The sequence below is a fragment of the Streptomyces sp. CAU 1734 genome, from assembly GCF_039888735.1.
In the GTDB taxonomy this organism is placed as follows: domain Bacteria; phylum Actinomycetota; class Actinomycetes; order Streptomycetales; family Streptomycetaceae; genus Streptomyces.
In genome coordinates, this window is record NZ_JBDQQP010000009.1 from 113,802 (window position 1) to 155,091 (window position 41,290).

Sequence of the window (41,290 nt, forward strand, 5' to 3'; positions counted from 1 at the left end):
CTGCGCCTTCTCCCCGGGCATCTTCAGGCTCAGGTAGTAGGGCGGAACCGCGCTGGAGTCCTTGTTCGTCGGGTCGTCCGGCACCTGCCAGGCGTCCGAGCCGCTGTAGAACTGCTCGGGCTCGGTGACGTGGTACCGGGTGAGCAGCTCGCGCTGGACCTTGAACATGTCCTGCGGGTAGCGCAGGTGCGACCGCAGCTCGGCGGAGATGTCGCTCTTCGCCTTGACCGTGCCCGGGAACGCCTTCATCCAGGTCTTGAGGACCGGGTCCTTGGTGTCCCACTGGTACAGCTTGACCGAGCCGTCGTACGCGTCGACGGTGGCCTTCACCGAGTTGCGGATGTAGTTGACCTGGTTCTGCTGGGCCACCACGGCGCGCTGGTTGGTGGTCAGCGAGTCGGTGGTGGTGTCACCCAGGGTCGTCCGCGAGGCGTACGGGTAGCCATTGGTCGTCGTGTACGCGTCCACGATCCACTGGATCCGGCCGTCGACCACGGCCGGGTAGGCGTCGCCGTCGATGGTCAGCCAGGGCGCGACGGCCTCGACGCGCTCCTTGGGCGTGCGGTTGTAGAGAATCCGCGAGCCCTCGCCGACCGCTCCCGAGTAGAGGATCTGCGGCTCGCTGAAGGCCACCGCGTACGCGGCGCGGTTCAGCGCGTTGGAGAGGCTGACGCCGCTCTTGCCCTTGTAGCTGGTGTATTTGGTCGGGCCGGTGCTCGCCTCGTAGTCGAGCTCCTTCTGCGGGCCGCCGACGATCGAGTACTGCTCGGTCTTCTCGCCGTAGTAGATCCGCTGCTCATAGGGCGTCTTGCTGAGCTGGCCGGTGGTCGGGATCCCGGACTCGGTGAAGTCCGGCGAGCCGACGGTGCCCTTGTTGGGGTCGCTGACCACGCTGGTGCCCTTGGCCGCGATCGCGCCGAAGCCGTGGGTGTAGGTGAAGTGGTCGTTGATCCAGTTCCGCTTGGGGATACCGGTGATGTCCAGCTCGCGGAGACCGATCACGGTGTCCTGCGGCTTGCCGTCGGCACCGGTGTACCGGTCGACATCGAGCGTCGCCGGGAACTGGTAGTACTTCCGCTCCTGCTGGAGCTGCTGGAAGGCCGGGGAGACCACATTGGAGTCGACGACGCGGTAGCTGGCCGCGGAATTCGCCTCGGTCCGCTGCTCGGCCTTGCGGGTCGGGTCGCCCTTGCCGGCGTAGTCCTCCGGCTCGGCCTTGTCGATGCCGTACGCCTTGCGGGTGGCATCGATGTTCTTCTGGATGTACGGGCTCTCCTTGGCCTGCTCATTCGGCTGGACCTGGAACTTCTGCACGATGGCCGGGTAGAGGCCGCCGATCAGGATCGCCGAGAGAACCATCAGGCCGAAGCCGATCACCGGCAGCTGCCAGGTGCGCCGCCAGAGGGTGGCGAAGAAGAGCACCGCGCAGATGACGGCGATGCAGAAGAGGATCGTCTTCGCCGGGAGATAGGCATTGGCGTCGACATAGCGCAGGCCGGTCCAGTTGCCCGTGGCCTTGAAGTCGCTGGACTTCACCGCGAGCCCGTACCGGTCGAGCCAGTACGCCACGGCCTTCAGCGAGACGAAGAGGCCGAGCAGCACCGAGAGGTGTCCGGTGGCGGCGGCGGTCGCCCGCGCGCCGGGGCTGGTGATGCGCAGCCCGCCGTACAGATAGTGGGTGAGCGCCGCGGCGATCAGCGACAGCACGGCCGCGGCGAAGCCGAAGCCGAGCAGGAACCGGTACCAGGGGAGATCGAACGCGTAGAACGACACGTCCATCTGGAACTGGGGGTCCTTCTGGCCGAAGGGCACGCCGTTGACCCACATCAGCCAGGACCGCCACTGGCCGGTGGCGGAGGCTCCGGCGATCAGCCCGACGAGAGCGGTGAGCCCGAGCAGGACCCACTTCTTGTACGGGGCGATACCCATCCGGTAACGATCCAGGCTCTGCTGCTCCAGCGACATCGCGCTCAGTGGCGGACGGAGCCGGTGGGCGAGCCAGATGTTCACCCCGACGGCGGTGGCCATCAGCAGACCGAAGACGGCGAAGAGGCCGATCTTGGTCCACAGGGTGGTGGTGAACACCGATGAGTAATTGACGGAGCGGTACCAGAGCCAGTCGGTCCAGAACCCGGCGAACATGACGAACGCCATGGCCAGGACCGCCAGCACGCCCAGTGTCATGAGCAGGGTGCGGACACGCCGGGATGGCCGGCCCACTCTGATCCGTGGCCCGGTCGGGGGGCCTCCGCCGCGGTCCGGCATCTGGAAAGCCAACGTGCGCACCTCGAAGTTCGCGGTTGTGTAGATATTCGCGGTCAGTTTGCGGGCCCCGCGATCCTAGAGCCCCATCCATGCAACTTACCGAGGCTTTACCTAGTTCCCGACTCGGGGCCGGAAGGAGGCAGGATATTGCGCATGTCCAATGTTTCCCCTTCCGCCCCCTCCTCCGGCGACTCCGATCCGACAGCCCCGGGCTCGGGTCCGATCGCCGCGACCCCCCTCACCCGTGCCGTGCTGGAGATCGACGAATACGCCTCCGGCCTGGGCTGGGACCAGCCGGCCAGGCTCTTCGCCCTGGTCGACACGGCCAGGCTCCGCACCCAGGAACCGGGGCTCGCGTCTCAGCTCGGTCTCGACGGCGAGGACACCCCCGCGCCGCTGACCCCGATCGAGCAGGACGAGATTCCGGCCGGCACGCCGCTCGACAAATTCCTCGGCACGATCGCCTGGCCGGACGCAGTCTCCGGCTGCGCGCTGACGGTCGAGCGACTGATGCTGCCGCCCTCGGCCGAGTCCTCGGTGCCGCAGGGCCTCAATGACAAGGCGCTCGCGAAGTGGGTCGCCGCCCATCCGGACCGCCAGGAGGTCCGGATGACGGTGGCGGTGCTCCGCGACGGCAAGCGCGAGTCGGCGATCAGGCTGCGCGGGAAGGACTCACCGAAGGAGGTACTGACCGGCGCCGATCTGGTGCCGCGGCTGGCGGAGGCACTCGCCGCGACCTTCGAGGTCTGACCGGACCGCGGGACCGCCCGGCGGCTCAGCGGGTCACGGGACCGCCCGGCGGCTCAGCGGGTCACGGGACCGCCCGGCGGCACCCCGAACGCGGAGTGCCGCCGGGCGGTCCGGGCGCTCGCGGTCAGCCGGTGGCGGAGGAGCAGCCCGGCAGCGACTCCGTCGCCCCCGACTTGATCTTCGCCATGGACTTGGTGGCGTCGGCCATCGTCTCCACCTTCACCAGGGTCAGCCCCTTGGGCGTGTCGGCCGCCGCCGTCGGGCAGTTGGCGGCCGGCGTCAGGAAGAACTCGGCCCCGGCCTTCCTGGCCCCCACGAGCTTCATCTGGATACCGCCGATGGGGCCCACCTCGCCCTTGTCGTCGATGGTGCCGGTGCCCGCGACGAACTTGCCGCCGGTCATGTCACCCGGGGTGATTTTGTCCACAATGCCCAGGGCGAACATCAGGCCGGCGCTGGGGCCGCCCACATCGGCGAGATTGATGTCGATGGTGAACGGGAAGGTGTGGTCGGTCCCGGCCTCGATGCCGACGATCGCCCGGTTGCCCGTCTCCGACTTCGCGGTGGTGATCGTCACCTTCTCGGTCGCCGTCGGCTCCTTGCCCGCCTTCTCCGCCGCGGCGGCGTCGGCCGCGGGGACGATGGTGAAGACGACCTTGTCGCCGGGCTTGTTCTTGGTGACCAGCTTCGCCACATCACCCGGCACGCGGACCGGCGTGCCGTCCACGGCGCGGATCACATCGCCCGCGTGCAGGCGGTTGTGCGCCGGGGTGTCCTTGAAGACCGCCGCGACCACGACGCGTGACTTCACCGGGATGTCCAGTTCCCGCAGGGCGGCGACCTTGGCGCTCTCCTGCGACTGGGTGAACTCCTCGGCGTTCTCCTGCGTCGACTCCTCCTCCGTCTTGCCGTCCGGATAGAGGGTGTCGCGCGGCACCACCACATTGTCGTGGGCCAGCCAGCCGTGGACCGACTCGACGAGATTCATCTTGTAATCCGCACCGGTGACCCGGACCGTCGTCATATTGAGATGACCGGTCGTCGGGTAGGTCTTGTGCCCGGAAATCCGCAGAACCGGTTCGCCCCGGGCGCTGCCCAGCGTGTTGACCGTGGGGCCCGGTGACATCTCCGCGTAGGGGACCGGGATGAGCACTCCGGCGCAGAGCAGCGCGATGAAAATCAGAGTGGACGCGAGCATCGTCGTGGTGCGGCGTGGCATGGAACGACAGTACGGGAAACACCTGTGGGCGCACCGTCCGGGCCGGTCCGTCCGAGGCCGCAGGCCGCGGCCGGACGGATGTCCGGCCGGGGTTCTCCTCGGGTACTTCCGGTACTTCCGGGGTCGCTACTCGGCGGAGCCCTTCCCGGACCCGGCCTTCTCCATCGCGTCGCGGAATCGCGCGTATCCGGCCAGCTCGGCCACATCTCCGGTCGTCCGGTTGCGGGAGGCCCAGCCTCCCCATATCGCCGCACCGACAACAGCGAAAAGCGGAATCAACAACCAGGCGAGTGCTGCCATCGCGACCTCCCTACCCCATGAACGGAAAGCGACTGAGTGATCAGCAGATTAGTCATCTGCCACTTCAACGCTCATGGCAGGGTGACGGTTACGCAAATCGGGCCGCTTGACCACCGTACGGGTTTCAGCCAGGGTCACTCCCCCGAACGATGGCCTCGCCGCCGCTCCCCGGCGCGAGCCCCGGCACGGTCCGCGAGAGGGTTGTACGGGATGTCCGGATCAATCCGTCATGAACCGACCCATTCCTCCGTGCCGTCCGAGAAGGTCTGGTGTTTCCAGATCGGAACCTCGGATTTGAGGTCGTCGATCAGCTTGCGGCACGCCTCGAACGCCTCACCCCGATGGGCGCACGCCACCGCCACGACGACCGCGAGATCACCGACGCGCAGCTCACCCACCCGGTGGACAGCGGCGAGCGCCCGGACCGGGAACTTCGCCACCACGCCTTCGGCTATTCGGCGCAGCTCCGCCTCGGCCGTCGGATGGCTGGAGTACCCGAGGCCGTCGACATCCGCGCCGCCGTCGTGATCACGGACGGTGCCGACGAAGAGCGCGGTGCCGCCCGCGGCCGCGTCGCCCACGGCCGCGAACACCTCGTCGACGGAGAGCGGGGTGTCCCGGATCGCGAGAAGGCGGATCGGATCCTCCGCCGCCTGCTCACCGGAGTGGTCGTAGCTGATGCCCATGCACTCATCGTGCCGTACACCACTGACAACCCGGAAAACCGCCCGCCCCGCGAGAGCCGGCCTAGAGCCGCCGCCGCGCCTTGCGGGCCCGGCGGACCAGTGCGGCGGTGCCGAGCAGGGCGACCGTCGCGCCCGCGGCGCCGGCCGCGGTCGCGTCCTTGCGGCCCAGCCTGCGGCCCGCGAGGGTGTGGCGGCCCTCGACCTCCTCCAGGAGCGCGGCCAGCACCTCCTCATTGGTCCACTTCGGGCGCCAGCCCGCGTCGTGCAGCCGGCTGACGCTCACCACCCAGGGATGCATGGTGTACGCGAGATCCCCCGCCGGGGATGGGGTCAGTCCGATGCGGTGGAGCCGGGCGGCGGCCCCCAGGGCCACGGCCGAGGGCAGCTCCATCCGCCGGATTCCGCTGATCTCCTCGACCTCGTCCTGCTCCAGCCAGCCGTCGCAGCCGACCACCAGCTCGCCCTCGACCTTCTCCAGGGCGGCGTACTCCAGGGCACTCACCAGATCCTCGACATGGCAGAACTGCCAGGTGGGACGGGATCCGGCGACCACGAGCAGACGGGGCGACTCGAAGTAGCGGGTGAGGGCCGTATCCGTGCCCCCGACCAGCACGGCCGGGCGGACCACGGTGACATTGAGCCCGGGGTGGGCGCGCGGGGCCCGGCGGCCGAGGCGTTCGATCTCCAGCAGGTCGCCGACACCGGTGGCCTCGGCGGTGGCGCGCAGTTCGGCGTCCTCGGAGAGCGGGATGTCATTGTCGGGCAGCGCCCCGTAGACCATGGCGGAGGTGCACAGCACCACCCGGCGCACGCCTGCGGCGGCCGCGGCGGTGAGCACGGTCTGTGTACCGCGTACGTTATACGCGGTACGGGCGGCGGAGTCGGTCTCCAGATCGAGATCGAGCGCGAGATGGACCACCACATCGGCGCCGCGCAGTTTCTCGGCGATGGCCGGATCGCGGACATCGAGGATGTGCCACTGCGCCTCGGAGATCTCTCCCCGGCGCTCATCGATCGCGACGACCTGTTTGACCTGGTCGGATGCGGCCAGTCGGCGAGTGAGCAGCTCGCCGATGCCGGTGGCGGCGCCGGTGATCGCGACGACGGGCCCCCTGCTTGCGGGCCCGCCGCCTCGGGACGGGGTTGAGCGGTTTCGCGCTCCGCGAACCTGCGGATCTGGGGAACTCACCAGGCGTCTCCAGCGGTTGTCTTCAGTACGTAAGCAAATAACGCGTACGTACCAGGTGGCGTCCATCCTGCCCCAGGCCACGAGTCGACGGAGCACCGAGCCCATATGCGAGCCCGGATGTCTACGCTGGGTGTGTTGTCAGGCATTCGCCGCCGGCCGGAGCCGGTGGCCCTACGAGCCGAGGAAACCCGTGAGTGACACCCCATTCGGATTCGGCCTTCCGCCGGAGGAGCCGGAGAACGGCGACGAGGGCAAGAAGAAGGATCCCGCCGGAGGTGGCCACGGCGCCGGCGGCTCCAATCCGGCGAATCCGTTCGGCTTCGGCACCGGGGACGGCGGCGCGGACAATCCCTTCGCCGCCATGTTCGGTTCGCTGAACCCCAATGACCTGGGCGCCGCCTTCCAGCAGCTCGGCCAGATGCTGAGCTATGAGGGCGGGCCGGTCAACTGGGACATGGCCAAGCAGATCGCCCGGCAGACGGTCTCCCAGGGCACCTCCGACGGCACCAAGGACGCGAGCGTGGGTCCCGCCGACCGCACCGCGGCCGAGGAGGCGCTGCGGCTGGCCGATCTCTGGCTGGACGGCGCGACCTCGCTGCCGTCCGGGGTGACCACCGCCGTGGCCTGGAGCCGGGCCGAGTGGGTCGAGGCGACCCTGCCCGCGTGGCAGCAGCTGGTCGACCCGGTCGCTGAGCGGGTCGGCATGGCCATGGGCAATGTGCTGCCCGAGGAGATGCAGGCCATGGCGGGCCCGCTGATCGGCATGATGCGCTCGATGGGCGGCGCCATGTTCGGCCAGCAGATCGGCCAGGCCGTGGGTGTGCTGGCGGGCGAGGTGGTCGGTTCGACCGATATCGGGCTGCCGCTCGGTCCGGCCGGGCAGGCCGCGCTGCTGCCGCTGAACATCGAGGCGCTGGGCAAGGACCTGGGTGTGGCCAAGGAGGAGGTGCGGCTCTATCTGGCGCTGCGCGAGGCCGCCCACCAGCGGCTCTTCGCCCATGTGCCATGGCTGCGCTCGCATCTGTTCGGCGCGGTCGAGGGGTACGCCCGGGGCATCACCGTCGACACGAGCAAGCTGGAGGATGTGGTCGGGCAGTTCGATCCGTCCCATCCCGAGCAGCTTCAGGAAGCACTCCAGCAGGGCATGTTCCAGCCGGAGGACACTCCGCAGCAGAAGGCGGCGCTGGCCCGGCTGGAGACGGCGCTCGCGCTGGTCGAGGGCTGGGTGGACGCGGTGGTGCACGAGGCCGCCTCGACCCGGCTGGTCTCGGCCGCGGCGCTGCGCGAGACCCTGCGCAGGCGGCGGGCGTCCGGAGGCCCGGCCGAGCAGACCTTCGCCACGCTGATCGGTCTCCAGCTGCGTCCGCGCCGGCTGCGGGACGCGGCCCGGCTGTGGGCCTCGCTGACCGACGCGCGCGGCATGGACGGCCGGGACGCCCTCTGGGAGCACCCGGACATGCTGCCCACCGCGACCGACCTGGACGACCCCGACGGCTTCGTCCACCGTGAGCACCTCGACTTCTCCGAGCTGGACAAGATGCTCGGCGAGGCCGCTTCCGGGGCCGGGCGCGGCGGCGCTCCGGATTCCTCCGGCGGTCCGGCGGAGGGCGGCGCGGACGGCAGGGCCGCCGGCGGCGACACCGGGGACGACAGTGGTGACGACGGCGCCGACGGCAAGGGCGGGCCCGCTCGGTGACCCTGCACGACGACGCCGTACGCGTACTGAAGGACTACGCCGACCAGGAGGAGCTGCGGCAGCTCTATCTGGACCATCTGACGGCCCGCCCCGACGGCATGTGGAAGTCCTGCGAGGTGGGACATCTCACGGCGAGTGCGCTGGTCATCGATCCGGAGCGGGAGCGAGTGCTGCTGACGCTGCACCGGAAGCTCGGGATGTGGCTCCAGATGGGCGGCCACTGCGAGCCGGGCGATGCCTCGGTCGCGCTGGCGGCGCTGCGCGAGGCCGGTGAGGAGTCGGGGATCCGGGGGCTGACCCTGCTGCGGGCCGGCGAGCCGGTGCGGCTCGACCGGCATCCGATTCCGGGGCCCTGCCGGTGGCACCTGGACGTGCAGTACGCGGCGCTGGCTCCGGCCGGGGCGGTCGCGGAGATCAGCGAGGAGTCGCTGGAGCTGCGCTGGTTCGGGTACGACGAGGTGGCGGACGTGGCCGACGAGTCGGTGGTCCGGCTGATGGAGCGTGCCCGCGCGGCTCTGTAGCGGGATGTCATGGGATGTCATGGGTAAGGGGCGGCCTCCGGGAGGCCGCCCCTTACCCATGGACCGGTGGTCCGGTGGACCCGTCCGGTCAGGTCCAGCGGTTGTTCTGATTCCGTCCGCTGTTGCCGAACTGTCCGCGCAGTCCCTCACCGAGCTCGGCGTTCTGCGGCGGCATGACCTCGCTGGGCTGGACCAGGGCGAAGCCCTGTCCGAGGAAGCTCAGCTCCCAGCCCTCGCCGGTGCTGCCGCGCCGCCGGGTGATGCTGGACGAGTAGGTCTGGGACTGCATCTGGACCCGCAGCGGGGTGGACCAGGCGACGATCGCGTCCGCGTCGACATTGACGAAGGTCTCCGGTGTGACGCGCATCATCAGGGGCGGACCGGAGGTCATCAGCGCGACCTTGCCCCGGCCGCTGATGTTGAGCTGGTACTTGCCGGTGCCGGAGATCCCGTACTGGCTGTCCACCTCGATGATCTCGGTGTGCAGCGAGGAGTCGAGCGCCAGGACGTAGGAGCTGTCGACCGTCATGCCGTCGTGGTCGATGTCCACGAGGTGCACGTACTGCGCCATGTTGGCGAGGTAGACCGTGCCCTGGCCGGAACAGCGCATCAGTTCCAGGGTCTCGCCGGTGGCCTCGCTGCTCCGGTTGCGTCCGGACCAGTCGTACTCGCCGTCGAAGTCGATCAGTCCCTGGAAGGCGACCATCGCGCCCTTGAGGGCCAGTACGTCGTCACTGCCGGTGAGTGCGACCCGCAGCATCTGCGGATTCTGGAGAAAGTAGCGGTCCTGGGACTGCTGTTCCGCATGGGTGAAAAGTGGGCTCTGCATGGTGTGTTCTCGCTCCCCCTCAGCCCCGGACCCGGAGGCGGTCGGTGCTGTCCTCGCTCGGCTGTACGACGACGATCCCCTGTCCCGAGAAGGCCATCTGGAAGGCTTCGCCGCTGCCGCGTCCCATGAGGGAGGACGCCTTGAAGCTGCGCTTGCCCTTCACCTTGAGATTGGGCGACCAGGCGACCAGGGCGTCGGGGTCCACATAGGTCTCGTCGTCGCCGCGGCCGCAGTCGACGACGATCGGGGTGCCGCGGGAGGTCAGGGCGACCCAGCCGGTGCCCGCGACCTCGACGTTCCACAGACCCTGGCCGGCCAGCTTGGCCAGGCCCTTGACCTTCTCCACGCCCCACTGGAGGTGGGCGTCGAAGGCGAGGACATTGCTGCCGTTGATCGAAAGCGACTCGTTGTTCAGATTGATGACGACCACGTCCGCGCCGTAGTCGGCGAGGTAGAGCAGTCCGTCGCCGGTGCACTTCATGACGGGCGCGCCCTCACCGGTGACCCACTGTTCGGCGGCCTGGCGGGCGGCGGGCGGGTTGGGCTCGTACTGGATGAAGCCCTCGTACGACACGATCGAGCCGGTACGGGCGAACAGGTCCTGGCCCGTGGCCATGGCGACCTTGAGCATGGAGCGTCCGTGGTTCTCCATGCGGGCCACGAGCGGGGTCGCGGCGAAGCCCGCGAGTTGCTGATTCATTCTTCGGGCTCCCTCAGACCTCGTACGGCTGAACGACGATGAAATTGCCGGGTGCTCCCCGGAACTGGAGATTGACCGTCTCCCCGCTGTGTCCCGGGTACGCCCTGCGGCGCAGCCGGACCTGGCTGGAGAGGATCACCTGGGAGGCGGACGACCAGGCGACGACGGCGTTGGCGTCGGCGAAGGTGGTCGGGGTCACCGGAAGGACCACCGGGGTGCCCTGGGTCTTCACGACCACGGTGCCGGTGCCGGTGAACTGCATGGTGAACAGCGCCCCGCCGGGGATGCCGTGACCCTCGATACGGCGGATCTCGTACTGGAGGTCCTCGTCGAAGGCGAGCACATTCTCCGCGGAGACGCAGATGCCGTCGCCCTGGAGCTCGATCGGGTAGAGGTGGGCGGCGTCCTCGGCGAGGAAGACCTGGCCGCGGCCGGTACAGCGCATGAGCTGCATCTCCTGGCCGGTGGCGGCACCGACCTTGCGGCCGATGAAACCCGCGCCCTTGTGACTGAAGTCCACCTTGCCCTGGTACATCACCATGCTGCCGTGACGGGCGAGGACCGCCGAACCGCCCAGGGCGAGCTCGACCCGGACGAGTTGCTGGTTCTGCGAGGTCCAGCGCATGCCCGTGGGGGCTTCGCGATAGGGCTGGAGTGCCGCCTGGAGACCGGCGCCGGACGCGGGCGCTCCCTGGGGGACACCCTGCGGCTGCCCGTAGGGGGCGGCGGGGGCCTGCCCGTACGGGGGCGGGGTCTGCTGCCCGTAGGGGGGCGGCGGGGCCTGCTGGCCGTACGGGGCGGGCGCGCCGGGCTGGGCCGGGATCTGCCCCGGCACCTGACCCGGCACCTGCCCGTACGGCTGCTGGGGCGGCTGTCCGTAACCCGCGGGGGCGGGCGGCGGGACGGTCACCCCGGGAGGCGCGACGGGCGCCGCGTAACTCTGCGGGGCGGGTGCCGGCGCCGGGGATCCGAAGACGGGCGCGGGCTGTGGCGGCTGCGGCACCTGAGGCGCGGGTGCCGCGGGTGCGGCCGGCGCCCCGAAGGCGGGCGGCGCGAACGCGGGCGCCTCCGGCTGCGGCGGCTGCGCGGCGGGCTGCTCCTCGGCGACCTCGCCGCCGAAGTTCTTCAGCAGCGCCTCCAGGCCGCCGTCGAAGCCCTGCCCCACGGCCGCGAAACGCCAGACGTCCTTGAGGTAGAAGTCGCCGAGCATCACCGCGCGCTCGGTGGTGAACTCGGAGCCGTCGAAGGGGTAGCGGACAACCTCCTCGCCACCCGCGACGATCCGGATCCAGCCCGGGCCGACCTGCGACATCCGGCCGTCGCCGTCAATGGTGGCGGTGAAGGAGAGCTTCTCGATGCCGGCGGGTATCCGGTCGAGCGTGACCCGGAAGGACTCGGTGTCGCCGGACTGCGCGCCAAGGAGCTGAATGGACTCCTCCGGCGACTTCGGCTGATTGAAGAAGATGAAGTACCGGTCGTCCGAGAGCTGCTCATTGGCGTCGAGCCCGAAACAGCTGATGTCGAAGCTCAGCCCCGGTGCCGCGATCTGGACCCCGACATAGAGATCCGTACCCGGTGTGAGATCACTGATCTTGGCCTTGTGACCGCGTTGGAATTCCCTGGCCATACGTAACGACCGTCCCCCATCCTGAATGCCGATGTTGCGCGTCAGGCTAACGGTTGACCACTACATTGAGCCAAGCGCGGGCAGGCGATGGGACACATTCGGTACAAGGCGATCAGGCGCGGTCACCCTCCGCCGCCCGGGCCGGGCGCCCCCGGTCCGTGTTTCCCGCGAGGTCAGTCGTCGTCCACGGCGGGCAGCTGGGGCAGCCGGTCGGCGGCGACGACCCCCTCAAGGTATCCGCGGGCCCGTTCCGTGCGGGGATAGGCTTCGAGCAGCCGCCAGAAGCGCGGCCCGTGGCCGGGTACGAGCAGATGCGCCAGCTCGTGGACGAGCACGTAGTCGACCACGTACTCGGGCATCCCCTGGAGCCGGTGCGACAGGCGGATACTGCCCTCGGCGGGGGTGCAGGAGCCCCAGCGGGTGTTCTGATTGGTCACCCAGCGCACGGACTCGGGTCTGGCGCGCCCGTCGAAGTACTGTGCGGACAGGCGCTCCGCGCGCTCGGCGAGTTCACTGTCGCCGAGGATGCGCTTGCTCTCCTGGGCCGCGAGTTTGTCCAGCATGACGCTGACCCAGCGCCGCTCCTCCGCCTCTGACATACGGGCAGGAATAAGGACAATCGTCCGGTCGCCCTCGCGGTAGGCGGAGACCGTTCTGCTGCGGCGGGCGCTCCTGCGGACCTCGACCGCACTCGTCCCCGGTCCGCGGGACGGGCAGGGCGGAGACTCCCCGGAGACGCGAGGAGAGGGGTCGACGGACACGTCCCGACGTTACCCGCTGACACCGGGATAAGTCCTGTCTCCTCAACGGTTCGCGCATGATCCACTTCATCACTGCACCATTTGAACGACTAATGCACATCCCCTGTGGACAACTTTTCACCCGCATCCGCGCGGCCCTGCATTCTGAGAACACGGATCGGCGGCGAGTGCGGGCCGGCGGTGCACAGCCGCCTCTGCCACTCGGCCACTCCGCTGCTCCGCCACTCGGACCGGGACCGCATGGGCGCCGGGATCGGGATCGAGTCGGGATCGGCATCCGCATCGGCACTTCGCGTGAATGCCCGTACGAACAACCCGTACGGGCATTCGCACAGAGAAACGGGGAGGGAAATGCATCCGATGGTGAAGCCCGCGCTGCGGCGGGCCTGGCGGGAGCGGCAGACGGTTCAGTTCGGGGTGACACCCGCGCATGCCGTGACGGTCGGCCCGGTGGACACGGCGACCGGGGCCCTGCTGGAGATGTTCGACGGGACCCGGGGGCTGCCGCTGCTCCGGGCGGAGGCGCTGGCGATGGGGCTGCCCGACGGGCATGTGGACAGCCTGGTGCGCCGGCTCTCGGCGGCGGGCCTGATCGACGATTCCACCGGCGGCGGCCCGGCGGCCGACGCGCTGCGGCAGGGCACCCGCACGGCCGGCCGGCTCCGCCCCGATCTGGCTTCCCTCTCGGTGGTCCACCCCGGTCCGGGCGACGGCATCCGGCGGCTGGCGGCCCGGCGGGCGATGTCCGTCCGGGTCCGGGGCGCGGGCAGGGTCGGTGCGCAGGTCGCGGCGCTGCTCTCGGCGGCGGGGGTGGGGCGGGTGGAGGTGCTGGACGGCGGGTTCGCCGAGCCCTGGGACGTGGCGCCGGGCGGGCTGCCGGTCCGGGCCGTCGGGGAGCGCCGGGATGCCGCGGCCCGGCGGATGGTCCGTGACATGGCATCGGTGCCGCCGGCCCGCGCTCGGCCCGGGCCGGCAGGTTCAGCGATTCCGGCCGCCGCGGGGCGCGGTTCCGGGTCCGCGGGGCACGGGGCGGCTGGAGACGGACCGTCCGGGGCCGGGACGGGCGGGCCCGCGGCGGGGGCATCGGGGCGCGGGGCCGAGGCCGTGGATTCGGGTCCGGCCGGGCTCTCGCTGGTCATGGTCTGCCCCCGGGACGGGCTCGCGGCGCATGCCCCCGACCCGGTGGCGGCCGAGGAGTGGATCGCGACCGGTACCCCTCATCTCTATGCGGGAGTGATCGAGGCGACCGGGGTGGTGGGCCCGCTGGTGCTCCCCGGCGGGACGGGCTGCGCCGGCTGTCTTGAGCTGGCCCGGACCGAGAGCGATCCCGGGTGGCCGAGGCTGCTGGCGCAGTGGCGCTCGGGCGGACGCCGTGCCCCGGTCCCGGCCTGTGACATCACCCTGGCCGCGCTGGTGGCGGGGATGGCAGCCGCCCACGCGCTGTCATTTCTCGACGGGGAGCTGCCGGCGTCCACCGGAACTCGCTGGGAGGCGGCTCTGCCGATTCTCGAATGGCGCTCGGAGCGGATTCGACCGCACGCCGACTGCGCCTGCGGCGCCGCGCGGAAAAGTGAGAGGGAGGGCGCCTCCGGCTTCGGGCCGCCGGAAGGGACAATGGCCGGGTAACCGCTGTCAGCGGAGTAAGGGCCGTACGGCACCTGCGGCACGGCTGTGTGGGAAATGGAGGGGCGCATGTCTGATCTTCCCCGGAAAGCGGTCACCCGTACCGCCAAGTTGGCCGCACTGCCACTGGGGTTCGCCGGCCGGGCCACCTGGGGTCTGGGCAAGCGGATCGGCGGGAAGTCCGCCGAAATCGTCACCCGTGAGCTGCAACAGCGCACAGCCGACCAGTTGTTCAAGGTGCTCGGAGAATTGAAGGGTGGCGCGATGAAGTTCGGGCAGGCCCTGTCCGTCTTCGAGTCGGCGCTGCCCGAGGAGATCGCCGGCCCCTACCGCGCCGCGCTCACCAAGCTCCAGGACGCCGCGCCGCCGATGCCGACCCGTACGGTCCACGCGGTGCTGACGGAGCGGCTGGGCGAGGAGTGGCGGGAGCTTTTCCTCAATTTCGAGGACAAGCCGGCCGCCGCCGCCTCCATCGGCCAGGTGCACCGCGCGGTCTGGCACGACGGCCGCGAGGTCGCGGTGAAGGTGCAGTACCCGGGGGCCGGGGAGGCTCTGCTCTCCGATCTGACCCAGCTCAGCCGGTTCGCCAAGCTGCTCGGGCCGCTGATCCCGGGCATGGACATCAAGCCGCTGATCACCGAGCTCCGCGACCGGGTGTCGGAGGAGCTGGACTACGGGCTGGAGGCGGAGGCCCAGCGCGCGCATGCGGCGGAGTTCGCCGGCGACCCGGATGTGCTGGTGCCGGAGGTGGTGCACCAGTCGGATCAGGTGCTGGTCACCGAATGGATCGACGGTGTCCCGCTGGCCGAGGTCATCACCGGCGGCACCGAGGAGCAGCGGGACCGGGCCGGACAGCTGCTGGCCCGGTTCCTCTTCTCCGGGCCCGCCCGGACGGGCCTGCTCCATGCCGACCCCCACCCGGGGAACTTCCGGCTCATCCCCGGGGACGAGGGCGACGGGGAGAGCGAGGGGTGGCGGCTGGGGGTGCTGGACTTCGGCACCGTCGACCGGCTTCCCGGCGGGCTCCCCCGGACGGTCGGGGACTGTCTGCGGATGACGCTGGAGGGCGATGCCGAGACGGTGTACGCCCTGCTCCGGGAGGAGAACTTCGTCAAGGACGAGATGGAGCTCGACCCGGACGCGGTGCTGGAGTATCTGCTGCCGATCATCGAACCGGCGGAGGTGGAGGAGTTCACCTTCACCAGAAGCTGGATGCGGGCCCAGGCCGCCCGGATCGCCGACATCCGCTCGCCCGCCCATCAGCTCGGCAAGCAGCTGAATCTTCCGCCCTCCTACTTGCTGATACACCGGGTGACCCTGAGCACCATCGGTGTGCTGTGTCAGCTGAACGCCACGGTCCGGCTGCGGGACGAGCTGGATTCCTGGCTGCCGGGATTCCTCCCCGATGAGGAGGAGTGGGAGGACGAGGCCGACACGGTGGAGGGGCTGGAAGCGGAGGGCGAGGTGGACGCGGTGGGCGCGGTGGAAGCGGTGGGCGGCGCGGGCTGGGCGGGCTCCGGGAACTCCGCGGGCTCGGCGGGTACGGCGGATTCCGGGGGTGCGGTCGCCTCCGGGGGTGCGGCGGGCCCGGGTGGCGAGGGGACGCCCGATGACGTGCCGCTGGTGAAGTAGCGCGCCCCGGCCCGGAGGGCGGGGCGGGAGACTACCACCAGGCGGAGTCGAGCCGGCTTTCAATCGCGCGGAGATTCGCGCGGGAGCAGTCGTCGCAGAAGTAGTGCCGGACATGGTTCTCCACGGAACAGGTCCAGGTGGGCGGTGTCCCCTGTGCGGCCTTGCCGCAGCGGGAACACATCACGCTCTCGTCATCCGTTCCGGCCGGGTGCGGAGTCTGCTGCTGGTCCACCCGGCGACGATAACCCCCCGCGGGTGTACATCAGGTCAGTGCATGACGGCCATGGCCAGCGCACGGCGGGCGCGCATCGATACGCGCTCGGCACGCCGCTGCATGCGCCGGGCGGTGACCAGGCGCACGGCCCGGCTCTCCGCGTCGGCTTCGCGCATGCGGTCTTGCATATGCGCGCGCGCCAGGGCTTCTGGAATGAGTTGCATCTCGCGGGTCCTGTTCTGGCGCAAGCGGTTGGCGCCGATGGTGTTCACAGCTGGGGTGGCGGAGCCGATGGGCTCGCTCGCGGAAGTGGGCATAGGGGCCTGCTTCTTGGGATCGTGCGTGAGAGGGCGGTCGATGGTCCCGATGACGTTCATGCCGAAACCGGGTTCTTGCGCGGACGGCCACGGGGCCGCTTGCGGGCAACCACGACGCCCTGGACGAAGAGCTCGCCGCCCCAGACGCCCCACGGCTCACGCCGCTCCTTGGCGCCCGCGAGGCATGCCTCCATCAGCGGGCAGGTGCGGCAGAGGGACTTCGCGTACTCGACGTCCGCCGGGGACTCGGCGAAGAAGACCTCGGGGTCGTACGAACGGCACGGCACGGGTACGCCGAGGTTCTCGATGGCGTCGTCCAGCGCGGTGAGCGCGGTGAGCGGGGTCAAGGTGGAGTCCTCCGTGTGGGCGAGCGGGAGCGTGGTCTCGGAAGGCGGTACGGACGGGGCGTGCGCTTCGAGTTGCACGGTGGTGTCGTTCCTCGTCTTGTCGGTCCGGCCGGTCGGCCGGTTATTGGTCCCCCGGCGAGGCCGGGGAGCTGGTACCGGGTGCTGCTGTCCCGAGGCCCCTTCGCACTGCTCCCCGGTTCTGGGGAAAACAGAAGGGCCGCGGATCCCTAGTGGGGTTCCGCGGCCCTGAAGGCGCCGGCCTGATCGAGTCAGGCTGGATCGCTCCAGGGTTCGAGCCCACGGAAGGCCCACTTGGCGTGGTGCTGCTTGGTCTGCTTCAGGGATTCGGCACTGGCCGCTGCAAAGGCATACGTCTTCGCCTCTGCCGCTACTCCTGCTTCCAGTGCCTTGGTCGGTCGCTCATTGCGCTCATTCCGCGCCGGGACGGGGAGACCGCCCAGGCCGAATGCGGGCATCTCGGCCAGGAAGCCGGACACACCGGTGGCGGGAAGCGACGCGGAGAGGCCGAGCGAGCAGGCGGAGACGACGGCCGAGCGACCGGCCATATCGGTGAAGTCGATGAAGCTGCTGCGGTTGATGTTGATCTTGGTCACTGGACTCGCCTCCTCTCGGCGTCTCGGGACCGGCCGGGGCCGGTCGCTGCTATTCGGATAAGTACAACACGAGGACAGGGCTTCAGAGAAGCCGCTGTTCTCGTGGTTAAGAACCTATGGGGACAGTCGGGGCGGGCGCAAACTATTTTTCCGACGAGTTTTTCTCACTCCTCCCCGGCGGCCTCCCCGGGCCCCTCCTCCAGCTCCTCACCTGCGCAGATGGCGAGGACATCGGCCCCGAACCGCTCCAGCTTGCGACCTCCCACACCGGGGATGCGGGTCAGCTCGCTCTCGTCCCCGGGGACGGTCTCCGCGATGGCCATCAGAGTCTTGTCGGTGAACACGCAATAGGCGGGCTGACCGAGATCCTTCGCCCGGCCGGAGCGCCACTCCCGCAGGCGCTCGTAGAGCCCCTCGTCCATGTCCGATGGACAGCCCTCGCACCGCATCAGCTTCATCTCGCCCGCGTCGGTCAGCGTCTGCCCGCAGACCCGGCAGAGCACCGGACCGCGCCGCTTGCGGCGGCCGGAGCCGCGCTCGACGCCCCCGGCGCCGCCGGCCCCTCCCGCTCCCGGTGCCGTCGTGCCCGGCCGCAGCCCGCTCAGGAACCGGGTCGGGCGACGGGAGGCCCTGCCGCCCGGCGAGCGGGAGAGCGCCCAGGAGAGGGAGAGATGGAGCCGGGCTCGGGTGACGCCGACATAGAGCAGCCGGCGCTCCTCCTCGATCTGCTCATCCGTCTTGGCATAGGTGATCGGCATCATGCCCTCGGTGAGGCCGACCAGGAAGACGGCGTCCCACTCCAGGCCCTTGGCGGAGTGGAGGGAGGCGAGGGTGACGCCCTGGACGGTGGGGGCATGCTGGGCCGCGGCCCGCTCGTCCAGCTCGGTGACGAGCTCGGCGAGCCCCGACCCCGGCTTGGCCCGGGCGAAGTCCTCGGCGAGCCGGACCAGGGCGGCCAGCGACTCCCAGCGGTCGCGCACCGCGCCGGATCCGGCGGGCGGCTCGGCCGTCCACCCCTTGGTGGAGAGGACCGCGCGGACCTGGGACGGGAGATCGTCCACATCGTCGAGGATGGAGTCATTGCCCCCGGCCCGCGCCGCCCCGCGCAGGGCGATACCGGCCTCCCGGACCTCCTGGCGCTCGAAGAAGCGCTCCGCGCCCCGGAGCTGATAGGGCACTCCGGCGTCCGCGAGGGCCTGCTCATAGACCTCGGACTGGGCGTTGATCCGGTAGAGCACGGCGATCTCTCCGGCGGGCACCCCGGCGGCGATCAGATCCCGGATCCGGCGGGCGGTGCCCTCCGCCTCCGCGGGCTCGTCGGCGTACTCCGTGTAGGCGGGCTCCGGGCCGGGGTCGCGCTGGGAGATCAGTTCGAGCCGGTGCTCGGCGGCCCGGCCGCGGGCCTGGCTCAGCAGGCCGTTCGCCAGATGGACGACCTGGGGGGTCGAGCGGTAGTCGCGGACCAGTTTGACGACGGTCGCCGAGGGGTGGCGGGTGCGGAAATTCAGCAGGTGGTCGGGGGTGGCCCCGGTGAAGGAGTAGATCGTCTGGCTGGCGTCGCCGACCACACAGAGGTTCTCCCGGTCGCCGAGCCACAGTTCGAGCAGCCGCTGCTGAAGCGGGCTGACGTCCTGGTACTCGTCGACCACGAAGTGCTGGTACTGACCGCGGATCCGCTCGGCGATGTCCGCCCGGTCCTGGAGGATGCCGACCGTGAGCAGCAGGACATCCTCGAAATCAATCACCGCGCGATCACGCTTGAGCTGCTCGTACATCGCATAGATCTGGCTGATTTCCGCTGTGTCGCGCGGGGCGTCGCGGAGGGATTTGGCGACGACGGCGGGATAGTCGGCGGGCACGGTCTGGGTGACCTTGGCCCACTCGATCTCGCCCGTCACATCGCGGAGTTCATTGCGGTCGAGCCGGATACGGCAGCGCGCGGCGGACTCGGCGACGAGCTGGATCTTGCGCTCCAGCAGCCGGGGCACATCCCCACCGACGACTTTCGGCCAGAAGAACTGGAGCTGGCGGAGTGCGGCGGAGTGGAAGGTGCGGGCCTGGACGCCGCCCGCGCCGAGCTGGCGCAGCCGTCCCCGCATCTCCCCGGCCGCGCGGTTGGTGAAGGTGACGGCCAGCACGCTGCCCGGCTGGAGTATCCCCGCCCGGACCCCGTAGGCGATGCGATGGGTGATGGCCCGGGTCTTGCCCGTGCCCGCGCCCGCCAGGACGCACACCGGACCGTGAAGGGCGGTCGCGACCTCGCGCTGCTCGGGGTCGAGCCCGTCGAGCACCGCGTCCGCCGACTCGGGGACCTGTGGGAAAAGGGAGGAGTGCGTTGCTGCTGTCACACAGCCATGCTGCCAGGTTCACGGAGGCGGATGCGGCGGTTGTCCACAGCACGGTGGCCGCGGTCATACGAATACGGGAATGGTGGCCGGGCCACATACGTTTGATCCGGTGCGGGTGACACCGTGCGCGCGGGGGCGGTCAGCCGTCCGGCGCGGCGCCGGGCCCGCCCGGCGCACCGGGAAGAACCCAGTACGGCCGGGAAGACCGGACAACCAAAACAGAGGAGCCCAGAGGACGATGTCGGGGACTGTGACGATGTACAGCACCACGTGGTGCGGCTACTGCCGTCGGCTGAAGAGCCAGCTGGAGCGGGAGGGCATCGCGTACACCGAGATCAACATCGAGCAGGACCCGGAGTCGGCCGCCTTCGTGGAGAAGGCCAACGGCGGAAACCAGACGGTTCCCACCGTGCTCTTCCCGGACGGCTCGACGCTGACCAACCCCTCGCTCGCGCAGGTCAAGGCCAAGATCGGCGCCTGAGCACCGGCGCTGTGCGCCCGCGGCCGGTCCCCGGGGACCGGCCGCGCCGCCGCGCCGCCCCGGCGCGGAAGACCCCGGGACCCCGGCGGGACGCCGGGGCTGTCCGGCCGGGGACGGACAAGCGGCACCCGGCCGCCGGGTCAGAAGACGCTGCCCGGCTTGGGGAGCGGGCTGCCGTACCACTGCTCGATCAGCCGGGCCGCGATGGAGATTCCGTACGGCGGCAACACCTCCCCCGACGCGAAGGCGTTCCGCAGATCGTCCCGGGAGAACCAGCGGGCCTCGTGGAGTTCCTCGCCGTCCACGGTGATCTCCGACGAGGTGGCCCGCGCGGTGAATCCCAGCATCAGACTGGACGGGAAGGGCCACGGCTGGCTCGCGACATACGCCACCTCGCCGATCGTCACCCCCGCCTCCTCCGCCACCTCGCGGCGCACGGTCTCCTCGATGGACTCCCCCGGCTCCACGAATCCCGCCAGCGTCGAGAAGCGTCCCTCGGGCCAGTGGACCTGGCGTCCCAGCAGCGCCCGGTCGTCCTCGTCGGTCACCAGCATGATCACGGCGGGGTCGGTGCGCGGATAGTGCTCGGCGCCGCATGCCTGGCAGCGCCGGATGTGGCCGGCCGCGGCGATCACGGTGCGCTCGCCGCAGCGGGAACAGAAGCGGTGCAGCCGCTGCCAGTTCTCCAGGGCGACCGCGTGGACCAGCAGACCGGCGTCGCGCGGGTCCAGCAGCAGCCCCGCCTCCCGCAGCCCGGCGGGGCGGGCGGACTGGTCCATCCGCCCCGGCAGGGTGTCCTTCTGGAGCGCGAAGTAGCGCACCCCGTTCTCGTCCATGCCGAGGAAGTAGCGGTGGGTCTCGGTGACGGGTGCCTCGAAGGCCGGCGTCATCACCAGCTCGGTGCGGCCGTCGGGGGTGTCGTCGATCAGTGCCCGGCCGCCCGAGACCACGAAGACCCGGGTCGTCGGATGGCTCCACGCGGCCGCCAGCCATGCCTCGTCCAGCCGGTGGTGCGCCGCGCGGTCGATCCCGCTCGGAGCGGTCAGACTGATCGGCGCGGCCGGGCTGATCGGTGCGGCGGGACCGGCCGGCGCCGGGCCGGCGGCGGGCGGTGTGCTCTGGTCGGTGGCGCGATCTGCGGTGGCGTGGCCCTTGATGCTCACGTACTTCCAACTCCCCCGGTGCGTCGGGTCTCGGTTCAGCGGGTCGGCAGGTCGGCGGATCGGCTGAGGGTGGTGGCGAGGTCCTCCCAGAGATGCGCGGCGGTCTCCACGCCCTTGAGCAGGAGGTCCACCTCGACCTTCTCGTCGGGGGCGTGCCAGCCGTCGGACGGGACGGAGATGCCCAGGAAGAGCACGGGCGCCCCGAGCACGTCCTGGAGGTCGGCGGCCGGTCCCGAGCCGCCCTCGCGGGTGAAGCGGATCTTCGCTCCGTCGAAGGCCCGGCTCATGGCGCGGACGACGGATCGCAGGGCGGGGTGGTCCAGCGGGGTGAGGCAGGGGCGGGTGGAGGCGCCGAAGGTGAGGTTGTAGCGGATGCCGGCCGGGACGCGTTCGGCGATCCAGCGGCTGACGGCCACCTCGATCGCGTCCGGGTCCTGCCCGGCCACCAGCCGGAAGGAGAGCTTCACCATGGCCGAGGCGGGGATGATCGTCTTGCCTCCGGGGCCCTGGTAGCCGCCCCCGATGCCATTGACCTCGGCGGTCGGCCGGGCCCAGATCCGCTCCAGGGTGGAGTAGCCGCTCTCGCCGAGAGTGCCGTGCGATTTGGCGGTGCGCAGCCACTCCGCCTCGTCGAAGGGCAGCTCGGCGAAGAGTTCGCGCTCGGCGTCGGTGAGCGGGGTGACGCCGTCGTAGAAGCCGGGGATGGTGACGCGTTCGGCGTCGTCGTGCAGGCCCGCGACGAGCCGGGCCGCGACGGTGGCCGGGTTGGGCACCGCACCGCCGAAGGAGCCGGAGTGGATGTCCTGGTCGGGGCCGTGGAGCTCGATCTCGCAGTCGGCGAGGCCGCGCATGCCGGTGCACACGGTCGGGGTGGTCTCGGACCACATGCCGGTGTCGGAGACCACCACCACATCAGTGGCGAGCCGGTCGGCGCGGGCTTCGGCGAGGGCCCGGAAGTGCGGGGAGCCGGACTCCTCCTCGCCCTCGATCAGCAGCTTCAGATGGACGGCGGGAGCGGTGCGCCCGGTGGCGGCGAGATGGGCCCGTACGCCCAGGGTGTGGAAGAAGACCTGGCCCTTGTCGTCGGCCGCGCCCCGGGCGTGGAGCCTGCCGTCGATGATCCGCGGCTCGAAGGGGTCGGTGTGCCAGCCGTCCTCGCGGGCGGCGGGCTGCACGTCGTGGTGGCCGTAGACGAGGACGGTCGGCGCGGCCGGATCGGCCGCGGGCCACTCGGCGAAGACGGCCGGGGCACCGGGTGTCTCCCACACCTCGCTGACCGGGAAGCCGGTCTCCTTGAGCTTCGCCGCGAGCCACTCCGCGCTGTGCCGTACATCCGCCGCGTGCTCGGGCTGGGCCGAGACGGAAGGGATGCGCAGCCACTCCGCGAGGTCGGCGAGGAAGGCGGCGCGGTGGTGCTCGGTGTACGTACGGACGGCGCTGTCCGGGGTGTCGCTCATGTGTCTGAGCCTAACGGGCCCGGATGGCCTCGGCGTCCGCCGTCTCGCCCAGCAGGATGGCCTCCAGGGCGGCGCGGCCGGGCAGTGCCTGGGGCCGGACGACCTCCCCGGTGCGGACGAAGACGAAGGCGGCGTCGACCTCCTCGGGGTCCAGTCCGTGCTGTTCCGCCCAGGCCAGCCGGTAGACGGCGAGCTGGAGTGGATCCGCGCTGATGGTCCGGCTGGTTTTCCAGTCGATGATCTCCCAGGTATGGGCGGGGCCCGGTTCACCGGCCGGGGCGGAGGTTCGGTAGACGGCGTCGACACGGCCCCGGATCACCCGGCCGGCGAGGGTGATCTGGAAGGGGGCCTCCACTCGGTACGGGGTCCTGCGGGCGTACGGGGTGCGCTCGAAGGCTTCCTTCAGTACGGCGAGGTCGCGCTCGTCGGCGATCTCCTCGGCGTCGAAGCCGTCGGGGAGGCCGGGGTCGGCGCCGGGGAGCTCATCGGGGCCGAGCATGGGGAGGGGGAGTTCCTCGAAGCGGGACTCCACCCAGGCGTGGAAGCGGGTGCCCCGGCGGGCCGCGGGCTGCGGCGGCCTGGGCATGGGGCGGGCCAGGTCGCGGGTGAAGCCGTCGGGGTCGGCGGCGAGGCGCATGAGCTGGGACGCGGTGAGCGACGGCGGCAGCAGGACCTCATGGGTGGTGGCCCGGGCGCGGTGGAGCTCCCGGGTGAGGGCGTGCAGATCCCGGTCCCAGGACGCGATGATCCGGGCGTCCTCCGGGGTGGTCCCCCCGGTCCGGGGGCCGGGGCCGGGATGCGCGGAGGGCTCACCGGGCTCACGGAGATGTCCGGAATCGCCGGACCGGTCCGGCCGGCGGGGAAGCGGGACGGCCGGCGCGGGGCCGGGGCCGCCGTGAACGGGCCGCCCCGGCTCCTCGGGGTACTCCGGGCTCTCCGGGTACGCGGGATCCTCCGGATACGCGAGGTCCGCCGGATACGCGAGGTCCGCCGGGTCGTCCGGGAAGAACTCGGGGTCGGCCGGATCGTACGGCCACAGGTCGTCGGCGGGCGGCTCAGCCGGAAGCGCGCCAAAGTCGTCCGGGGAGCCGTCCACCGGGCCGGAGGGCTCCGGGCCGGCCGTCGCCGCCCCGGTCCCGCGATCCCGGGCGGAGTGCTCCCGGGCCGAGTGGTCACGGGCCGAGTGGTCACGGCCGGAATGGGCGGCCGGTGCCGCCTCCAGTACGGCCAGGACGGCGGCGGCGGCCTCCCGGCGGCGGGCCAGTGAGGTGGGATCCAGCGGCAGCGGCCACGCCCGGTCCGGGGCGGCCTCGGCCAGATACGGATTCTCCGCACCGGCCGGCGGGGTCTCCACCCATGCCTCGATCTCGCCGAATCCCTCGGCGCAGTGGTCGTACAGCGCCTTCAGGAACGCCGAGGGACCCCGGGGACGCTTCTGGGTCGGTCCCCACCAGTGGGCCGAGCCGAGCAGCATGGAGCGGGGCCGGGTGAAGGTCACATAACCGAGCCGCAGCTCCTCGGTGTGCTGGTGGGCCTTCATCGACTCCTTGAAGGACTTCACTCCCCCCGCGTCGAAGGAGGGGATGTCCGGGAGGGTCCCGGCGTCCCCGCGCAGCGCGTGCGGCAGCACCTGGGGGTGCGCGGTCCATGCCTCGCGGGTCTGCTCGCTCGGGAACTGCCTGGTGATCAGCCCCGGAACGGCGACCACATCCCACTCAAGACCCTTGGACTTGTGCGCGGTGAGCACCTTGACGGTGTTCTCCCCGCCGGGCAGGGCATTGTCCAGACCCTTCTCGTACCGCGCGGCGGTGCGCAGGAAGGCGAGGAAGGCGAGGAGCGACGCCTGGCCGTCCAGGGCGGCGAAGCCCGCGGCGATGTCCAGGAAATTGCCCAGGGTCTCCCGGCGGCGGGCGGCGAGGGCGTGCGGGGAGGCGGAGAGCTCGACATCGAGGCCGGTGGTGCCGATCACCCGGTGCAGGACGTCCATCAGCGGGTCGGCCAGGGAGCGGCGCAGATCACGGAGCTCGGCCGCGAGCCGGGCGAAGCGGACCCTCGCCTCCGGGGAGAAGGGCAGATGGCCTTCGGTGTCGCTGTCCCCCGTGTCCAGGAAGGTGTCCAGGGCGTCGGCGAGGGAGACCACTTCGGCCGGGTCGGTGCCCTCGACGGCCGCCGCGAGGCGTTCGGCCGTGCTCGGCCGCTCGTCCTCCGCGCCGCCGCCCGCCCGGTGGACCAGCAGCCGGGCGCGGCGGCCGAGCAGGGCGAGGTCCCGGGGGCCGATCCGCCAGCGCGGCCCGGTGAGCAGGCGTACGAGTGAGGCATTGGCGCCCGGGTCCTGGAGGACCTCGCAGACCGCGACCAGGTCGGCGACCTCGGGCAGATGGAGCAGCCCGGAGAGCCCGACGACCTCCACGGGGACGTCCCGGGCGACCAGCGCGCCCTGGATCTCGGCGAAGTCGCCGGCCGTGCGGCACAGGACCGCGATCTCGCCGGGTTCCTTGCCTGTGCGCACCAGATGGGCGATCGAGTCGGCGAGCCAGGCGATCTCCTGCTCCTGGGAGGGGAGAAGGGCGATGCGCACCGATCCGTCGCGCTCGGCCCCCGGGGCGGGGCGCAGGGCCTCTACGCCTTCGTGCATGGCGCGCAGGGGGGCGGCGAGGTCATTGGCCAGCCGGAGCAGCCGGCCGCCGCTGCGGCGGTTCTCGCTGAGCGAGAAGCGGGTGGCGGGGGTGGAGTCGGCATGCCGGAAGTGGTCGGGGAAGTCGTCGAGATTGGCCACCGAGGCACCGCGCCAGCCGTAGATGGCCTGGCAGGGATCGCCGACCGCGGTCACGGCATGGCCGGTGCCGCCGCCGAAGAGCCCGGAGAGCAGCAGCCGCTGGGCCACGGAGGTGTCCTGGTACTCGTCGAGGAGGACGACCCGGAATTCGGCGCGGAGGATCTCCCCGACGGCGGGCCGGGTGAGCGCCAGCTCGGCGGAGAGCGCGATCTGGTCGCCGAAGTCGAGGAGCTCGCGGGCCCGCTTGGCCGCGCGGTAGCGGACGGCGAGGTCGAGGAGTTCCCCCCGGGCCGCGGCGGTCTCGGGGATCTTCCGCAGGTCGGCGTTTGTCAGCGCGGCGCCGGCGAGGGTGTCGAGCAGCGCCGAGTCGTGCGCGGCGAGCCGGCCGGGCTCCACCAGATGCTCGGAGAGCTCGCCGTCGAGCGCCAGCAGATCGCTGACCAGGGTGGGAAACGACCTGGTCAGGGAGGGGTACGGGCCGGGCGCCTCGCGCAGGACGCGGGCGGCGAGCTGATAGCGGGTGGCGTCGGCGAGAAGGCGCGCGGTCGGCTCCAGGCCGATGCGCAGGCCGTGATCGGCCAGGAGCTGTCCGGCGAAGGCGTGGTACGTGGAGATCCGCGGCTCGCCGGGCGGATTGTCCGGGTCGATGACATCCGGGTCGGTGACTCCCGCCCGGATCAGTGCCTTGCGGACCCGCTCGGCCAGCTCCCCGGCGGCCTTGTTGGTGAAGGTGAGGCCGAGGACCTGCTCGGGGGCGACCTGTCCGGTGCCGACGAGCCACACCACGCGCGCGGCCATCACCGTGGTCTTCCCCGACCCGGCTCCGGCCACGATGACCTGCGGGGCAGGCGGCGCGGTGATGCAGGCCGTCTGCTCCGGGGTGAAGGGGATCCCGAGCAGCTCCCTGAGCTGTGCGGGATCGGTGATGCGAGCGGTCACACGGAAAGGCTAACGGCGCCCACTGACACTCCCGGCCGCCCGGCGGCCGTGCCGGCCGGCCCGCTCCGGTCACGGGCGCGGCCCGGCCCGCCGCCGTGTCGCGCATCTCACTCCACCGTGTGGCGGCCCTCCGGCTGGGCGCTGCACGAGGCGCGGAAGGCGCAGTTCGCGCAGTGGGCGCCGGTGGACGGGGTGAAGCGCTCGTCCAGGACCCGGCCGGCGGCGGTCGCCAGCAATTCGCCCGCCCACTCCCCCGCCCCCGTGTCGTCCAGGGGCGCCTGCGCCTGGACCCGGGGAAGGGCGTCGCCCCCTTCCTTCTTGAGGGCGCCCTGCCGCAGATGGACCAGCTCGGCGCCGCCCGGTTCGGGGCGTTCCCCGCCGAGGATCTCGTCGAGCGCGCCCTCGCGGACGGCGAGCTGATAGACGGCGAGCTGGGGGTGGTGGGCCACCTCGTCACCGGTGGGCAGGTGTTTGCCGGTCTTGAAGTCGACGACATAGGCCCGCCCCCGGGCGTCGCGTTCCACCCGGTCCATGGAGCCCCGGATGCGTACCTCGTACTCCCCCGCCTCCAGGGTGACCTCGAAGTCCTGTTCGGCGGCGACGGCGGTCCGGCCGCCCCGGTCCATCACATGCCAGCGCAGAAAGCGTTCGAGCGCGTCACGGGCGTGCCGCTTCTCCTGGTCCGATTTCCAGGGGGCGTCGAACACGAGGCCGTCCCAGACGGAGTCGAGCCGTTCCATCAGCACGGCGAGATCGGCGGGGGTCCGTCCGGAGGCGACCTCGTCGGCGAGTACGTGGATGACATTGCCGAAGCCCTGGGCGGCGGTGGCGGGGGCGTCCGCCTTCACCTCACGGCCCAGGAACCACTGGAGCGCGCAGGTGTTGGCGAGCTGGTCCAGGGCGCTGCCGGAGAGCGCGACGGGCACTGTCCGGTCGCGGAGCGGGACCCTGCTGTGGGTGGGGTCGTACAGGCCCCACCAGCGGTCCGGGTGCGCCGCCGGCACCAGGGGCATGCCCTCGTCGTCGGTGAGCGCGGCGAGCCGGGCGAGCCGCTGCGCGGCGGCGGCGCGCAGCTCCGGGCCGGCGGCGGGGTCGACGGTCGCGGCGCGCAGCTCGGCGACGAGCGCGGCGACGGCGAGGGGGCGGCGGGGCCGGCTGGTGACGTCCTTCGGTTCCACGCCGAGTTCGGCCAGGAAGCGGGAGGGCTGGTCGCCGTCGTCGGCCGGTGCCTTGACCGCGGTGACGACGAGGCGGTCCCGGGCCCGGGTCGCCGCGACGTAGAAGAGGCGGCGTTCGTCGGCCAGCAGGGCGCCGGGGGTGAGCGGTTCGGCGAGCCCGTCGCGGCCGATGCGGTCCGCGTCCAGGAGCGAGCCCCGGCGCCGCAGGTCGGGCCAGACCCCCTCCTGGACACCGGCGACGACGACCAGGCTCCATTCGAGGCCCTTGGCACGGTGGGCGGTCATCAGCCGTACGGCGTCGGGGCGGGTCTCACGGCCGGAGAGGGTGTCGGCGGCGAACTCCTGGGCCTCGATCTCCTCGATGAAGTTGAGCGCGCCCCGGCCGCCGATGCGTTCCTCGGCGCGGGCGGCGGTGTCGAAGAGGGCGCAGACGGCGTCGAGGTCGCGGTCGGCGTTGCGTCCGGCGGCGCCGCCGCGCAGGGCGGCCCGCTCCAGCCGCCCGGGCCAGCCGGTGCCGTCCCACAGCTCCCAGAGGGCCTGCTCGGCGGTGCCGCCGCGTTCGAGGAGTTCACGGGCGTCGCGGAGGAGGCCGCCGAGCCGCTGGGCGCCGAAGGCGTACGAGGGGTCGTGGACGGTCAGCCGCTCCGGTTCGGCGAGGGCCCGGGTGAGGAGAAGATCGGAGGGCGGCGGTACGCGGTTGCCGGCGGCCCGCTCCTCGTCCCGCAGGGCACGGCCGAGGCGCCGCAGATCGGCCGCGTCCATGCCGCCGAGGGGCGAGGCGAGGAGGGTGAGCGCGGTCTCGGTGTCGAGCCAGAGGCCGGTCTCCGGGGCGGGGCCGGCGGACAGGGCGGAGTCCTCCGGCGGGGCAGAGCTCTCGGGTGTCCGGGCCGCTTCGGCGCGGGGGGCGTCGGCCTCCGCCGCCGCGGAGGCCCCCGGCACCGCGGAGACACCCGCCGCCACGGAGGCCCCCGGCACCGCGGAAACAGCGGACGCAGCGGAGACACCCGGCACCGCGGACGCACCGGACACCGCGGAGACACCCGGCGTCGTGGCCTCGACGGCCGCGTCGGCCACCACGGACACCTCGGCCGCTTCGGGCATGCCACCGCCCCGGCCCGCCGGGGTCCGGACGGCCGTCCGCGACCGCCGGCCGTCCGCGGCCGTCGCCACCGCCCGGAGCGCCGCCAGCAGCGGGGCCACCGCCGGCTCGTGCCGCAGCGGCACATCCGCGCCGTCCACCTCCAGCGGAACCCCCGCCGAGGTCAGGGCGCGGCGCATGCCCGGTATGGAGCGGGCGCCGGCCCGCACCAGAACCGCCATCTCCTGCCACGGCAGGCCGTCCTCCAGATGGGCCCGGCGCAGAATGTCCGCGATGTTCTCGACCTCCGTGGACGGGGTCGGGAAGGTGTACGTCTCGACCGTGCCGCCGTCGCGGACCGCGGTGAGCTCCCGGTGGGCCCTGACCTTGCCGGCCGGGAGCCGGTTCAGCGGCATGCGGCGGGTCAGCAGCCGGGTCGCCGCCAGCAGCTGCGCGCCGCTGCGGCGCGAGGCCGTCAGGACCGCCACCCGCGCCGGGGTGCCGTCGGGATGGGGAAAGGTGTGCGGGAAGTCGAGAATGCCGTTCACATCCGCGCCCCGGAAGGCGTAGATCGACTGGTCCGGGTCGCCGAAGGCGACCAGGGTCCTGCCGCCCCCGGTGAGCGCCTTGAGCAGCCGCACCTGCGACGGGTCGGTGTCCTGGTACTCGTCGACGAAGACGGTGTCGTACGGGAAGGCGAGCGGCGGCTCGGCCCGCTCGGCCAGCAGCACCGCCCGGTGCACCAGCTCCGCGTAGTCGAGCACTCCCTGCATGTCGAGTACGTCCAGATACTCCGCGAGGAAGGAGGCCGCCGCCGCCCAGTCCGGCCGGCCGGTGCGGGCCGCGAAGCCGGCGAGCGAGGCCGGTCCGAGGCCCAGTTCCCGGCTGCGGGCGAGCACCGCCCGCACCTCGTCGGCGAAACCGCGGGTGGTGAGACAGGCCCGCAGCTCGTCCGGCCAGCGGTGACGCGCCCGCCCGCGCTTCTCCAGGTCGATCTGGCCGGTGAGCAGCTCCCGCACGGTGACGTCCTGCTCGGGGCCGGAGAGCAGCCGCAGCGGCTCGGCGAAGAGATCGGCGTCCTGATGGGCCCGGACCAGCGCGTAACAGAACGAGTGGAAGGTGGTGGCCTGCGGCCCCCGCCCGCCGCCCAGACGCAGCGCCATCCGGTCCCGCAGCTCCACCGCGGCCTTGCGGCTGAAGGTGAGCACCAGGATGCGCACCGGATCGGCGCCCGCCTCGACCCGGGTGGCGACCGCCTCCACCAGGGTGGTGGTCTTGCCGGTGCCCGGGCCCGCGAGGACGAGCAGCGGACCGCGCCGGTGGTCAACCACCGCACGCTGCGCTGCGTCCAGCACAGGGGGGGCCGCGGTGCCCGGTGGCGTACGGACCAGCCGGTACGCGCCAGTGGTCCGCCGCCGTACCGGTCGCTGGTACGGCGTACGCCCGCTGGTGGAGGAGGAACTCACGTGGATCGCCGGTCCTGGTGGGTGTGCTGGTGCTGATGGAGCGGTCGGTGCCGCGCCCTGACGACGCTACGCCAACGGCCGCCGGAGCCGCGACGAGCGGGCGCCGGCCGGCGGCGGGTACTCCGTACGGTCCTGTGGGCCGCCGCACCGCCGCCGGCGGCCCGAAGCTGTCATGTGTGAGCGCCCTCGCCGTCCCATCGCGCCCGCTTCATGTCGAGGCGCGGCACATGCCCCTCGGCGCTGCGCGGGGCCTCGCGCAGCGGTGTGCCCTCCGTCCGGTAACGGGCCAGGGCGTCGAGCTCATGGCCGGGGAGCAGGGTCCCGTCCGCGCGCACCACCCGCCACCAGGGCACGCCTCCGCCGTACAGCGCCATGACCCGGCCGACCTGGCGCGGGCCGCCCTCACCGAGCCACTCGGCGACATCTCCATAGGTCATCACCCGGCCCGGCGGGATCAGCTCGGTGACTTCGAGCACCCGCTCCGCGTACTCCGGCAGCTCTTCCATCCCGTCCATCCCGTCCATCCTGCCGTACGCCACCGACAACACCGCCGCGGTCGGTGGAGCACGACATGGGGTGCAGAATGGGTTTCGGCGGGCGAAGTGTTGGATATCGCACGGCTCGGGCCCGCGCGATGCACCCTGATTCCCCCGTCCACCGTCCCGTCGTGCCACCATCGTGCGGGCGGTGACCGGTGATACGAGACCAAGACGAGACCGAGACGGCGAAGGAGCGGGGAGTGCAGCCTGGCAGGACCGCGGGCGACCCTGAGTCCGTACCGTACTCGGACGCATCCGTTCCGCCGGACGGGCCGGCCGGCGCGGAGGCGCCGGAGAAGAAGGACGGCCCCGACGGCGCCGGTCCCGCGCCCGCCCCGGAGGACCCGGCGACCCCGGAGGACACGGAGAGCCCGGAGAGACCGGTGGCGGAGAAGCCGTCCCTGAGCGAGAAGGAGCCGGCGGATCGATCCTCCGGGGCCGCGGGCTGCCCCGCCGACCCCCAGGTGGCGGGCGTCGACCGGGTCTCGGGCGATGAGCCGCTGCTCGCCGCCCGGGTCCACCGCCCCTCCGATCTGCTGCGGCTGCTGACCGGCATCCTGGCCATCGCCGTGGTGCTGGCCATCGCCTCCTTCGCCCACGGCACCACCGCGGGCCTGGAGGACGACATCAGCAAGGGGACCGGCCAGGCCCCCGACCTGCTGGTCAAGATCGCCGGACTGGTCTCCTCCATCGCCGTGCTGCTCGTCCCGGTGGCCTTCGCCATCGAACGGCTGATCAAGCGCGACGGGCTGCGCATCGCCGACGGTGTGCTCGCCGCCGTGCTCGCCCACGGTGTCACCCTCGCCACCGACCTCTGGGTCGCCCGGGCCGCGCCCCGCGAACTCCAGGACGCGCTCACCCAGGCGCAGAGCGGCGGCCTGACCGATCCCGTCCACGGCTATCTCGCCCCGGTCATCGCCTATATGACCGCGGTCGGAATGGCCCGCAGACCCCGCTGGCGGGTGGTCCTGTGGGTGGTGCTGCTGCTCGACGCCTTCGCGATGCTGGTCGCGGGGTACACCACCCCGTTCTCGATCATCCTCACCGTGCTGCTCGGCTGGACCGTCGCGTACGGGACGCTGTACGCCGTCGGCTCCCCCAATGTCCGTCCCACCGGCCAGACCCTGCTGGCGGGTCTGCGCCATGTCGGCTTCCGGCCGGTCACCGCGATGCGCGCGGAGGACGTGCCGGAGAGCACGGCCGCCCGCGCCGACGGCGGCAGCGGCTCGGAGCAGAGCGACCGGGGCCGCCGCTATCTGGTCACCCTGGAGGAGGGCCCGCCGCTCGATGTCACCGTGGTGGACCGGGAACAGCAGGCACAGGGCTTCTTCTACCGGGTCTGGCGGCGGCTGACGCTGCGCTCCATCACCACCCGGCGCTCGCTCCAGTCGCTGCGCCAGGCACTGGAGCAGGAGGCGCTGCTGGCGTACGCGGCGATCGCCGCCGGGGCCAACGCGCCCAAGCTGATCGCCACCTCCGAGCTCGGCCCGGACGCCGTGATGCTGGTGTACGAGCACATCGGCGGGCGCTCGCTGGACTCCCTCACCGACGGCGAACTCACCGATGAGGTGGCGCACGGTGCCTGGCGCCAGGTCAAGGCGCTCCAGTCGCGCCGTATCGCGCACCGCAGGCTGAACGGTGACGCGATTCTGGTGGATCGTTCCGGCAAGGTGATCCTGACCGATCTGCGCGGTGGTGAGATCGCCGCCGGTGACGTGGTGCTGCGGATGGACATCGCGCAGCTCCTGACCACCATCGGACTGCGGGTGGGCGCCGGGCGGGCGGTGGCCACCGCGGTCGAGATCCTCGGCCCCGACGCGGTCGCCGACTGTCTGCCGCTGCTCCAGCCGATCGCGCTGACCCGCTCCACCCGCTCCACCCTGCGCAAGCTCGCCCGCGAGCGCTCGCAGCGGGAACGTGAGGCGGTGCTGGAGGCGTCCGCCGCCGCCAAGCGCGCCCGGGCCGAGGCCGCGGCCGGCCCGCCGGAGGCCGCTGAGGCCGCCGGCACGGCGACGCCGGCGAAGTCCGCGAAGGCGGCCGAGAGCGCCGACGCCCGCAAGGCCGTGCGCAAGACGGAGCGGGCGGAGAAACAGGCCGACAAACGCGCCATGGACGAGGCGATGGACGAGGCGCGCGAGGAGGATCTGCTCACCCAGATCCGCCATCAGGTGCTGCTGATCCGGCCGCAGGCACCGGTGGAACCGGTCCGGCTGGAGCGGATCAAACCGCGCACCCTGGTCAGTCTGATCGCCGGCGCGGTCGCCGCGTACTTCCTGCTCACCACCATCGCCGGCAATGACTTCGGCACCGACTTCAGCCATGCCCACTGGGGCTGGGTGGCGGCCGCCGCGGCGTTCTCGGCGGTGAGCTATCTGGCCGCGGCGATGAGCCTGCTGGGCTTCGTGCCCGAGCGGGTGCCGTTCCTGCGGACGGTGGCCGCGCAGGTCGCCGGATCCTTCGTCAAGATCGTCGCCCCGGCGGCGGTCGGCGGGGTCGCGCTGAACACCCGCTTCCTCCAGCGGGCGGGCGTGCGCCCGGGGCTCGCGGTGGCGAGCGTGGGCGCGTCGCAGCTCTTCGGGCTCGGGGCGCACATCCTTCTGCTGCTGACCTTCGGCTATCTCACCGGCACCGAGAAGACCCCGTCGCTCAACCCGTCCAGAACGGTGATCGCGGGTCTGCTCACGGTCGCGGTGCTGGTGCTGGTGGTGACGGCGATCCCGTTCCTGCGGAAGTTCGTCTCCACCCGGCTGCGCTCGCTCTTCGCGGGGGTGGTGCCGCGCATGCTCGACGTGCTCCAGCGGCCCGGGAAGCTCCTCACCGGCATCGGCGGAATGCTGCTGCTGACCGGCGCTTTCGTGATGTGCCTGGACGCGTCGGTCCGGGCGTTCGGGGACGGCACCCAGCCGCTGAGCTACGCCAGCCTCGCCGTGGTCTTCCTCGCGGGCAACGCCCTGGGATCGGCGGCGCCCACGCCCGGTGGTGTGGGCGCGGTGGAGGGCGCGCTGATCCTCGGTCTCATCGCGGCCGGGGTGCCCAAGGAGGTCGCGACCCCCGCCGTACTGCTCTACCGGACGATGACGCTCTGGCTGCCGGTACTGCCGGGGTGGTTCACCTTCAACCATCTGACCCGCAAGGGCGCGCTGTAGGCTGCCGCGGCCCCGGGGGCCGGGCCGGGGCGTCCACCCGGCTGGCCCAGCGCGCGGGCAGCGCACGGCCGCCCGGCGCAGGATGGTGATATGCCGATCACTTCCTCCGCTCTGCGCGCCGTGGCCCTGACCGCTTCGCTGGCCGTGCTGCTGGCCGCCGGCTGCTCCGACGGCGGTGACGGGAGCGGGGACGAGGGACGTGACCCCGCTCCCCGGGCCTCGGGGCTGAAGGGGCTCGCCGCGCAGCAGCTGAAGTGGAACGTCTGCCCGGCCCCCTCGGAGGCGGAGGGCGGCGGTCCGTCGCCGTCGCCGCTGCCCGACGGTTCGCCCTGGGAGTGCTCCTTCATGGACGTGCCCCTGGACTACGGCCGGCCGGACGGCGAGACGATCGAGCTGGCACTCATCCGCGCCAAGGCCATGGACGAGCAGAAACGCATCGGCTCACTGCTCTTCAACTTCGGCGGACCCGGCGGCTCCGGTGTCGCCGCGCTGCCCAATTTCGCCCCGGACTACGCGGATCTGCGCACCCGTTACGACCTGGTGAGCTTCGACCCGCGCGGGGTCGGCCGCAGTGTGCCCGTCGAGTGCGAGAGCGACCGGCAACTCGATGTCCATCTCGCCCAGGACATGACACCGGACACCCCCGCCGAGGAGAAGACGTACCAGAAGTCGCTGGCGGCCTACACGGACGCCTGCGAGGAGCGGTCGGGCAGCGAACTTCCCCATGTGGGCACCATCAGCGCCGCCCGGGACATGGATCTGATGCGGCAGGTGCTCGGGGACGCGAAGCTGCACTACTTCGGGGTCTCGTACGGCACCGAACTGGGCGGGGTCTACGCGCACCTCTTCCCCCGGAACGTCGGACGCGCCGTCCTGGACGCGGTGGTGGACCCGACCAAGACCTCCGAACAGGGCTCCCTCGGCCAGGCGAAGGGATTCCAGCTCGCGCTGGAGAACTTCACCGAGGACTGCGCGGACCGCGGTGACGAGTGCCCGCTGCCCGGCAGCGACGCCCGGGAGATCCAGGACGGGATCGCCGATCTGCTGCGGCGGCTCGACAAGAAGCCGATCCAGGGACTCGGCGACCGCATGCTGACCCAGACGCTGGCCACCACCGGGATCGCGTCGGCGCTCTACTCCAAGGAGAGCTGGCAGTATCTGGAGCAGGGGCTGGAGGCCGCCGACGCGGGGGACGGCGGGCTGCTGCTCACCTTCGCCGACGCGCTCAACGGCCGGAGCGAGACCGGCCACTACGACAACAGCTCGGCCGCGAACACCGCCGTCAACTGCGCCGACTACCGGGGCCGCTATCCGCTCCCGGAGGTGAAGGCGAAGCTGCCAGAGTTCCGCAAGGCGTCGCCGATCTTCGGCGACTACCTCGGCTGGGGGCTGATGACCTGCAACAAGTGGCCGGTGCACGGCGCCTGGAAGACCCCCGATGTCTCGGCGGCGGGGGCGCCCCCGATCCTGGTCATCGGCACCACCGGGGACCCGGCGACCCCGTACGAGGGCACCCGGGCCATGGTGAACGCGCTCGGCGCGGGCGTCGGCGTGGAACTGACGTACAAGGGCGAGGGACACGGGGCGTACAACGGCGGCGACAAGTGTGTCCGGCGGAAGGTGAACGGCTATCTGCTGGAGGGGAAGGTGCCCGCGTCGGGGACGGTCTGCCCCTGAGCTCCAAGGCTCCGGGCGCCCGGGCGGGGGGCTGTCAGTGGGGGTGCCTAGGATTGCGGGGGAAGACAGTACGGGGGAATCGCCGGGGGGAATCGCATGACCATGAGGGTACGGGCGAGGGTACGGGCGGGTGTGCCGGCCGCGGCGCTGGTGCTGCTGGCCGGGGTGGCCGTGAGCTGCACCTCCGACAGCGGGGGCGGCGGGGCCCGTGAGGCCGGATCACCGCCGGCGGCCGTCACGGCGGAGGAGCGGGCGCAGGACGCGCTGCCGGCCGCCCTCACCGGGCAGAAGCCCGACTGGAAGCGGTGCGGGGCACCGGTCAAGGCGATGGGCAGCGAGGCCGAGCGGCCGGGTGCGAAGTGGCAGTGCGCCACCCTGCGGGTCCCGCTGGACTATCGCGAACCATCGGGCGAGACGATCGGCATCGCGATGGTGCGGACCAGAGCCGCGGATTCCGGCGAGCGCATCGGCTCGCTCCTCTTCAACTTCGGCGGGCCCGGCGGCTCGGGCGTCGCCACGCTGCCCGGCGGTTCGGCGCAGTTCGCCTCTCTCGGCAAGCGGTACGACCTGGTCAGCTTCGACCCGCGCGGAGTGGCGGAGAGCTCCGCCGTGGTCTGCCGGGACAGCGAGCAGACCGAGGCGGCACACCGGCTGGACAGCACCCCGGACTCCCCCACCGAGGAGCAGGCGTTCCTCGACAGCTCCATCGCCTTCGGCGCGGGCTGCGCCGAGCGCTCCGCCAAGGTGCTGCCCCATGTGGGCACCGCGAATGCCGCACGCGACATGGATCTGATGCGGCGGGTCCTCGGCGACACCAAGCTGCACTACCTGGGCTTCTCGTACGGTACGGAGCTGGGCGCGGTGTACGCCCATCACTTCCCCACCCGGGTGGGCCGGCTGGTGCTGGACGCCGTGGTCGATCCGGCGGCCGACTTCGTCGGAGGGGCACGGAATCAGGTCATCGGCTTCCAGCGGTCGCTGGAGAACTACTTCGCGAGCCGGGGCGTCAGTGCCGAGGACGGCACCGCCCGGGTGGCGAAGCTGCTGGAGGAGCTGGACCGGAAGCCGATACCGACCGACACGGGCCGCACCCTCACCGAGGGGCTGGCGCTGACGGGGATAGTGCTGCCGCTGTACGCGAAGGAGCAGTGGCCCTATCTGACGGAGGCGCTGAAGGACGCGGAGGGCGGCGACGGAACCGCCCTGCTGCTTCTCGCCGACTCGTACAACAACCGTGACGACGAGGGGAATTACTCCAGCCAGGATCACGCACAGCGGGCGATCTCCTGCGCCGACGCCAAGGGGCGGGTCTCCGCGGCCGAGGTGAGGAAGCGTCATCTGGCGGAGTTCTCCGCGATATCGCCGGTCTTCGGGCCGTATCTGGCGTGGGATCTGGCGGGCTGGTGCGCGGATTGGCCGGTGGAGGGCGAGCGGGACAATCCGGAGGTCTCCGCGAAGGGCGCGGCGCCGATTCTGGTGGTCGGCACCACGGGTGACTCGGCGACGCCGTACGAGGGCGCGAAGCGGATGGCGGACGAGCTGGGGAAGGGTGTCGGGGTCCTGCTCACCAACAAGGGTGAGAACCACGGGGCGTACGGCTACTCGAAGTGCGCGACGGAGACGATTGACCGCTATCTGCTGGAGGGGAAGGTGCCGGCGAGCGGGAAGACGTGCGAGTCCTGACGCGCTTGCCCCGGGGCGGGCGTGATCCGGGGCCTGCGCCCCGGGGCCCTTGCGGGGGCTTCGCCCCCGGACCCCCGGTCCTCAATCGCCGGACGGGCTTGAACACGGGCACGGGAACGCGCCAAGGGCCCGGAGCATCGCCCCGGGCCCTGGTGGTCACATGGTGGTGCCGGGTCAGTAGACCGGCTTGGAGGGCTCGATCTGGTGGACCCAGCCGATCACTCCGCCGCCCACATGGACGGCGTCGGCGAAGCCGGCCGACTTCAGCACCGCCAGCACCTCGGCGCTGCGGACACCCGTCTTGCAGTGCAGCACGATCTTCTTGTCCTGCGGCAGGCTCTCCAGAGCGGTGCCCATCAGGAACTCGTTCTTGGGGATCAGCTTCGCGCCGGGGATGGAGACGATCTCGTACTCGTTGACCTCGCGGACATCGATGATCTCGATGTTCTCGCCGTCGTCGATCCACTCCTTGAGCTGCTTGGGAGTGATGGTCGAGCCGGCCGCGGCCTGCTGGGCCTCCTCGGAGACGACGCCGCAGAACGCCTCGTAGTCGATCAGCTCGGTGACGGTCGGGTTCTCACCGCAGATCGCGCACTCCGGGTCCTTGCGGACCTTGACCTGGCGGTACTGCATCTCCAGGGCGTCGTAGATCATCAGGCGGCCGACGAGCGGGTCGCCGACGCCGGTCAGGACCTTGATCGCCTCGGTGACCTGGATGGAGCCGATGGAGGCGCAGAGCACTCCGAGGACACCGCCCTCGGCGCAGCTGGGGACCATGCCCGGCGGCGGGGGCTCGGGGTAGAGGCAGCGGTAGCAGGGGCCGTGCTCGGACCAGAAGACGGACGCCTGGCCGTCGAAGCGGTAGATCGAGCCCCAGACATAGGGCTTGTTCAGCAGCACACACGCGTCATTGACCAGATAGCGGGTGGCGAAGTTGTCCGTGCCGTCCACGATCAGGTCGTACTGGCTGAAGATGTCCATCACGTTCTCGGCTTCGAGCCGCTCTTCGTGGAGGACGACATTGACATACGGGTTGATGCCGAGGACCGAGTCCCGGGCGGACGCGGCCTTGGAACGGCCGATGTCCGCCTGGCTGTGGATGATCTGACGCTGCAGGTTGGACTCGTCGACCTCGTCGAACTCGACGATGCCGAGCGTGCCCACACCGGCCGCGGCCAGGTACATCAGTGCCGGGGACCCGAGGCCGCCGGCGCCCACACAGAGCACCTTGGCGTTCTTCAGCCGCTTCTGCCCGTCCATCCCGACATCGGGGATGATCAGGTGGCGGGAGTACCTGCGGACCTCGTCGACGGTGAGCTCAGCAGCTGGCTCGACCAGGGGTGGCAGCGACACGGGGACTCCGTTGCGTCGGTGAGTTCAGTACGGTTGTTCCTTCGTAACACTGCCACGCGCCCCCTCATTCCGAGACACCAGGTCCAATCTGCGAGACGATTTCGTCCCAGTGGCCGGGCAGCGACTCATATGGCCTGAGCTGGGCTCTTTGCGGGCTTCTGGCAGATTTTCCGGCGGTGTGTTCACCATGGCCGGCCCGCTCCCCGCCTCTTCTGCCCCGGCCGCTCCTGCCGGCCCGGTCCACAGGAGCCACGCGGTCGGTGCGGTCGGTGCGGTCGGTGCGGTCGGTGCGGTCGGTGCGGTCGGTGAAGAAGATCGTGCCCGCGCCCTGCCAGCGCGCGATGCGGATGGCCTCCTCCAGATGGGTCCGGGGCACTCCGTGAACGAAGTGGGCAAAGCGTTCCGGCGGATGGCGCGCCGTCCACTCCGGCGCCTGTGACCAGCGGTAGCCGGTCCACGGACCGGAGAAGGTGACCAGCTGATCGGCGGCCTCGGCATACCCCGGAAAGGGATGGGTCCCGTGCCCGAGCACCAGATGCCCGGCGCCGAGGAGCCCCCTCAGGGCCTCGGTCGTACGCCGTACCGGGGCCAGCTCCGCCCGGTCGCCGGGAGCGCGGTCCAGCAGAAAGCCGTCGACCCGGTACCAGGCCAGAAAGTCCTGCGCGTCGGAGATCAGCTCCGCGAAGGGGCGGCGCCCCCGGGCGAGGTCGAGATGGCCGAGCACCCGCACTCCGGCGTTCCGCAGGCGTCCGGCGGCCGCCAGGCAGTGCGGGTCGGGGCGGTCGCCGGGGCCGTTGGAGACATTGAGCACGACCCAGTGCAGCGGGGTGCCGGGGCGGGTGAGCTCGGCCCACTCGGCGGGGGCGACCAGCGGGTGGGCACAGCCGGGGACACCGAAGCCGAGCCGTCCCCAGACGTCGCCCGCCGGACCGCCGGAACGGCCGGCGAAGCGCCGGCCGCCCGTGCCGACCGGATGGGGGGAGCCGGTCAGATGCGACATGCCGCCTCCATCCAGATATCGGCGAGAGACTCCTCCAGATTGATCCGGGGCCGCCACCCGAGCCGGTCGCGGGCGGTGCGCACATCGGCCTGCTGCCAGCTGCCGCAGCCGTCGGGGTAGGGAACGGGGGTCGCCGAGAGGTGTTCCAGTACGGATTCGGTGCGCTGCGCCCCGACGCCCACCCCCCCGCCGGACCCGGCAGGCCCGCCGGCGCCGGGCCTGCCGGGTACGTGGTCGAGCTCGTGCAGGGCGCCCGCGTACCCCGCGACCCTGGCGAGAACGGCCGCGGCGTCCCGGAGCCGGACCGCCCTGCCCGTACCGATGTTGACCACACCCTGTGCGGCGGAGAGCGAGGCCGCGTGCACCGCCCGCGCCACGTCGCGGACGTCCACGAAGTCGCGCTGCACCCCGAGTCCGCTGAGCTTCAGTTCGCCGTCACCGGCCTGCATGGCGCGGCGCATCGCCTCGGCGAGCCGGCCGAGCGGGGAGCCGGCCGGGGTGCCGGGACCGACGGGTGAGAAGACCCGCAGGACGACGGCGTCCAGACCGGAGCCGAGGACGAGTTCGGTGGCGGCGAGCTTGCTGACGCCATAGGGGCCGCCCGGCCGCGGAATGGCGTCCTCCGCGGTGGAGGAGCCCTGCGGGGACGGGCCGTACTCGGAAGCGCAGCCGAGCTGGACGAGCCGGGCGCCGCAGCCGCTGCGCCGCAGGGCCTCGCAGACCGTGGCGACGGCGACGGTGTTGTGCCTGGTCAGGTCGCGTGCGCCGCCCCGGGTGGCACCCGCGCAGTTGATGACGACACCGGGGTGCACCGCGCTCAGAAAGCGGGTGAGCGCACCCGGGCTCCCTCCGGCGAGGTCGAAGCGGACATCGGCGTCGTCGCCCCGGCCGAGCGCGGTGAGATGGACGGCGGGGTCGGCGAGCAGCCGGTCGGCGACGAATCGGCCGAGGAATCCATTGGCTCCGAGCAGCAGCACCCTCATCGCACGGCCCCTGCCTGGTGACGGGTCGTGGCGGGGGGTTGGGGGGTCATGTCGTGTGTTCTCCTTCGGGTGTTGACGCGGCTGCCGCGACCGGGCGCGCCGCCCGCGCGCCGTCGCCGCGGGAGGCCATCGGGGAAGCGGGGTGAACGGAAACCCGTGCGCGGGGGGAGCGCCGCGCGCACGGGGAGCGGTAGGGGCCCGGAGCGGTCGGTCCCACCGGCGGCGGAATCCCGAAGAAGCGTTTGGCCGCCGGACCGGTCGGCGCGGCACGGCGGTGTCCCCCGCAACGCCGCGGAGGACGGGCGACCGGACGGGGACGGGGCGAGGGCCGGGCCATCGGACGGAGACGGAGCAAGGGCCGGGCCATCGGACGGAGACGCCACGACGGCCGGGCGACGGCGCGGGGACGGCACCGCGGGGAGACGATCCGGCCGGGACGCCACGACGGGCGGGCGGCCGGGCGAACGGACCGAAGCGGTCGGTGCCGGGGCGGCGCCCGCGGGGCGCCGGGCGCCGGGCGCGCGCCGGGTGAGCCCGCGTGCGGGCCGGCCGCGCCACCGCTCGTACACCTGTCCGGCAGTGGAGAAACCGCTCCGTGTGAGCCATGCGATCCGCACCGGGCGCACCCCGATCTCCCTCGTGGCCGGTCACCGTTGATCGGCGACTCGCAGCGGGATGACCGTAAGCCGGTACGACGGTGGTGGGGGGGGCGGGGGTGCGCCGCCCCCCCCGC

General features: G+C 71.8%; 31 protein-coding genes (1 of these 31 running past the window's edge). 9 read left to right on the forward strand and 22 right to left on the reverse strand.

The features are described 5' to 3' along the window. A protein-coding gene (locus tag AAFN69_RS18655) for a UPF0182 family protein (RefSeq protein ID WP_347729911.1) crosses the window boundary here: on the reverse strand, positions 1–2,265 show its 5' portion. It extends 693 nt beyond the left edge of the window; 2,265 of the gene's 2,958 nt are visible here — the first part of the coding sequence; it begins with the start codon at positions 2,263–2,265; its stop codon lies beyond the left edge, outside the window. A gap of 153 nt (positions 2,266–2,418) precedes the next feature. Here AAFN69_RS18655 and AAFN69_RS18660 point away from each other — a divergent pair, with 153 nt between their 5' ends. Next, positions 2,419–3,015, forward strand: a complete 597-nt coding sequence (locus AAFN69_RS18660; protein WP_347729683.1) for a PPA1309 family protein — start codon at positions 2,419–2,421, stop codon at positions 3,013–3,015. Between the two features lie 124 nt (positions 3,016–3,139). Here AAFN69_RS18660 and AAFN69_RS18665 read toward each other — a convergent pair whose 3' ends face one another. The 4 genes from AAFN69_RS18665 to AAFN69_RS18680 all read right to left on the reverse strand — a co-directional run bounded on the left by AAFN69_RS18665 (position 3,140) and on the right by AAFN69_RS18680 (position 6,409). Next, positions 3,140–4,234: a PDZ domain-containing protein gene (locus AAFN69_RS18665; protein WP_347729684.1), complete on the reverse strand. Its 1,095-nt coding sequence runs from the start codon at positions 4,232–4,234 to the stop codon at positions 3,140–3,142. 126 nt (positions 4,235–4,360) lie between these two features. Further along, positions 4,361–4,534, reverse strand: a complete 174-nt coding sequence (locus tag AAFN69_RS18670) for a hypothetical protein (RefSeq protein WP_347729685.1) — start codon at positions 4,532–4,534, stop codon at positions 4,361–4,363. Positions 4,535–4,761: 227 nt separating this feature from the next. Beyond that, on the reverse strand, positions 4,762–5,220 hold the full coding sequence (locus tag AAFN69_RS18675) for a molybdenum cofactor biosynthesis protein MoaE (protein WP_347729686.1): 459 nt from the start codon (positions 5,218–5,220) through the stop codon (positions 4,762–4,764). A gap of 61 nt (positions 5,221–5,281) precedes the next feature. Beyond that, a complete protein-coding gene (locus AAFN69_RS18680) occupies positions 5,282–6,409 on the reverse strand; it encodes an SDR family oxidoreductase (RefSeq protein ID WP_347729687.1) in 1,128 nt (375 codons plus the stop codon). Between the two features lie 190 nt (positions 6,410–6,599). Between AAFN69_RS18680 and AAFN69_RS18685 the strand changes: the two genes are divergently transcribed. Together AAFN69_RS18685 and AAFN69_RS18690 are read left to right on the forward strand one after the other, a co-directional pair. Then, a complete protein-coding gene (locus AAFN69_RS18685; RefSeq protein WP_347729688.1) occupies positions 6,600–8,105 on the forward strand; it encodes a zinc-dependent metalloprotease in 1,506 nt (501 codons plus the stop codon). Then, positions 8,102–8,626: an NUDIX hydrolase gene (locus tag AAFN69_RS18690; protein ID WP_347729689.1), complete on the forward strand. Its 525-nt coding sequence runs from the start codon at positions 8,102–8,104 to the stop codon at positions 8,624–8,626. The genes AAFN69_RS18685 and AAFN69_RS18690 overlap by 4 nt, the downstream gene beginning before the upstream one ends. Before the next feature lie 88 nt (positions 8,627–8,714). Here AAFN69_RS18690 and AAFN69_RS18695 read toward each other — a convergent pair whose 3' ends face one another. The 4 genes from AAFN69_RS18695 to AAFN69_RS18710 all read right to left on the reverse strand — a co-directional run bounded on the left by AAFN69_RS18695 (position 8,715) and on the right by AAFN69_RS18710 (position 12,543). Continuing rightward, a complete protein-coding gene (locus AAFN69_RS18695) occupies positions 8,715–9,455 on the reverse strand; it encodes an AIM24 family protein (protein ID WP_347729691.1) in 741 nt (246 codons plus the stop codon). 19 nt (positions 9,456–9,474) lie between these two features. Further along, complete coding sequence (locus AAFN69_RS18700) at positions 9,475–10,155, reverse strand: AIM24 family protein (protein ID WP_347729692.1); 681 nt, start codon at positions 10,153–10,155, stop codon at positions 9,475–9,477. Between the two features lie 13 nt (positions 10,156–10,168). Beyond that, positions 10,169–11,782, reverse strand: a complete 1,614-nt coding sequence (locus AAFN69_RS18705; RefSeq protein ID WP_347729693.1) for a TerD family protein — start codon at positions 11,780–11,782, stop codon at positions 10,169–10,171. 173 nt (positions 11,783–11,955) lie between these two features. Then, positions 11,956–12,543 (reverse strand): M48 family metallopeptidase, encoded by a 588-nt coding sequence (locus AAFN69_RS18710; protein ID WP_347729694.1) that lies wholly within the window; start codon positions 12,541–12,543, stop codon positions 11,956–11,958. 351 nt (positions 12,544–12,894) lie between these two features. Here AAFN69_RS18710 and AAFN69_RS18715 point away from each other — a divergent pair, with 351 nt between their 5' ends. Together AAFN69_RS18715 and AAFN69_RS18720 are read left to right on the forward strand one after the other, a co-directional pair. Continuing rightward, positions 12,895–14,169: a ThiF family adenylyltransferase gene (locus AAFN69_RS18715; RefSeq protein ID WP_347729695.1), complete on the forward strand. Its 1,275-nt coding sequence runs from the start codon at positions 12,895–12,897 to the stop codon at positions 14,167–14,169. Positions 14,170–14,235: 66 nt separating this feature from the next. Next, the gene (locus AAFN69_RS18720) at positions 14,236–15,798 is read left to right on the forward strand and encodes an AarF/ABC1/UbiB kinase family protein (protein WP_347729696.1); all 1,563 of its coding nucleotides are present in this window, start codon (positions 14,236–14,238) and stop codon (positions 15,796–15,798) included. 31 nt (positions 15,799–15,829) lie between these two features. Here the strand turns inward: AAFN69_RS18720 and AAFN69_RS18725 are convergent, their stop codons facing one another. The 5 genes from AAFN69_RS18725 to AAFN69_RS18745 form a co-directional block, all read right to left on the reverse strand. Next, positions 15,830–16,030, reverse strand: coding sequence for a hypothetical protein (locus tag AAFN69_RS18725; RefSeq protein ID WP_347729697.1), 201 nt, complete (start codon positions 16,028–16,030; stop codon positions 15,830–15,832). Between the two features lie 35 nt (positions 16,031–16,065). Continuing rightward, the gene (locus AAFN69_RS18730) at positions 16,066–16,389 is read right to left on the reverse strand and encodes a hypothetical protein (protein WP_347729698.1); all 324 of its coding nucleotides are present in this window, start codon (positions 16,387–16,389) and stop codon (positions 16,066–16,068) included. Next, complete coding sequence (locus AAFN69_RS18735) at positions 16,386–16,754, reverse strand: WhiB family transcriptional regulator (protein ID WP_347729699.1); 369 nt, start codon at positions 16,752–16,754, stop codon at positions 16,386–16,388. Before AAFN69_RS18735 ends, AAFN69_RS18730 begins: the two co-directional genes overlap by 4 nt. A gap of 191 nt (positions 16,755–16,945) precedes the next feature. Next, positions 16,946–17,290 (reverse strand): hypothetical protein, encoded by a 345-nt coding sequence (locus AAFN69_RS18740; RefSeq protein WP_347729700.1) that lies wholly within the window; start codon positions 17,288–17,290, stop codon positions 16,946–16,948. 164 nt (positions 17,291–17,454) lie between these two features. Further along, positions 17,455–19,638: an ATP-dependent DNA helicase UvrD2 gene (locus AAFN69_RS18745; protein ID WP_347729701.1), complete on the reverse strand. Its 2,184-nt coding sequence runs from the start codon at positions 19,636–19,638 to the stop codon at positions 17,455–17,457. A 238-nt stretch (positions 19,639–19,876) separates the two neighbouring features. On the opposite strand from AAFN69_RS18745, the gene AAFN69_RS18750 reads away from it, so the two are divergent. Further along, positions 19,877–20,119 carry a mycoredoxin gene (locus tag AAFN69_RS18750; RefSeq protein ID WP_347729702.1) on the forward strand — a complete coding sequence of 81 codons (243 nt, stop codon included), beginning with the start codon at positions 19,877–19,879 and terminating at the stop codon, positions 20,117–20,119. 140 nt (positions 20,120–20,259) lie between these two features. Here AAFN69_RS18750 and nudC read toward each other — a convergent pair whose 3' ends face one another. The 5 genes from nudC to AAFN69_RS18775 form a co-directional block, all read right to left on the reverse strand. After that, positions 20,260–21,189: an NAD(+) diphosphatase gene (gene nudC / locus AAFN69_RS18755; RefSeq protein WP_347729912.1), complete on the reverse strand. Its 930-nt coding sequence runs from the start codon at positions 21,187–21,189 to the stop codon at positions 20,260–20,262. 128 nt (positions 21,190–21,317) lie between these two features. Beyond that, a complete protein-coding gene (locus tag AAFN69_RS18760; RefSeq protein WP_347729703.1) occupies positions 21,318–22,739 on the reverse strand; it encodes a dipeptidase in 1,422 nt (473 codons plus the stop codon). Positions 22,740–22,749: 10 nt separating this feature from the next. Further along, the gene (locus tag AAFN69_RS18765) at positions 22,750–26,454 is read right to left on the reverse strand and encodes a UvrD-helicase domain-containing protein (protein WP_347729704.1); all 3,705 of its coding nucleotides are present in this window, start codon (positions 26,452–26,454) and stop codon (positions 22,750–22,752) included. 107 nt (positions 26,455–26,561) lie between these two features. Continuing rightward, positions 26,562–30,176 carry an ATP-dependent DNA helicase gene (locus tag AAFN69_RS18770; protein ID WP_347729705.1) on the reverse strand — a complete coding sequence of 1,205 codons (3,615 nt, stop codon included), beginning with the start codon at positions 30,174–30,176 and terminating at the stop codon, positions 26,562–26,564. A 170-nt stretch (positions 30,177–30,346) separates the two neighbouring features. Further along, positions 30,347–30,682, reverse strand: a complete 336-nt coding sequence (locus tag AAFN69_RS18775) for an MGMT family protein (protein WP_347729913.1) — start codon at positions 30,680–30,682, stop codon at positions 30,347–30,349. Between the two features lie 188 nt (positions 30,683–30,870). Here AAFN69_RS18775 and AAFN69_RS18780 point away from each other — a divergent pair, with 188 nt between their 5' ends. The 3 genes from AAFN69_RS18780 (at position 30,871) to AAFN69_RS18790 (ending at position 37,221) form a co-directional block, all read left to right on the forward strand. Beyond that, positions 30,871–33,861, forward strand: a complete 2,991-nt coding sequence (locus tag AAFN69_RS18780; protein ID WP_347729706.1) for a lysylphosphatidylglycerol synthase domain-containing protein — start codon at positions 30,871–30,873, stop codon at positions 33,859–33,861. A 90-nt stretch (positions 33,862–33,951) separates the two neighbouring features. After that, on the forward strand, positions 33,952–35,538 hold the full coding sequence (locus tag AAFN69_RS18785; RefSeq protein ID WP_347729707.1) for an alpha/beta hydrolase: 1,587 nt from the start codon (positions 33,952–33,954) through the stop codon (positions 35,536–35,538). A gap of 96 nt (positions 35,539–35,634) precedes the next feature. Further along, positions 35,635–37,221 (forward strand): alpha/beta hydrolase, encoded by a 1,587-nt coding sequence (locus tag AAFN69_RS18790; RefSeq protein WP_347729708.1) that lies wholly within the window; start codon positions 35,635–35,637, stop codon positions 37,219–37,221. 174 nt (positions 37,222–37,395) lie between these two features. Here the strand turns inward: AAFN69_RS18790 and moeZ are convergent, their stop codons facing one another. The 3 genes from moeZ to AAFN69_RS18805 form a co-directional block, all read right to left on the reverse strand. Continuing rightward, positions 37,396–38,574 carry an adenylyltransferase/sulfurtransferase MoeZ gene (gene moeZ / locus AAFN69_RS18795; protein ID WP_347729709.1) on the reverse strand — a complete coding sequence of 393 codons (1,179 nt, stop codon included), beginning with the start codon at positions 38,572–38,574 and terminating at the stop codon, positions 37,396–37,398. A gap of 64 nt (positions 38,575–38,638) precedes the next feature. Continuing rightward, positions 38,639–39,574 carry a spherulation-specific family 4 protein gene (locus AAFN69_RS18800; protein WP_347729710.1) on the reverse strand — a complete coding sequence of 312 codons (936 nt, stop codon included), beginning with the start codon at positions 39,572–39,574 and terminating at the stop codon, positions 38,639–38,641. Continuing rightward, the gene (locus AAFN69_RS18805) at positions 39,562–40,557 is read right to left on the reverse strand and encodes an NAD-dependent epimerase/dehydratase family protein (protein ID WP_347729711.1); all 996 of its coding nucleotides are present in this window, start codon (positions 40,555–40,557) and stop codon (positions 39,562–39,564) included. The genes AAFN69_RS18800 and AAFN69_RS18805 overlap by 13 nt, the downstream gene beginning before the upstream one ends. Positions 40,558–41,290 lie beyond the last annotated feature (733 nt).

Bases quoted from the DNA above. Each gene is read 5' to 3' on its own strand.
- AAFN69_RS18660 (WP_347729683.1), top strand. From the start codon at position 2,419: ATGTCCAATGTTTCCCCTTCCGCCCCCTCCTCCGGCGACTCCGATCCG.
- AAFN69_RS18665 (WP_347729684.1), bottom strand. From the start codon at position 4,234: ATGCCACGCCGCACCACGACGATGCTCGCGTCCACTCTGATTTTCATC.
- AAFN69_RS18670 (WP_347729685.1), bottom strand. From the start codon at position 4,534: ATGGCAGCACTCGCCTGGTTGTTGATTCCGCTTTTCGCTGTTGTCGGT.
- AAFN69_RS18675 (WP_347729686.1), bottom strand. From the start codon at position 5,220: ATGGGCATCAGCTACGACCACTCCGGTGAGCAGGCGGCGGAGGATCCG.
- AAFN69_RS18695 (WP_347729691.1), bottom strand. From the start codon at position 9,455: ATGCAGAGCCCACTTTTCACCCATGCGGAACAGCAGTCCCAGGACCGC.
- AAFN69_RS18700 (WP_347729692.1), bottom strand. From the start codon at position 10,155: ATGAATCAGCAACTCGCGGGCTTCGCCGCGACCCCGCTCGTGGCCCGC.
- AAFN69_RS18705 (WP_347729693.1), bottom strand. From the start codon at position 11,782: ATGGCCAGGGAATTCCAACGCGGTCACAAGGCCAAGATCAGTGATCTC.
- AAFN69_RS18715 (WP_347729695.1), top strand. From the start codon at position 12,895: ATGCATCCGATGGTGAAGCCCGCGCTGCGGCGGGCCTGGCGGGAGCGG.
- AAFN69_RS18720 (WP_347729696.1), top strand. From the start codon at position 14,236: ATGTCTGATCTTCCCCGGAAAGCGGTCACCCGTACCGCCAAGTTGGCC.
- AAFN69_RS18730 (WP_347729698.1), bottom strand. From the start codon at position 16,389: ATGAACGTCATCGGGACCATCGACCGCCCTCTCACGCACGATCCCAAG.
- AAFN69_RS18750 (WP_347729702.1), top strand. From the start codon at position 19,877: ATGTCGGGGACTGTGACGATGTACAGCACCACGTGGTGCGGCTACTGC.
- AAFN69_RS18760 (WP_347729703.1), bottom strand. From the start codon at position 22,739: ATGAGCGACACCCCGGACAGCGCCGTCCGTACGTACACCGAGCACCAC.
- AAFN69_RS18775 (WP_347729913.1), bottom strand. From the start codon at position 30,682: ATGGAAGAGCTGCCGGAGTACGCGGAGCGGGTGCTCGAAGTCACCGAG.
- AAFN69_RS18785 (WP_347729707.1), top strand. From the start codon at position 33,952: ATGCCGATCACTTCCTCCGCTCTGCGCGCCGTGGCCCTGACCGCTTCG.
- AAFN69_RS18790 (WP_347729708.1), top strand. From the start codon at position 35,635: ATGACCATGAGGGTACGGGCGAGGGTACGGGCGGGTGTGCCGGCCGCG.
- AAFN69_RS18800 (WP_347729710.1), bottom strand. From the start codon at position 39,574: ATGTCGCATCTGACCGGCTCCCCCCATCCGGTCGGCACGGGCGGCCGG.
- AAFN69_RS18805 (WP_347729711.1), bottom strand. From the start codon at position 40,557: ATGAGGGTGCTGCTGCTCGGAGCCAATGGATTCCTCGGCCGATTCGTC.